Source organism: Paenibacillus mesotrionivorans, from assembly GCF_046098205.1.
GTDB lineage: Bacteria > Bacillota > Bacilli > Paenibacillales > NBRC-103111 > Paenibacillus_AR > Paenibacillus_AR mesotrionivorans.
Map to the genome: position 1 here is coordinate 115,344 of NZ_JBJURJ010000012.1, position 57,671 is coordinate 173,014.

A 57,671-nucleotide genomic window follows, 5' to 3' on the forward strand; every position below is an offset into this window, starting at 1 on the left:
AGCCCGCCAATGTGGTCAACGGGTATTCCCGGCCTTACGGGCTGCCCCATGTATGGGTATCTGAACGGACGGAGGGGCAGGAGTGGCTGGAGCTTGCCTGGGCCTCACCCCGGAATGTGGAGGAGCTCCATCTGGTGCTCAATCCGCGGTTGGACTTGGAGCACTTCAACGATCCCATTGAAACCCTGATTAAGGATTATGATGTGATCCTGAGCCTTGCGGACGGGAGCCAGCAGAGAATAGAGGTCAGAGGGAATTATCTTTCGTTAAATAAACATCCAGTTGGCATGCAGGGCATAACCGGCATCCGATTTGAATTCACAGCTACTTACGGCTCGCCTTACTACGAGGTATTCGCCGTGAAATTGTACAATTAACCTCATGTTAAGCTATACCCGCTTGATTGCCAGCAGCCGGGTATAGCTTTTTTTCAATTTTGCGGACAGCGCGGCAACGGCAAAAGATCGTATAAGAATTTCTTAAAATCCTAGAAATGTAAGGGCCGCAGACAAGCTATCATCATTTTAAGAAAGCGTTTACAATATGTGGAATTGCTTTCTATCTTATTGAAAAGGAGGGTATGGGATTATGTTCAGAAAGCTATTCATCATTTGCCTTATTGCGGCAATCGTTTCACCATTCGCCGGGGGTGTAAGGAATCCCCCTGCAGTGTCGGCTGAGGAAGTGCTGCCGTACAAGACCATCATCATTGACGACGGAAGCCTGTCCATTGACGGTGTCGTGACCAGCGACCCCACCAACACCTCTAACGGCTATAAAACCACAGGCAACTGGAAGGTCAGTACCACTGTGAAGGGCTACAACAATTCCGGCACCAGGTACACGGATACCGTTAACAATACCGTCACCTGGAACCCCGGACTAAAGGCAGGAACAGCCAAAATCTCTTTGTACAAGCCGGATTGGGCGGATAAAGCAGACAGCAATGCGAAGGTCGAGATTGTCCATAACGGGATGACGGAGGTGCAGTCTATCGATCTCCGGCCTTCGGCGGGCGGTGCCGGCTGGGTCGAATTGGGTGACTTCTACTTCAACGGTGTAGATGAAGAGTTTGTCCGGGTGACCCGGGTTCAGGCTACGACCAGCACCATCCTGACGCGTGTTGACGCCGTTAAATTCGAAGGACATATCCAGCAGCAGGCTACTCCTTACAATACCATCATCATGGATGACGGAGCGGAGGGCTTTTCTGCTTCGAGCGGCTGGAAGACAAGCACTGGTGTAAAGGGGTATAACAATTCCAGCACCCGGTATACGGACAGCATCAATGATGTCATCACCTGGAATCCCAGGCTGGAGGCCGGCAGGGCCAGAATCTCCTTATACAAGCTGGATTGGGCGGAGAAGGCGGATGGCAATGTAAAGGTTGAAGTGGTTCATAACGGGTCAACGGAGGTCCAATATATAGATTTGAGACCCGCGGCAGGGGGGACGGGCTGGATCGATTTGGGAGAGTATGACTTCAGCGGAGCAGGCAGCGAATTCGTCCGGCTGACCCGTGTCCAGCCGACCACCAGCAACATTCTGACGCGGGTGGACGCCCTTAAATTCGAGGGCTATATCAGGCAGAAGGCCGCGCCGCTTCCGCCGCTGCGCAGCCGGACACTGCAGAATTTGACCTACACGGATAAAGGCAGCATTGAAAATAACAGCTACAAGGCTACCTTCTATGAGGCGGCATGGGATGGCGGAGGAAAAGCGATAGTCCGTGACTTGTTCTACAAGGATGCAGCAACAGGAGACTGGATACCGGCCAATACGGTACCGGAGCGGCTTGAGGAGCAATGGGTTATTCTGGATGGAGATGCGGCTCAGCAGACCAATTATTATGAAACCATGAACAAAAGCTGGGTTACGTTGGACAGCATCCAATTCCCCGACGGGCAAACGGCAGTATTGACGGATTCCTCCCATGGGGAGGATTACGATTTTCAGGCAACCTGGTCGATGACACAGGATAAACCGGATGTGTCTTACGCCTTTACCCCGCGCCGGGACGGCAGCTATGTGATCGGCTATCAGTCCTTCACGGCGGAGGCGCCTGCAGCCGTGAATGAAGTGTTAAGCGGGTTCAAATCCCATGCCAAGATGATCGGTACTGTAGAATCCACAGGCTTATGGGAGCTGACCGCCCCCATGAGTTTGGTGGAGAAGAACAACGGGAATGGCTCTGCCTTCACATACGGGGTATTTGTGCCGGCCGATGAGCTTCCGCTGGAGTTCGAGCCCCATGGCAGAACCAACAGTCAGCGTCTCGGGATGAGCCTTGTCAACAACGAGGGTGATGTTCAACCGATCCTCTATGCGCCACAGCTGGGAGCATACTCGCGCATGACCGCGGAGAGTACGTACCGGTTCCACCTGGGCCTGGCTGCTCAGAGGGGCAGCCTGTATGATGCTTACGAGAATGTGCTTCGCAGCGAATACGGCTATACCGCATACCGGGAGAATGCAGCAGGCGGATCGCTTACGGATGCCATGTTCAATATGATCGACCTTCTGAAGATGGAGCCGCAAGGGGATGACTCGGTAAATTACGTGCCCTCTCCCAGCGGCTGGTGGAGCAGGGCCAAGGGCTTTATTGATATCGAAAATGAGGATACGGTTCGCACCTCATCCAATGGTGTTCTGTTAGGCACCTACTACCTGACCGGGGATGATGAGCTCTACGATACAAGGGCCCTGCCTGCCATCGAATTCGGAGTTTCGCGGAACGGACAGGGCTGGTCGCCGACGAAGAAGCCGGTGTACAGTGTCCCTTCCTTATGGAAAATGGCCTCTTTGCCCTTTGACGTGACAACGGTTTCGGCTTTGTCCCAGCTAATGGAGGGCACAGCAGGCATTCAGGAGCTGGGGCAGGAGGAATACCGCTTCCGCAACCCGGATGAAAGCGGCCGGGGGCCTGTCATTCAACCGCTAATGATGTATAGGCTGACAGGCAACGCCACGTATTTGCAGCAGGCAAAAACAGCAGCAGATTCGTATATCGCTCTAAATATTGACACACCCGCCTCCGTAAACATCTCCCAGAATGAGTTTATTTATCATTACGGCAAGCTGTGGATGGAAATTCTGGAGCTTTATGAGGAAACCAAGGAAACGAAATACCTGGATGCCGCGTACAAGGAGGCCAAGCGGTACGCCACCATGTTCGTCGCCCGCCCTGTGCCGGAGGGCATCACGACCATCCCCCAGCCGAATGCCCCCTACAAGGAATCCTTCCATTGGCCGGCGAGCGGCAAATATGAGTATCCCCGGGATAACTTCCCGGAATACGAAACCGGGGGTGTGCAGGCGGAGAACTGGCTCATCTCACCCACCGGTTTGACCTTTGAAGCGGGCAGCACGGATGCCTATTACCGGATGAATGCCCAGGAGGCGCCGTTTATGCTCCGGCTGGCGCAATACACCGGCGACACGCTGCTGCGGGATATTGCCCATAATGCCGTGATCGGACGGTATTCCAATTATCCGGGTTATTATTACAAGGGCTTCTCTGTGAGCCAGCTGGAGCCGGAGTTTCCGCTGGAGGGTCCCAGCGAACCCACCTCCGTTTATTATCACCATGTGCCCGGTCAGCTGGGGCAGACGATGGATTACCTGATCAGCGAGCAAACACTGAAATCCAGCGGAAGCATCTCCTTTCCGGCGGTATTCGAAACCAATTTCCTGTGGTTCAAATACCATCTCTACGGGCATAAGCCGGGTACCTTCTACGGGAATTCCGGTGTATGGCTATGGATGCCCAAGGGAATTATCCAGACCGGCAATCCGCAGCTGAATTGGATTACAGCAGAGAGCGGCGATCAGCTCTACATCGGGCTCAGCAACGAGTCAACGGAGGCGCAGACGGCCTCGATCACCTTGAATCAGCAATTGATCGGCTTCAATCCGGCTTTGGAATATCCGGTGACCGTTATCCGGGATAACGGCACACCTGAACAGACGGTGATGCGGAACGGGAAAATTGATGTCACCGTCACTGGCCGGGGGCTAACGGCAGTTATTGTAGGCGGTCTTGCGATTCAGTTCCGCAGCACCAAATCAACACGGCTGCAGAGGATACATCCGGTGCAAGCTATTTTTTCGATACGCATAGTCCCATCGATGCTGTCAAGAGTATGCTCATCGTTAAACCTGACGAAACCTCTTATAACGCCTATATCCAGGCCAAAACAGAGCAAGCCTCCATCCTCCACTATTCGCTGGATGGCGGGAGCACGTATACGGCAGCTCCAGATTTGATCTACCCGATGGAATGGTCGATCCGGGTGAACGACTTGTCCAAAACCTTCACTTATTATGTAGAGTCAGAGGGGAAGCAAACAAGAACGCGAACCCTGTATCTTCCTGACCGGGTAACAGTCCCTCCAGTCCAGCCGGATTGGCAGCCGGGAGGCTCCATCGTGGTGGATAATACCGAGGCGGAAACAGAGGGCGTCTGGATACGCGATACATCGGGCAACGGATACTACTATGACGGCTATGTTTATGTGAAGCCTGTGACGGGTACGGCAACCAGCAGGATTCGCTGGCGGCCGGAGCTGCCCGACAGCGTCACCTACAGCGTTTATCACAAGCTTCCCCAAATGCCTGCAGGTGAAAACTGGTCAACCAACGCTTCGTTTACGGTTTATTACAACGGAGGCTCGCAGACAGTTACAGTGGATGAGAAAACCAACGGCGGAGGTTGGGCATATTTGGGCGCATTCCCTTTTGCAGCAGGAAGCAGCGGCTACGTGGAGCTAACGAATCAGGCCAATAACACGCGGGTTATTGCCGATGCTGTGATGTGGGTAAGTGAAACTGTACGTCCGCAATGGCAGGCGGTTGTCCTGAGCTCGGACAGGGCATTGCTGGAAATGACCCATACCGCACAGCTAAGTGTGACGGGCTACATGGATAACGGGCTTCCCGGTGATCTAAGCCAAGCGCAGGTGGCGTATTACGTGGACAGGCCTGATTTGGCTGCAGTAGACGGGAATGGGGTGTTGACGCTCCAGCATATCGACGGGGTAGCCGACCAAATCCAGGTATGGGCCGTTGTAACTGTTGACGGAATCATTATGGAAACCCCTCATGTAGCCATCCCTATAAGGGATTTGATTGTGATCGTGGACAGTACGAATACTGCGGGGCTGTATGTCACGGAGGGCTCATGGAGCCAAAGCAACCTGTCCGGTTACAAAACAGGCGTGAAATCCCGCTATTCTACGACACAAGGGTCGTCAGCCATGTGGAAGGCCCAGTTTCCGGAGGGGAATTATACTGTCTCCCTCTACAACCTTGTCCACACCGTATCCCAGGACAAGAATATAAAGGTGGAGGTGAAGCATAAAACCGGCACCGAGGTTATGTACATCGACCAATCCTCCGGTCCGTCGGGCTGGCTGGAGCTGGGCACCTATGATTTTGCCGGAGACGGCAGCGAATATGTCAAGATGACTAGAGTAACTCCCAGCACCATCGACCCGCCAACCCCGGCAGCGGATATGATCTATACCCGGGCGGATGCAGTCCGGTTCCAACGGCATTCCATCAGCCCGGCCGATCATGTGGGTGTGGATGACTTGTCGTTGCCCATCAACGGAGCTATGAAGGAGCACTAGCTGATTCAATCAGGTAACCAAAGGCCGGCCATCCCCGGATGGCTGGCCTTTGGTGTTGGAGGGGGCACTTTCGAAATTTACAAGAAGCTGCTGAAGCTGAAGGAACTGATGTATACGCCGGCCGGACGAAGGAGAGCCGAGGGGCGGCACCGGTTCATGGAGCAGTACCTGGAGCAGTTTTACGGTGAATGGGGCGGCCGGATGTAAGGTGAATTTTGGGACCAATCTTAATATTTTGCCAGCGAATCTTAAAAGATTATCACTTACCCCAATGAAAGCGCTGTAATAAGATGGAAATGGAGGTGGTGCCATGAGGGCGGGGAAACGGGTGGCATTGTTAACGGCGGCAGTTCTTGCAGTGGTTGCGGGTGCGGGAGTGTTTGTTGCCCAAAGCGAAACGGGCGAAGCTTCCACGGTTGTGGCCAAGGTAAACGGTATGGGCATCACCGCCGTGGAATTCAGACGAGAGCTGGACAACCAGCGTACGCCGGTTATTGATTATTTCCTCCGGACCTATCAGGCGAATGTGACGGAGGCCTTCTGGGACACCAGCTATGGCGGGGAAAACCCGGAGATGATGGCGAAGGCCAGGGCCATGGAGGAGCTGGTCAAGCGCAAGGTAGAGCTGGAGCTTGGAAGCCGCCATGGGCTGCTTTCCGGAACGGCATATGAGGATCTGCTGGAGCAGATGGACCGGGAAAACAAACGCAGGGGGGAAGCGGTGAAGGCCCGCCAGCCGGTATATGGGCCTGTCCGTTTGGAAGAGACGGTATTCATTCCCTATTATATGAGCAAGCTGCGCAATGAGCTGAAGGAAAAGGTTGCTGCCGCTGATTTGGGTGTTTCGGAGGAGGAGCTGCTGCGGCTGAAGGCGCTGGAGAAAAGTCCTGCCCCGCCTGAAACGGAGCGGGTTAGGTTTCGGAAGCTGGCTGTATCCTACCGGGGTGCAGAGCTTATGGGAGACGGGGCGCAGGCAAATCAACAAGAGACGTTAGCCCGACTGAAGCAGCAGCTTGAGCAGGCAGCCGGGGAATCCGGGGAAACGGCACTCTCCCGGGGAGGGGCGGATATCCGGGTGACTGAGGAGGAGCTGAACGGGGAAACGGCGGGCACTTATTTTAAATCCCAGCCTGTGCTGTATGCTGTCCTGGCCGGGGGACTTCAGGAGGGACAAGCAAGTCCCGTCTTCGACGAAGGCCTGCAGGGCCAGTTGGTGCTGGTGAAGGTGCTGGAACGGGATAAAGGAGATTCCGGCGGGGGGAATGGCGGGAAAGCGCCGGAAGCGGCAGTTTCCTTGGACAGTCTCTATCGGGAATATATCGGGCAGCTTGCGGCGGAGGCCGAGGTGATTCTGAGCCAGGGCTATGATCGTATCCGGATGAAATAAGCGGGAGGTAGATGGTATTGTGAACAGGATCTTGAAAGCGGTTACTGTTCGTTTGGATAACGGCAGTCCCGCGTTCTTGATATATATTCTACGTTGGGGAGGGAATTGAGGAAATGAAGCTGATGCGGGTTGGATGGTTGCGGCTAATGCTGGTGTTGGCGCTGGTTGTGGCAGGGATAGGTCCGTGGGCGGCAGCTCCGGAGGTGCAGGCGGCAGGGGCGGTCTATTATGTGGATGCTGTTGGAGGCAATGACAACAATGCGGGAACGTCGGCAGGAACGGCATGGAAAACGCTGGCGAAGGTGAATGCCACTGTGTTTCAGCCGGGTGATGCCATTTTGTTCAAGGCAGACGGGGTATGGACAGGCACGCTTTCGCCCCAGGGCTCCGGGGTGCAAGGCCAGCCCATCACCATGGATATGTACGGCTCCGGCCGCAAGCCTCTGATCGCCGGAGCGGGCGCTGCTGCTGCGGTTTATTTCTACAATCAGGAGCAGTGGGAGGTCCGGAATCTGGAAATTACCAACGATGCCGCAACCAAGGGAATCCGCAGGGGCATCCATGTGGACGGCAGCAGCGGCACCTGGAGCAATCCCAAGGTGTACCGCCATTTTGTATTCGAGAATCTGGACATCCACCATGTCAAAGGGGATGTGTCTACGGATTACGCCCATAACGGAGGCATTATTGTCTGGGGCACTGCATGGGACTACCATGTGGCCGATGTGGTGGTCAAAAACAGCAAAATCTACACGGTAGACAGTGTGGGCATCTACATCTACGGTGCCCAGAAGGCGTATTCCTCCGGCTTCCGGGTAGCAGACAATGTCATCTACGATATTGGCGCCGACGGCGCGTTTATTCTGGATACCACCGGCGGGGTGATTGAAAACAACGTGGTGTACGATACCCACCTCCGGGCCAGCGGGTATCATGTGCCGTTATGGGTTTTCTCCAACAAAAATTCTGTAATCCAGTTCAATGAGGTCTATAATACCGCCCCGGGCGGAGATGCCATGGCGTATGATGCAGACTATAGAAGCGACGGCACCATCATCCAGTACAATTACAGCCACAACAATGCAGGCGGAGCCTTCCTGGTAGTAAATGACGGCACGGTGGCCACCAACTCCAACACGAACACCATCATCCGGTATAATATCAGCCAGAACGACGGAGGCGCCGTGTTTAATTTCAGCGGTACACCGGATACCACCACCATTTATAACAATACGGTGTATCTGCCCAGATCCTCTACGGCCAAGGTGGTGGATGTGCTGAATTGGGGCGGTTATGCCAAGAATACGTACTATTACAATAATCTGATCTATAACCTGGGCTCGGGAGGTTATAATTTCGCCGGCAGCACCAATAATGTGTTCGACTATAATCTGTTCTACGGCAATCACCCGACAGGCGAACCGGCAGATGCCCATAAGCAAACCGCGGAGCCGCAGCTGGCTTCTCCGGGCTCGGGAGGCATCGGCAAGCATACGCTGGCCGGGTATCAGCTGCTGAATACCTCGCCTGCCATTGGCACCGGGAAAATTATTACGAACAACGGCGGTAGAGACTTCTTCGGCAATCCGGTTGCCGCCGGGACTGCCCCCAATATCGGCGCTTATCAGGGACCGGGGCTTGATCCCAACAATCTGCCGCCTCTTCCCCAGCCTCCCCAAGAGGAGAATCTGCTGAAGAATGCAGGCTTCGAAGCCGGAGACTTCACCAATTGGCCGACCCATTATAACGGGGCCACAGTTGAAGCGTCCAATGCTTATGCGGGAGCCTACGCCGCCAAGCTTACCGGCTCTTATGCCGGAGCGGAGCAGACGGTCAGCGGGCTGTATCCCAACACCATCTATAAGCTGTATGCCTACGGAAAAAGCACTGGCGGCGGCGATGCGGTGATCGGTGTGAAAAACTACGGCGGCACCGCCAAGGACGTCCATGTGTCCTCCACCGCCTATACCAAAAAGGAGCTTACCTTCACAACAGGCAGCGATTCCAACAGCGCCACGATCTATCTGTACAAGGCCGGAGGCGGCGGAGAGGTCTGGTTTGACGCACTGGAGCTGATTCAATTCAGCGCCGCTCCAGACGGGCCGTCGGGTCCGGTCTATACGGTAGGGACCAGCGACGAATTTAATGCGGCGGCACTGAACAGCCAATGGCGCTGGGTCAGAGAAAACAGCGCCAACTGGTCCTTGTCCGCCAATCCGGGCAGCCTGCGCATCGTCAGTGAAGCGGGGGACATTGTGGACGGGGGAGCGACGGCTAAGAATATTCTCCTGACCGGGGCGCCGGAGGGCAATTGGATGATCGAAACCAAAATGAGCGGCAAACCCTCTGCACGCTGGGCCCAGGGCGGCCTGATCGCCTATGTGGACGACAGCACCTATTTCCGCATGACCCGGCTTTACGGCAGCGGCAACCAGTTCCAGTTCACCAAACAGATCAATGCCGTGCGGGAGCATATGGAGGTCGCCGACACCATCCAATCGGCGGTTTCCTATATGCGGATTTTGAAATACGGCAACACGTACAGCGGCTATTATTCAGCGGACGGGGTGACCTACACCCAGGTATGGACCACCCAAACGGCTGACCTGTCCAATCTCAAAATCGGCCTGATAGTGTGTGCGGGAACTGGGCTGACGGCAGACTTTGATTATTTCCGGATTGTGACGGACGGCCTGACACCTCCCTCCAGCCCAACGCCAACGCCGACACCAACAGCTACACCGACCGCTACTCCAACACCGACTCCTACTCCAAGTGTAACACCTACTCCAACGCCAACCGCTACACCGACTGCAACACCCACATCAACGCCGACCGCCACACCGACTGCCACACCCACATCAACGCCGACCGCCACACCAACACCCACACCCGTCGCGGTTACCGGAGTTGTGCTGAACAAAAGCAATCTGCTGCTGCAGGAGGACCAAACCTTCACGCTGACGGCTACGGTGGCCCCAACCAATGCCTCTAACAAAACCGTGCTGTGGAGCTCGGATAACCCAACCTCAGTAACGGTGAATGTGTATGGGGTAGTGACGGCAGCAGGACCGGGCACGGCCGTGGTGACCGCTACAACGGCGGATGGCGCTAAAACCGCAGCTTGTACGATCAAGGTAGTGGCTGCAGTCAATCTACTGGCCAACCCTGGGTTTGAGACGGGAGACTTCACCGGCTGGCCCACCCATTTTACCCAGTCTGCAATTGTCAATTCCAACGCCCGTACGGGTGATTATGCGGCCAGACTGACCACGGCTTATGGAGGCATCGAGCAGTACATCAGCGGACTCACGCCTAATACCACCTATGTGCTGAAGGGCTGGGCTAAAGGAACCAACGGGGAGTTCGGCGTCCGCAACTACGGCAGCTATCAGCGCCAGGTTTATGTGAATGCGGCAGACTATACCCAGGGTGAAATTACCTTTACCACCGGCAGCACCAATACCACTGTCACTGTTTTTATGTATAAGCGCGCTGCAGCGGGAGAGGTATATTTCGATGATTTGGAGCTGATGATTAAGACGCCGCAATAAAGCCGCAGAGTTTCATTCATAAATAATGGGACGCAATCCCCAAATAGAAAATTGGGCAGATAGTTTTTCTGCCCAGTTTTTTTGTGTGGTGCGACGGTATTGCAGTCCGGCGGATGTTTGCTCGCTGCCACCCTTTTTGTTCAAATCCCCCGTGTCCCAGAGCCGATATATGCATCTGCCGGGGACAATTAGCCTCAGCGGGAGGAACGCGAGAATGTTAACGGAACTGAGCGACGCTTAAACGGCGAAAATGCCCTCTGCGGTTTTTTATCGGAACTCTCTGACTCTTAGCGGTAAAGAAGCAGGGTTAAAGCAGCCGAAAGCAGTTGAAAGAGTCGCTGAGTTCCGTTACGTATTAAACCCGCCTCATTCTTCGGGCTAAGAGTTGCAGAGTTCCGTTACAGCATTGCCTCTCCACTTGGCGGGCTTTTCGGTTATCCTTTCTTTATTGTTCGGTGTTTATTGACCTCTGTTATTTTGGCCGTAGAGGAAACGGGTTTTTCATGTTATAATAGGTAACATCAGTTTTGCGGCGAATATACTGTAGCAGAACAAAACAACGGCATGTAGAGAAAGGAAGGACGCCATGGGCAGAAAAACACGTAAGGTTGCCATAGTGGGAACCGGCCTGGTGGGCTCCAGCTGCGCATACGCCATGATCAATCAGGCGGTATGCGAGGAGCTGATGCTCATCAACCGGAGTCCGGAGAATGCGCTGGCCCAAGCCCTGGACCTGTCGCATTGTATGGATTTCACCCATTCCAGAACCAAAATATATGCGGGCCACTACGAGCAATGCGGCGATATGGATGTGATTATCCTCGCAGTGGGCGGCAACCCGAAGAATCCCGGCAGCCGCCTGGATGTCCTGGATTCCTCCCTGGAGATGGTGAAAAGCATCATTCCGCCTATTATGGAAAGCGGATTTAACGGGATATTTGTGGTGGCCACCAATCCGGTGGATATTGTGACCTATGCGGTATGGAGACTCTCCGGGCTGCCCCGCCAGCATGTGATCGGAACGGGCACCTCCATTGATTCCTCCCGGCTGAAGACCATAATATCCGATATTTTTCCCGTGGAGCCGCGGAGTGTCCAGGGTTTTGTCATGGGGGAGCACGGAGAATCCCAATTCGTCGCCTGGTCCCATGTCACCATCGGCGGCAAGCCGATCCAGCAGGTGATCGAGCAGAACCAAAGCCGGTTCGGGCATCTGGATCTGGATGATATCGCCGACCGGACCCGGCTGGCAGGCTGGGAAATTTATAAGCGGAAGGGCTCCACCCACTACGGCATCGGCAATGCCTTGGCCTTTATCACCCGGTCCGTGCTGAACGACGACCACCGGATCATGGCCGTGTCCGCCATTCTGGAGGGGGAATACGGGCAGCACAGTGTATGTGTAGGCGTACCGGCCATTATCTCCGCCAACGGTGTCCAGGAGGTGGTGGAGCTGAACCTCAATGCGGAGGAGCAGGAGAAGTTCGCCCATTCCTGCAGCCTGATGCGTTCTTTTCTGGAATCCTCCCATCTGGTGGCTCCTTTGGACACACCGGAGATTCATCCCGCCCAGCTGGGCCACGCCGGGAACGGGAGTGCCGCAACCGCCGAATTCGGGGCGTAGGCTTTGCTTACTATAGAACCGTTGCCTGTTGTCAAAAACGGGGTAGCGGTTTTTTTGTGATAACCGGTGGAATATTCATAGGGGCTTGTCCGGAAAGTTGACATGAAATTGCGGTTTCGTTGCAAAAATCAGGTTGAGGACATAAAATGATAATAATTCTGACATGAAGTTGAGGCGGCGTCCGGAATGGGAATGGCCCCGAAAAGGGCGGACATCAAGGGGGATGATTGTATGGGAACGCTGTTAATCCGGAATGCCGTCATTATGACCATGAACCCGCAGGAGGACATTCTGCAAGGGGACGTGTTCATCGAAAACAACCGGATCGTGAAGGTGGAGCCGAATATCGGGGATACTGCGGATAAGGTGATTGATGCATCGGGCAAGGTGCTGCTGCCTGGTTTTGTGCAGACGCACATCCATCTGTGCCAGACACTCTTCCGCGGGCGCGCCGACGATCTGGAGCTGATCGATTGGCTGCGCCAGCGGATCTGGCCCTTGGAGGCGGCTCATGATGCAGATTCCGTCTATTATTCCGCCATGCTGGGGCTGGGAGAGCTTATCCGCAGCGGCACCACCACCATACTGGATATGGAGACGGTACATCACACGGATTCGGCTTTCCAGGCCATCCGCCAAAGCGGCATGCGGGCCTTGTCCGGGAAGGTAATGATGGATTACGGCACGGAGGTGCCGCTGCCGCTCCAGGAGCGGACTGAGGATTCCCTACGGGAGAGTGTGGAACTCCTGGAGAAATGGCATGGCGCAGCCAACGGCCGGATTCACTACGCCTTTTGCCCGCGGTTCGTCGTCTCCTGTACGGAGGAGCTGCTTATGGGGGTCCGGGACCTGTCGGCACAGTATAACGTGAAGGTGCATACACACGCCTCCGAGAATCAGACGGAAATTGCCATTGTGGAGTCGGAGCGGGGGATGCGCAATGTAATTTATTTGGATCATATCGGCTTGGCCCGGCCCAATCTGATTCTGGCCCACAGTATTTGGCTAAATGAAGAAGAGAAGCGGATTATCCGGGACCGTGGGGTGAAGGTCACCCATTGCCCGGGCTCCAATCTGAAGCTGGCCTCCGGGTTGGCGGAGATTCCGGCCCTGCTCCGCGAGGGCATTCATGTGGGACTGGGCGCGGACGGTGCCCCCTGCAACAATAATCTGGATATGTTCCAGGAGATGCGGCTGGCTGCTTTTATCCAGAAGGTCCAACACGGCCCCACGGTCATGAATGCCAGAACCGTTCTGCGGATGGCCACCATGGGCGGGGCGGAGGTATTGGGTCTGGAGGGGGAAATCGGCAGTGTGGAGCCGGGAAAGCTGGCGGACCTGCAGCTTTTGGACCTGGAGGATTTCCATGTGTACCCCTCCTTTGATGCGGATTGGTATTCCCGGGTGGTGTATGCGGCTACCCGCGGCGATGTGGATACCGTGATTATCGACGGCGAAATTGTCATGCAGGGCAAGACGGTGCTCACCGTCGACAAACCCGTGGTGCTGAAGGAGGCGGACCGGGCATTGTCCAGGCTGCTGGGCAGGCTGTAATCCTGCCGTATCCCCAGACTGCGCGGAACTAACGGAGGTGCTTACATGTCAAACCCATCGGGCATATATACGTTGCAGCAGTTAAATGAAATGGACCGAGCAGCATTTGCGGAAGCAGTAGGGGTCATCTTCGAGTCATCCCCGTGGATTGCGGAAGCGGCATGGGAGAGCCGCCCCTTCCAAACGGTCCACAGCATGTTCGCGTCTATGCTGGAGTACATGGAGCAAGCGGATGAGGAACGCCAGCTGGCTCTTCTGCGGGCCCATCCGGATCTGGGCGCCAAGCTGGCCATGACGGAGGCATCCACCCGGGAGCAGGCGGGAGCAGGGCTGGACCGGCTGACCAAGCGGGAGTTTCGCTATATGAATGCCATGAACCGGCTGTACCGCCAAAAGCACGGCTTTCCTTTTATCATTGCGGTAAAAGGCAGGACCAAGGAGGCGGTGATGGCGTTTATGCGCCAGCGGGTGGCCAATTCCAGAGAAGCGGAGCTTAGACAGGCCTTGAAGGAGGTCGGCATCATTGCCGGCTTCCGGCTGGCCGGTCTTATGCAGGCGGCCGGCAGGCTGTCCACCCATGTGCTGGACACGGCTATCGGCAAACCTGCCTGCGGCATGCGGGTGGAGCTGTGGGAGCTGGAGGGTGACGGAATGGGAGCTGCCGCAGTGGACATCCGGCTCTTAAAGGACGTCCGGATGAATGAAGACGGGCGGTGCGGGGAGCCGCTGCTATTGGGTTACCTGCAGACCGGAACCTACGAGCTGCGGTATCATGCTGGAGATTATTTTGCCGAGCGCGGAGTGGGCTTCCTGGATGTTATCCCGATCCGCTTCGAAATCCGGGACCCGGAGGCGCATTATCATGTGCCGCTCCTGGTGTCGCCAGGGGGATACAGCACCTACCGGGGAAGCTGATGTAGGGCGGCAAGCGGCTCAGCTGCTGCTTTGTTGAAGGGGAAATTTAACAATAGCCCGCCCATATGGTATAACAGAACTATCGGTATCCATCTTGGCTATCAAGGAGATCTGTTTATGGGAACTGCCCAAGTTGCTTCATTGCTGGTATCGGTGCTGGCCGGTACGATGGTTATTTTTCTGCGGCTCCGGGCCTCCAACCGGCCGACCAATCTGCGCAAGATCATGATCCCGCCGTTGGGTATGTCCACCGGGTTTATGATGTTTGTGGCGCCGGACACTCGCATTCCCTGGTCCTGGGCGGGGATTGCCTTTTTGGTGGGGGCGGTGTTGTTTTCGTTCCCGCTGATCCGCACAACCCAGCTGGAAATCCGCAATGAAGTCGTCTATATGAAACGCTCCAAAGCATTCCTGTGGATCATTATCGGCATGCTCCTGGTCCGTGTGCTCCTCCACGACTGGGTGGAGCGGTACATAACAGTGGTCCAGTCCGCAGGGATATTCTTTATCCTGGCCTTCGGGATGATTCTCGTCTGGCGCATCGCCATGCTGCGGGCCTTCCTGTCCCTCACCGGGAGCAAGGCAGCTGCAGGGGGAAGCGGGGCTGACAACGGGTAAATTTCTTGTATTCTCGGCCCGTGGTACGCCATAACAAAAAGCCTGTCCGGCTGCCGGGCAGGCTTTTGCGTTTTGATGCAGGCATTGCCTATGCAGAGCCTGTCAGAAGGTCTTCTCCAGCCGCAGCGCATATTCCACAAACTGCTCAAAGCGGCGGAAACCGATGCCTTCCATATAAAAATCGCACAGCTCATGGAATTCCGGACTCCGGAACATCCGGTAAGTGGAAATTCGGCGCGGTTCGTCCCCTAAGTGGCTGATCATCCTTTTTCGCAGCATAGCGTGTCCGGCAGCCTTTTGAACGCATGACCTCATGGTGTACGGGCTCCTCCTCGTGGTAGTTTCTGGCGCGAGTATTGCGGGTTGCAGCTTGCTACCCCGGATGGATTTCAGTTTGGTCAACAGCAGGGCAACTCATACTTTCGAAAACTTTTTTGCAATTGTATTGACAGATACACCGAAACAAGGTATCTTAATATCAACGAACGATATTGAGAATCATTATCAGTCAATATCGGAGCCGTCCTGAATGAACCGCCTGCGATGATGCCCTCCCGATAGAGGAGATTGCATCTGCTGCAGAAAGGCTTATGAGCCGGGAACCGGGCCACCGGATCTGCCATACGCTGCGGAACTCCCTCCCGGCGGACTCAGCAGTATGCTTGACCCAACCATCGCGTCTCACCATTTTCCATAGTTATCCTCTTCTCAACCGCCAGAGTGGCAAGTCCGGTTATCCGGAAGCCCGCTCAGGCGGTCTTTTTTTTGTGCGGAATGTCTAACGGCAGTGAGAGACCTTATATCGGCGAAAACACCGCCCGCAAAATTGTAACGGCGGCCAGAGACGCTATTTGGTTCAAAACGCCCACCGCAAGCTTGATTTTAGCCAAATAACGTCTTCTGCTTCCGTTAGGTTTTCCATGCCCTTCTTGAGGGGCATATAGAGGCGCTCACCGCCGTTAGAATACACAGCGTACCATTGCCTGATCAAACCCGGGGCTGGAAACCCATGGGTGCAGCGGCCAGGGACTAAAAGCGGGGCTCCGAGACGGACGGCACCATTTGACGGGCCGCGGCAAAAGGAGCATGATGAAGGAAATGCAATTACCAGATACGGGAGCATGCCTTGATGAAAAAAATTGCCCAAGCCCCGGTGAAATTTTACCGGAAATTCCTGTCCCCGCTGAAGCCGCCAACCTGCCGGTTTTATCCCACCTGCTCGGAGTACGCCCTGGAGGCTATTGAGATTCACGGCGCTGCTAAAGGCACCGTGCTGGCGGCTGTGCGCATCTGCAAGTGCCATCCCTTCCACCCGGGAGGAATCGACCGCGTTCCCCCCAAGGGAAGATGGAAATCTTGACAGGGCGCCGCTTTTTCGCTATCCTGAAGGAACATATTGTCAACCCATATGCATTTTTTCTGTGAAGGGATAAGTAGGGGACAGAAGCTGCTGCAAGAGAGCCGGGACAGGTGGGAGCCGGTGCAGGGGAGTCCTTCGAAGATGGTCCTGGAGAAACTGCCTTCGAGCATGCGCGGCACACCGTGCAGGTAAGGGGGCGGCGCGGCTTCCGGCGTTAATGGAACAGCAGGCTGCAGCCGGCATGGATATCGCATGCGGATGTGGCTTGACTGACTTGAGCCCCGGGCCTTTAATGGTTTGGGGGAATCTGGGTGGTACCACGTGAGGCAGCTCTCGTCCCAATGCGGACGGGGGCTTTTTTTGTTTACAAATTAAGGAGGCCATTTCTGTGGAAAAGAAAACATTCTACCTGACAACCCCGATTTATTATCCCAGCGACAAGCTGCATATCGGACACGCCTACACTACGGTGGCGGGCGACGCCATGGTGCGCTACAAGCGCCTGCGGGGCTATGAGACCCGTTTCCTCACCGGAACCGACGAGCACGGCCAGAAGATCGAGGAGAAAGCCAAGGCGGCGGGCAAAACCCCTCAGGAATTTGTGGACGGCATCGTCACCGGCATCAAGGAGCTGTGGCGGAAGCTGGATATTTCCTATGATGATTTTATCCGGACCACGGAAGAGCGCCACAAAACCTCCGTCGCCGATATCTTCGACCGGCTCTTGAAGCAGGGGGATATCTACTTGGGCGAATACGAAGGCTGGTACAGCATCCCCGATGAAACCTTCTACACCGAAACCCAGCTGGCGGATGTGGTCAAGGATGAGCAGGGCAATATTGTTTCGGCCAAAAGCCCCGACAGCGGCCATCCCGTGCAGCTGGTGAAGGAGGAATCCTACTTCTTCCGGATGAGCAAATATGCCGACCGTCTCCTGAAGTATTACGAGGAGAATCCGGAGTTTATCCAGCCGGAATCCCGCAAGAACGAAATGATCAACAACTTCATCAAACCCGGCCTGGAGGATCTGGCAGTTTCCCGGACCACCTTCGACTGGGGCATCAAAATCAAAGGCGACCCCAAACACGTGATCTATGTATGGGTAGATGCCTTGTCCAACTATATCACCGCCCTGGGCTACGGCTCCCAGGACGAGACGCTCTACAATAAATTCTGGCCGGCGGACGTGCATCTGGTCGGCAAGGAAATTGTCCGTTTCCACACCATCTACTGGCCCATTATGCTGATGGCGCTGGAGCTGCCGCTCCCCAAGAAGGTATTCGGCCACGGCTGGCTCTTGATGAAGGACGGCAAAATGTCCAAGTCCAAGGGCAACGTGGTGGACCCGGTTACCCTTATCGACCGCTACGGCCTGGATGCGCTGCGCTACTATCTGCTGCGTGAGGTCCCATTTGGCTCTGACGGCACCTTCACTCCGGAAAGCTTCGTGGAGCGGGTGAACTCCGACCTGGCCAATGACCTGGGGAACCTGCTGAACCGGACCGTCGCCATGATGGAGAAATATTTCGGCGGGGTACTGCCTTCTCCCCAAGACGGACAAACCCCCTTCGATAGCGCACTGAAGGAAGCCGCTGCCAACGCAGTCACCAAGGCGGAGGAGGCTCTCGAGAAGATGGAGTTCTCCGTGGCCTTGACAGCCATCGGCAGCCTGGTCAGCCGCACCAACAAGTATATCGATGAGACCGCACCTTGGGCCTTGGCCAAGGATGAGGCTAAGAAAGGTGAGCTTGCGTCTGTCATGTACCACCTGGCAGAAAGCCTGCGCATTGCCTCCGTGCTGCTGCAGCCTTTCCTGACCTCCGTACCGGCCAAAATCTGGGCCCAGCTGGGCATCCAAGCCGGTCCGCTGACCACCTGGGACAGTGCCGGGCAATTCGGACTTCTGGAGCCGGGCACCCGCCTGCAGAAGGGCGACCCGCTGTTCCCGCGTCTGGATGTGGAGGCGGAGGTGGCTTACATCACCCAAGCCATGACCGGCGGCAAACCCGTTTCGCCTGCGGAGGCTTCCACTCCGGCTCCGGCTTCCGCCAAGGCCGAGGCCCAACCGGCAGAAGAAGCGCTGCCTGAGATCACTATTGATGATTTCTTCAAGGTGGAGCTGAAGGTGGCCCAGGTGCTGTCAGCAGAGCCGGTGAAGGGCGCCAACAAGCTTCTGAAGCTGCAGCTGGATCTGGGCTCCGAGCAGCGCCAGGTGGTATCGGGCATCGCCCAATATTATACGCCGGAGCAGATGGTAGGCCGCAAGGTCATCTGCGTCACCAATCTGAAGCCGGTGAAGCTGCGGGGCGAGCTGTCCCAGGGCATGATCCTGGCCGCCTCCCACGGGGATCAGCTTACGCTGGCTACGGTGGCCGAGGACCTGCCTGTCGGTGCTATTGTGAAGTAAAAGCGGTCCGTTTGCACATGGTAATTTATGAGCCTGTCTCCCGTTTGGGGGACAGGCTCTTTTTGGGTTCCGGGTATAGTCCGCCGCGTCTAGGAAAAAACTAGCCCCAAAAGAAGAAGGTGGATTTCTTATGAAATACGCGGCAGTCCTGTTCCTGGCAGCCTGGCTGGCAGTGTTTTTTCCCCGCAAGGATCTGGAGAATGAGAACAAACCGGCAAAAGCCAATGAAAAAGCAGCTTATGCCATTCTGGGTGCTTTGGCTGTTCTATTATGTGTGCTTCAAAAATGGGAGCTATTCCCGGTTCTTGCCCGCTGGATGGATGAGAGCATGATGGAGATTTACCGGTTAACCGGTGGTGGACCCTCATGAGAATTTGGGGCAAACCCCGTCAACCTACCCAAAACCCCAACCGGGTGGAGGATCTGGAATCCTACCCGAAGGGGCAAATCTCAGGAAACCTGGAGGAAACTGTAGTCTTTTTCCGGGAAAGTCTCGCTTTATGCAGCGATCTGGTGGTGAAGGAGGGAGTTGTCCGGAATGCCGGGGGCGGACTGCTGCGTACGGCGGTCCTGTATATGGACGGGCTGGCAGACAAGCAGCTGATCCATGAGTTCATCACTCAGCCTATGCTTCAGAATCCCTTGCCGGACGAGGAAGAGGGGATTGGCAGGCTGGAGCAGCTGATATCGGCCACCAATATCCGCCGGGAGAAGGACCGGGCCAAGCTGATGCAATCCCTGCTGTACAGCAGTACGCTGGTTTTCCTGGAGGGAGAAGCAGAGGGTCTCACCATATCCACGGAGGGCTGGGAGCACCGCTTCATCAAGGAGCCCATCACGGAGGTATCCATCCGCGGACCGCAGGAGGCGTTTAACGAGGTGCTCCGGGCTAATACGGCTCTCATCAGAAGGCGGATCAAGGACCCGCGGCTGGCGGTGGAGGCACTGCAGATCGGTACCAGGAGCCTTACGGATACGGCGATCCTGTATTTGCAGGATGTGGCCAACCCGGCTCTGGTCAAGGAAGTGCGGCGGCGTCTGCAGGAAATTGTGGTGGATGGCATTCAGGACAGCGGACAGCTGGAGGAATATTTGGAGGATAACCCCTTGTCGCCATTCCCCCAAGTCTTTAACTCGGAGCGGGTAGACCGGACAGTCGCCTCCATTCTGGAGGGCAAGGTGGCGGTCATTGTGGACGGGTCTCCTTATGCGCTCTCCATGCCGGCTACCTTCGCCAACTTTCTGTATGCCTCCGAGGATTATTACAGTAAATTTATGGCGGCCACCTTCATCCGGTGGTTCCGTGGACTGGCTTTTTTTATAGCCCTGTTTCTGCCCTCCCTTTACATTGCGCTGATCACTTATCACCAGGAGATGCTGCCTACGCCTCTTATGCTCTCCAGCGCTGCCAACCGGACAGGGGTGCCGTTTCCGGCTTTTTTCGAGGCGTTGCTGATGGAGGTCAGCATTGAGCTGCTGCGTGAGGCCAGCCTGCGCCTTCCCGGCACCATGGGGCAAACCATCGGCATTGTGGGTGCGCTGGTTATTGGCCAATCGGCCGTGCAGGCAGGTTTTGTCGGCCCGGTGCTGACCATCATCGTGTCCTTTACGGCTATCGGCTCCTTCGTGATTCCCAGCTACAATACGTCCATCACCATCCGGATGCTCCGGTTCCCCATTATGTTTCTGGCGGCTACGATGGGCATCTTCGGGATTATTTTCGGAGGGGCGGCCATTTTACTGCATTTGATCAGTTTAAGGCCCTTCGGCGTGGGGTATCTGGAGCCCTTCCAGGCATCCCACTGGGAGAGGATCGACGATTCCATTGTTGTCCGCAAGCCCACATATCTGATGAAGCTGCGCCAGCGTTACTTGAAGCCGCAGCAGTTGAAACGGCGAAAATGACCAAGCAGGGAAAGGAGGGGGCAGGGGGATGGAAAAAAGCAAAATCACCCAATATCAGCTTATGTTCGTCTCCGGTTTCTATATATTCGGAACCATGTTCATTACCCTGCCCCGGTCCCTGACAGCTCTTACCGAGCATACGGGCTGGCTGTGCATATTCCTGGCCACGGCGTTGTCTGCTGGATATGCCTGGCTTCTGACCCGCCTGCTGAAGCGGATTGGGGATCAAGGCTTTATCACCTACGTGATCAGCATGATGGGACGTTGGTTGGGCCTGCCCTTTACTCTGTTGTTCCTGCTTGTGCCCACTCTCTTTTATTCCTCTTATGTGATGCGCCTGGTGGGGGAGCTGTTCGAAACGCTGGTGATCCCGGAGACACCGCTGGGAATTATGCTGGCGATGTTTCTCACGCTCCGCTACTGGAATGTGAGAGGGGGCCTGCGTTCCATAGGCACCTTCGCGGAGGTGCTGTTTCCCATAATCATGCTGATTCTGTTAATCATGCTGCTTCTGTCTGCCGGACATGTGGAGACCAGTCGGATCCTGCCTCTTTACGACACCGACTTGGCGGGGCTTTATAAGGGCACGATGTCCGTGCTGGCCATCTTTATGGAAATCGGCATCCTGCTGTATGCATCCCGGGGCATCGAGCAGCCGGAAAAGACAACCGGTTCCCTGGTGAAGGTGAATGTAGTGGTGGGTATCCTGTTTTTATTAACCTACTGGCTTTGTCTTGGAACCTTCGGTACGGCTTATGTGAAGCGTCTGGCATTTCCTACGGTAGAGATGGTCCGCAACATCAGCTTTGTCCATTTTTTTGAGCATGTGGAAATTATCTTTCTCACCATGTGGGTGATGATGAATATGGTGAAGGGCGCCTTGACCTTCTATGCGTGCGCCGCGGGTTTCCAAGGCTGGTTCGGCTTAAGCAGCTACAGGCGGCTCTTGTTTCCTCTGGCGGTGATCATTTATTATCTGGCGTCCATACCGCAGAATTTGGTTCAGGCCGTATTCCACATCGATCAGATCAAAGGGCACCTGTATCCGTATGCGGGTTTGTTGTTTCTCCTGCTTATGGAGCTGCTGGCCTGGAGAAAGGCCAAAAAAGGGGGGACGGACCAGTGAAAGCCGCCTATTTATGCCTCCCGTTCCTGCTGATGCTGGTTTTGTCCGGCTGCTGGAGCGCCAAGGAAGCCAATGAAATCGACTATGTGCTGGGGGTAGGGGTGGACAAGGCGGATAACGGGGACATTATCCTGACCATCCAGTCGCCCGATCTTTCCGCACTGAAGGCGGAAAAAGCCAGCAGCGGCGATAAGTTTAAATCCATCAGCGCCCGTGGCTCCACCACCTTCGAAGCCCTGCGGAACTATATCAATGTCGGGGGACAAAAGCTGTTCTGGGGCCACATTCAAATATGCATCATCGGGGAACATGCGGCGCGGGATGGGGTAGAGGATTTTTTGGATTTTTTCAGCTCGGATCCGGAGCTCCGCGGTACGTCAATGATTTCCGTTGTGAAGGGCAAGGCCAAGGATGTAATGGAGGCGCGGGTCAGTCTTACCCCGATTCCATCCGACTATCTGTCCAATCTGCTGACCAATGCTACCGTCAACGGGAAAGCCCCTAAGGTGCAACTGGTGGATTTTAACCGGATGCTGACAGAACCTATTGGCAGCCAGCCCTATCTTCCTCTGATGGAGCTGATGAGCCAGTCGGAATATGACAAGCGCATTGCCAAGCTGAACACCACCTCCTCCAAGGGACCCGGCCAGTCCCCGGTCATTTATACAGGCGGCACAGCGGTATTCCGTGGAACAAAGCTGAAGGGCTTCCTCGACGAAAAGGAGACCCGGGGCCTGATGTGGACCAAGCAATTTATGAAAAGTGCGTTGATCGCGGTTAAAACTGATGATGGCGGATTAGCTTCCCTGGAGCTGATCGGCGGGGTCAGAAATAAGGTTTCGGTAAAAATGGAAGGGGATACCGCTGTCATCAAATTGACCATCCATGCTAACCTCAATATCGGGGACCGCAGCGGAAGCAGGAATCTGGCCGAGGTGAAGGAGCTGAAGAAGCTGGAGGAAGGCTTTAACGCCTTGGTCAAGAAGGAGGTGGAGATGGCCTTCGAAAAGGCGGCCCGGAAATTCCACAGCGACATCTTCTCCTTCGGCAATGCCTTAAACGATAAAAATCCAAAAGTATGGAACCGGGTGGAAGAGCGGTGGGAGGATGAAATTCTGCCCAATGCCAAGCTGGATATAGAGGTGAAGGGTACGATCCGGCGAACCTCCAGGACCTTGTATACACCATGGGCGGAAGAAAAGTAAGGCCTAACAAACGCAAAGGGAGCAACCCGGCAGTGATCCCGCATGGGGCCAGAACGGCCTAGGCAACGGACCTCCGCAGGTTTGCTCCCGGTTTTATGTGGAGAAGATTTGCGAATCATGGTTGACAAACCGGGTGCGATAATCCTATAATCATCCCTGTTAATAAAAATTACGATTAAGATAGTGATCGGGAGGATATGGACTCATGAGCATACGTTTGAGCATACGTTCTAAATGGGCAGGAGCCATGGCGCTTACCTTGGGAATCGCCATTTTGGCAGGGGGCTGCGGAAACAATTCGGGCATCTCGCTTTCCGAAGACAAAACCAACGTGGTGGCCAGCTTTTATCCGCTGTATGATTTCGCCTCCAAAATCGGAGGGGACCGCATTCACGCTGTCAGCGCCGTTCCCGCCGGAGTGGAGCCCCATGACTGGGAGCCGAAAACCAGGGACATCAGCCAGATTCTGAAGGCCGATGTGTTCGCCTATCAGGGCGCAGGGCTGGAGGGCTGGGTGGATGAGCTGCTTAAGAGCCGCAAGGACAAGAGCAGCCTGATAACAGTGGAGGCCAGTGCCGGGCTTGATCTGATCAAAGCGGAGGAGCATGAGGAAGAAGGCCATGAGGATGAGCACGGCCACGAAGGTGAGGAAGGCCATGACCACGGAGATTTCGATCCCCATGCCTGGCTGAGTCCGATGAACGCCAAAAAAATGGCGGAGGCCGTCAAGAACGGACTGGTGGAGGCTGATTCCGCCAATAAAGCCGAATACGAAGCCAACTTTACCAAACTCTCCGCGTCCTTCGACGAGCTGGACCGCAAGTACCGGGAAACCCTGGGCAAGCTGCCCAAAAAGGATATTGTCGTCTCCCACCAGGCCTTTGCATACCTCTGCAGGGATTACGGACTGAATCAAGTGGCGATAATGGGATTAACTCCTGACTCCGAACCGACTGCCCAGGATATGAAGAAAATCAATAATTTCGTCAAGGAGCATCAGGTGAAATACATCTTCTTCGAGGAACTGGTGTCGGATAAGCTGGCCAAAACCCTGGCCAATGATCTGAAAATCGAGACCCTGGTGCTCAACCCGCTGGAAGGACTGACAGATGCCCAATTGAAGGCCGGGGAAGATTATTTCTCCATCATGGAAAAGAATTTGCAAAACCTAGTAAAAGCCTTACAATAATATCATTAACTAAGGCTGTTTAGAGAGAAGGCTAGTACATGAACAACACAGCTCAGCCCCAAGCCCATTGCCATGAACCCGTGGTGACGCTTGCGGGTGTTTCCTTTTCTTATGAGGGCAAGCAGGTTATCCGGGATCTGAACTTTAATGTGCTGCAGCGGGACTTCGTGGGCCTGGCCGGCTCCAACGGCGCGGGCAAAACCACCCTTCTGAGGATCATTGTCGGGCTTCTGAAGCCGGAGCAGGGGGAGGTTCGGCTTTTCGGAGAGCCCTATTCCTCCTTCCGCGGCTGGAACCGGATCGGTTATGTACCCCAGAAGAATGCCTTTAATCCCTTATTTCCGGCGACGGTGCGTGAGGTGGTGTTATCCGGGCTGTACGGGCGCAACAAGCTGTTCAAGCGCTTAACAGCGGCGGATACCCGCAAGTGCGAGGATGCCCTGGAAATCATGAACATTGCCGATTTGGCCGACCGGCGGATCGGACAGCTGTCCGGCGGCCAGCAGCAGCGGGCGTTTTTGGCCCGGGCGCTAATCAACAATGCGGAGCTGCTGATTCTCGATGAACCGACTGCAGGAATCGATGCGGAGACGCAGGAGGGCTTTTTTGAGCTGATCCGCCATATGCACCAGCATCATGCCATTACCTTCCTGATGGTGTCCCATGACATTGACATGCTGGAGGATTATATGGGAGGGGGGCCGGAACAGGTCTGCGGCAAGCTGAAATTCTATGTCCGCCATACCCATGAGCCGCAGAACTGCTCGGAGACCCGGCTACATGTTTCCGGCGGGACCAAACGCGAAAAAATTGAAGTAAGGGGATAAACAAAAACGGTGGATATTTTCTCGGAAATCTTTTTTCAACGGGCCCTGCTGGGCGGATTATTTATCGGCATAACAGCCCCCCTCCTGGGCATATTCCTGGTATTAAGGCGTTTGTCCATGATTGGGGACACCCTCTCCCACGTATCCATCGCGGGTGTGGCGTTGGGTTTTCTGATCCATGTATACCCGGTGGCCATGGGCCTCGTTTTTGCATTATTGGCCTCCTTTGCCATTGAGAAGCTGCGGCGGACCTATAAGACCTACGCGGAGCTCTCTATTGCCATCATCATGTCCGGCGGGGCGGCTTTGGCTGCATTTCTTTTTACCATGGGCCGGAACTTCAATGTGAATGTAACCAGCTACATGTTCGGCAGCATCCTGACGCTGGATAACAAGGATTTGTGGCTGATTGCCGGGGTTACAGTTTTGGTCGTGGTGTTTATGGTGATGAACCACAAGGAAGTATTCCTGCTGGCCTTTGATGAGGATGCCGCGGGAATCAGCGGGCTGCCTGTCCGCTTGTACAACATTGTCATTACCATGCTGACCGCACTGGTCATCAGCGTAGCCATCAAGATTGTAGGCGCTCTCCTGGTATCGGCGCTTCTGACCATTCCGGTTGCCTGCAGCCTGCTGGTAGCCAAAAGCTTCCGCAGCGCCGTATGGACGGCCTTATTGTATTCGGAGGTTGGGGTGCTGGGGGGATTAAGCCTGGCCGGCGTAGGCAACTATGCTCCGGGCGCATCCATCGTGCTGCTGCTCATTGCTATGCTTATGGGTACACTTCTGGTCCGTAAGGGGTTTAAAACCGCTTAATGCCGCGGGAGTGGATACAAAAGGAGGGGAAAACCGGTGAATGTGACGGTCTGGATGGCTTTGCTTGCAGGAGTTGCTTCCTTCATTTCGCCGTGCTGTCTGCCTTTGTACCCTTCTTATCTGTCTTACATGACCGGAATTTCAGTCAGCCAGCTGAAAACCGGCGAAGCCTCCGGAACGGTACGCACCAGAGTAGTGCTACATGCCGTATGTTTTTCCCTGGGATTTTCGGTGATTTTCTTCACCATGGCCTGGGGAGCAGGCCGGCTGTCTGCGGTGTTTGTGGACTACCGGGAACTGATCAGCCAGCTGTCCGCCATTCTGATTCTGGTGATGGGGCTGTTTATGCTGGGGATTTTCCAGCCTCAGTTTTTAATGAAGGAGAGGAAGTGGCAGGTCTCTGCCAAACCTGCCGGCTTTGCCGGCTCTTTTGTTATCGGGGTCGGATTTGCCGCAGGCTGGTCTCCTTGTGTGGGGCCGATCCTGTCTGCCATTCTGGCGTTATCCCTGACTGAGAACGGATCTTGGCTGCCTCTGATTGCCGCTTACTCCACCGGGTTTGCAGTCCCCTTCGTGGGTCTGGCGTTGTTTCTTGGCTCTGCCAGACGGATTCTGCGGTACTCCAGCGTACTCATGAAAACGGGAGGGGCGGTGATGGTGCTGGTCGCTGTTCTGCTCTATACCGGCAAGCTAACGCAGATTACCATCTGGTTCAACAGCCACACTCCCGGCTGGCTTCAATTCTGACTCACCGTTTACGTAAAATACTCGATTTTGGCCTGAGGGAATTTCTCGAAAATTTGTTCTGTCAAAAAGACCCGCAAGGCCTCCGCCTGCTCATCGGGATATACATATTTTCCCTGACCCCATCTCCCCCATTTATACTTCCGCTTGGCCTCGTCCATCTCCAGCTTGGTTTTGGGGTAACGCTCCAGAATCACCCGTTTGGCCGTTTTGGTGAACCGGTGCTGAATCATCTCGAAGGTGAGAGAATTTTTCGTTTCCGCATCCGTCGGCAAGGACTGCTTCAGCTTCTCCATCAGCTCGCCATAACCCTGCTCCCAGCCCTCATGCCAGATAATGGGGGCGATGATGAAGCCCAGCGGATAACCGGAACGGGCGATTTTGCCCGCGGCTTCAATCCGGTCGGCAAAGCCGGAGGTATTCGGCTCGAAGTTGCGGATCACATAATCGGCATTGACGCTGAACCGGATCCGGGTATTGCCGTTATGGCGGAGATTCAGAAGCGGTTCAACATGATGGAACTTGGTTACGAACCGCAGTCTGCCCAGAGGCTGATCCGCCATAAATTCGATCAGCTCCTTCAAGGAGCCCGAGATATGCTCCAGGCTGACGGGATCGGAGGTACAAGCCGCTTCAAACCGGGTAATTTCCGGCTGCCGCTCCTCGATATATTTGGCCGCGGCGTCCATGATATCATCGGTGTTCACATAGATCCGGATATAGGGCTTCGCCCCCAGGGTGGTCTGCAGATAGCAATAATGGCAGTGGGCCATACAGCCGGTAGCAATGGGAATGGCATATTCCGCAGAAGGCAGGGACGTATCGAATTTCAGCGTTTTGCGGACACCCACCACCAACGTCCGTTTGGCGATTTTGTATTTCTCCAGTTCGGAATCTCCGGGCAAATCGGTAATCCGGTTATGGGACGTGGTTTGTTTAATGGGCAAGCCGTTTTTTTCGGCCCATTCCATGATCCGCTTGCCCTTGGGATATTCCAGCGCGCCCGGCTCAAAGTAGACCAGCTCAGGCAAAAAAGGCTGCAGGCTTGGAGCAGGACGGGAAAGCAGCTCTGTGGCCATTTCGTCAAAACCTCCTCCATTTTCTAATTTCCTAGTGGGGCTTGCTTTATCCCCATTCATTATTCATTTGTAACCGTTCCAATTAGTCAAGGGAATTACACACTTCACTTGAAATCCCTTGAACAAGGGGCTTGCCTTTATTCGGCAATATCAGGTATCATACAAAGGTATCTTATCGGACGGTAGGGAAATGGAAGAGGAGGAGGGTGTTGTTAATGGCAGCGACTCCCAGTATGGAAGATTATTTGGAGAAAATTTATAAGCTCATTGATGAAAAAGGCTATGCCCGCGTATCCGACATTGCCGAGGGATTGGAAGTGCATCCCTCTTCGGTAACGAAGATGATCCAGAAGCTGGATAAGGACAACTATCTGGTTTATGAAAAATATCGGGGTCTGATTCTGACCTCCAAGGGCAAGAAGCTGGGGAAGAGGCTGCTGGACCGGCATAAGCTGCTGGAGGAATTTTTGCAAATTATAGGGGTGCAAGAAGAGAATATTTACCGGGATGTGGAGGGCATCGAGCATCATCTGAGCGCCGACTCCATTGCCTGCATCGGGACATTATTGGAATACTTCACCCGGGAGCCCTCTCGTCTGGAGTCGCTCCGCGAGCTCCGTACGGAGCTGGAGACGGAGCCGAACTAAGACTTGGGCGTGTTGCTTCCGCCATATAACCGCATCATGAGCAGAGAACCTGGCGGAGGCCAGGTTTTTTTTTGCGAAAATGCATGACTGCAGCATTTTCGTTCGGGGGCTCCCCCAAAAGTATCCGGAATTTGCTTCAAAGCGTCTCGTCACTTTTAGGGGATTATTTTGTTTGGGCAAGCCTGTGACAGCCTCTTTCCTTCATATACATCTTAAGTAAAAGATTTTGGAGGAAAGAGGGTGGCAGACATGAAAATCAATGCGGTGTTTCAGGGGGGCGGCGTGAAAGCTATCGGATTGGCCGGAGCGGTGGCGGAAACGGAGAAGCGCGGCTTCCGCTTTCATCATATGGCCGGAACCTCCTCGGGCTCCATTGTGGCCGCATTACTGGCGGCAGGGTATACCGGACAAGAGCTGAAGGAGATTATCCAGGCAACGCCGTTTACTTCCTTTCTCAAGAAAACGTGGATTCATCAGATTCATTGGGTAGGGCCGGCTGTACGGATTTTCGTCAAAAAGGGCCTGTATTCGGGGGAGGCGCTGGAGGAGTGGGTGCGCCAGCTGCTGGCAGCCAAAAACATCCGGGTTTTCGGCGATCTGGAGCCAAACCGGCTGCGGATTATCGCATCGGATATCAGCCAGGGGAAGCTCATGGTGCTTCCGGAGGATATCAGCCAATACGGCATTGATCCCAAGAAATTTTCCATTGCCAAAGCCATCCGCATGAGCACCAGCATCCCTTATTTCTTCGATCCGGTGATGCTGCGCAAACGTCCCGGGGCCCGGAAGGGGGAGGCATTCCGGAAGCAGTTCGTGTATGTGGTGGATGGGGGGCTTCTGAGCAATTTCCCGTTGTGGCTGTTTGATAAGGAAGAAGCGAAGGGCCAGGATAAGAGGATTCCCGTCATCGGCTACCAGCTGGTGGGCCAGACGGATCATGAGCCGCGGGATATCAAAGGCCCGATCAGCATGTTTCAGGCGCTGTTCGGCACTATGATGGATGCCCATGACGAGCGGTATATTGAAGACTTCAACCAGTTCCGTACCGTCAAAATCCCCACTATGGGCGTTCAGACCACTCAATTTAATATATCCAAGGAAAAAAGCGACGAGCTGTTCCAGTCCGGGGTCCGGGCCGCCTCCAAATATTTTGACCGGTGGTCCTTGGCGGTTTATCAGAAAAAATGCGAAATGTACGCGCCAAAAATTTTGGTCTGAGCCTGCCGGAGTTAAGGGTTAGGCTTTTGTGGAAAGAAGCGGTTTACCGTCCACCCTCCAAGACAGATGCCCGCCAAAATCACAATGACTCCTGCAAAAATTGGGCCCAGCTTCTCCAATCCGAAGAAAGGCCGTTGCCCGGAGCTCCAGATCACCACCACAGTGCCCACGAAGCTGGTTCCGGCGAAGGGGATGTACAAGTAGGGTGAATGGGGCTTCTGCATACGTATGCTGCACTCATGGTACGCATCATAAACAGCGAAGACATACATACACGGGTAGAACAGCAGCCATTCATAATTCAGGCAGCGCTGGGCGCTGGGAACATCCCATAGCCAGGAGTAGAAAATCGCCTGATTCAAGTGGGAGTAAATGTTGACCAGGAATTCCATGACGATCAACGTAACAGCCTTTATGTAGGAGCGGTTGCAGAATTGGCCGAAGCCTGGAATAGCCGCAGACCACAATGCGGCAGACAAAGGGCTGCAAGATGGTTTCATGGAGAGAGCTCCTTCGTGGTAAGTAAGAATTTGTAAGATATAGTATGTCTATAACATCCTGTGAATATGAGAAAACTCCTGCTGAAGTCTGGCTGAGATCACCTGGAAACAAAGCTGAGCCGGTGTCCCGACGGCAAAAATAAAAAGCCGCCCGAGGGCGGCTTTGCTGTTGAGCTTTTACTTTACTATTGAAGCTTAATGATATTTGGGAGGCTGCTCCTCGTCGGAGTCCGGCTTGCTTCCCGGAATGACCCGGAAGTGTGCCTTGCGGCGTTCCCGTTCCTCGTATTTCTTGCGCTCCGCTGTTCTGGTCCTGTGCTGGACAGGCCTGCCTTGCTTCTGCAGCCGGTTGGGAGGGAATTTGTACAGAAGGAAAATGACACCGAACACCAGGAGCGGAATCAAAAGCGGACCGGGATTCACCAGAAAGCGGTAGAGGATTCCTACTACCAAGAGGCCATAGATGATGTAATCCGGCAGGGACAACCGTCTGTACATATTCATAACTTCCCCTCCTAAAGGCTTTCCGGAGGAAAGCCTGCATCGTAAGCATAAGCTAAGGGCTTTCCTCCGGAAAGCCTGCATCGTAAGCATAAGCTGGGTATTGGCTGGTTTGACCTTCTATCTTAGGAAGCTGCTTGCCCCGGGGCGGGGGCAAGCTGGCTGTCCAGCTCGCGCACCCGGTTAAAGGAGGCAATGGAGACCTCCACCTGATCGTCGGTTGGCTCCTTGGTGGTCAGGTATTGGAGCCACAACCCCGGATACCCCAGAAAACGAAGCACCGGCGTATCCCGGAGGGAGTTGGTCAGCTTCAGGAATTCATACGCCAGCATGGTGACGACGGGCAGCAGGGCGATACGCTGGAGAATCCGCTCCCAGAAGCCGTCGTAATGGAAGAAGGAGTAAACAATGACGCCGATCAGAACGGTCATCACCAGGAAGCTGCTGCCGCAGCGGTAGTGCAGGGTATTAAACTTCTGTACATTCTCAACGGTAAGCTCCACACCGGCCTCGTATGCGCTGATTACCTTATGCTCCGCCCCGTGGTACTGGAATAACCGCTTGATGATGGGGGTCAGGGAGATAATATAAATATATGCCAAAAGCAAAATAATTTTCAGGACACCTTCAATAATATTATGAAGGATGCGGCCGCCGAACAATTCGCTGAACAGCAGCTGCTCTACTGCGGCGGGGACAACTGTAAAGATCAGCTTCCCGAAGATAAAGGACAGGACACCGACGACGGCGACGCCAAGGAACATGCCGATCTTGCCGAAGAGGGTTTCCTTTTCCTCCTCCACAGGTCCTCCTTCATCCTCCGCGTAAGCCTCAGCGGAAAAATTCAGATGGCGGGAGCCTTTGGCGCTGGAATCCAAAAGTCCGACAATACCTCTGATAAACGGGATTTTACCCAGCTTCTGTACCCAGGGTTTGGTGGTGCGCGGCACCTCCAAAAAGCTGATTTCATTATTTTTGCGGCGGACGGCTGTCACATGGGCGGTTTTGCCCGCGAACATAACGCCTTCAATGACGGCTTGTCCGCCATATATGGTCTTTTGCGGCACTGCATTCACCTGCTTCTCTCCATGAAGTTGGTCCTAAGCGCGTTAAGCCGCGCAAGGAATGGGCTTGTGTATCTATTGTAGCGGAAACAGCGGTTGAATTCCACCTGATTTAACCTGGTCCGCCTGGTGCATACTACAGGAAAATCCTCCACATGCGTGAGAAAGGCGGATCGTTATGAAGGTGAAGGCTAAATACCGCTCCAAACATAAAAACCGCAAGACCACGCGGCCTTGGGTGTTCTCCTTATATATCGGTTTATTCGCGGGTATTATCTGGGGAGCGTTGAAGCTGCTGCAATTTGCCATGAAGTATACGGATGTGGTGCCGGGTTTTATGCTGGAGCCCTTCTTCCGGCACGACTTCCTGGTAACCTGGCAGGGGATCCTGCTTGGTTACGGCAGTCTGATTGCCTTATCCCTTGTCGCCGCGCTGTTTTACGGTCTGGTATTGCGCAAGCTGAAGGGACCCTGGCCCGGCTTGATATACGGTCTGGCCTGGTGGGGGGGACTCTACCTGTTAATTGGTCCGTTAACCGGCATGGTCCCCGCCATTACTCAGATGGACGTTAACTCCCTGGTCACGGATATGTGCCTGTTTGCCGTATGGGGCTTGTTCATCGGCTATTCCATCACGTTTGAATTTACAGACGAACGCTCCCGCGAACCCATGGTGATGAAGGCCGAGCCGGTGAAGTAGCCACTCAAGCCGGTTTTCAGACTCGCTTTTACAATTCAATTTCTCTCCATCCTTAACTTATGGTAAAATGTACCCGTTGTTGTAAGTGACCAAGATGCAAAGACAGGTGATTTTGCCATGAAACGGATTCTTATTCTGCACGGGCCGAATTTGAATATGCTGGGTGTCCGAGAACCGGGTGTATACGGCAGCATGTCGCTGCCGGCCATCGAGGAGTCCCTCCTTGCGTGCGCGGCGGAGCTCCAGGTGGAGCTGGAATTCTTCCAGTCCAATCATGAAGGGGCTCTGATCGACCGCATTCACGCCGCCTTCGGGACAATGGACGGGATTGTGATGAATCCCGGTGCCTTCACGCATTACAGCTATGCCATCCGCGATGCGGTGGCTGCGGTATCCCTGCCTGTCATTGAGGTGCATCTGTCCAATATCCACAAGCGGGAGGCCTTCCGGCATACGTCGGTGATCGCTCCGGTGGTCCTTGGGCAAATCAGCGGACTGGGACCGTACAGCTATGAAGCGGGCCTGCGCGCTATGGTACATTATTTAAGAGAAAACGGGTGAGATGGAGATGTCATTGAAACGGTTGGCCAATTTGAGAAAAGCGATGGAAGGGCTCCGCCTGGAAGCCATTTTGATTACCAATCCTTACAACCGGCGCTATATGTCGGGCTTTACCGGCACAGCCGGTTATGTACTGGTGACCGCGGGCAAAGCCTTCTTCCTGACGGATTTCCGCTATATGGTACAAGCGAGGGAGCAAGCTCCCGCGTATGAGATTGTGGAACATGCGGTGAGACCCATGCAGACGGTCAAGGAGCTGCTGGACGGTCTCGGCATTAAGAAGCTCGGTTTGGAGCAGAACCATCTGAGCTACAGCTTGTACAAAAGCTACGAGGCCGATCTGGCCGGCATTGAAGCGGTACCTACCTCCCTGGTGGTGGAGAAGCTGCGGATGTACAAGGATGAAGAGGAAATTGCAGTGATGCAGGATGCTGCCGATCTGGCGGACAAAACCTTCACCCATATCCTGAGCTACCTGAAGCCCGGCGTGTCTGAACGGGATATCGCCCTGGAGATGGAATTCTTCATGCGCAAGAACGGCGCAACCTCCTCCTCCTTCGATACCATTGTGGCCTCCGGTGAACGCTCCGCGCTTCCCCATGGGGTGGCCAGCGACCGGATCCTGGGGATGAACGAATTCGTGAAGATGGATTACGGCGCCCTGCTCAACGGCTATTGCTCCGATATTACCCGGACCGTATCCCTGGGAACTCCCAGTGACAAGCTGAAGGAGATTTACGGGATTGTGCTGGAGGCTCAGCTGGCCTGCATCGCCGGCTTGAAGCCTGGTATGACGGGCCGGGAAGGTGACGCGATCGCCCGGGACATTATCGCCAAGGCCGGCTACGGCGGGAACTTCGGGCATGGCACAGGCCACAGCCTGGGTCTGGAAATCCACGAGAACCCGCGGCTGTCCCCCAGCTGCGACGTAGTCTTCGAGCCGGGCATGACGGTAACCGTGGAGCCGGGTATTTACCTGCCTGGTATCGGCGGCGTACGGATCGAAGATGACCTGGTCTTTACCGAAACAGGGGTTAAAGTCCTGACCCATTCCACCAAAGAACTTTTGATATTGTGAGCCGCTTAAATTTAGACTATAATAAAGAGATGACTTTTCCACTGGGAGGAAGTATTGCATGATTTCCGTTAATGATTTCCGGACAGGCCTTACTATTGAAACCGACGGCGACCCGTTTACCGTCATTGAATTTCAGCACGTGAAACCGGGCAAAGGCGCCGCCTTCGTCCGCACAAAGCTGAAGAACCTGAAGAATGGCAATGTGGTGGAAAAGACCTTCCGCGCAGGTGAAACGGTGAGCCGTGCCATCGTCGAAAACCGCGAAACTCAATATTTGTACAACAGCGGTACCGAATATACCTTCATGGACAATGAAACCTACGACCAATTCGAGCTGTCCGCCAAACAATTGGAGTGGGAGCGCAACTTCCTGAAGGAAAACATGCTGGTGAACATCGTCAGCTACCAAGGCTCTATCCTGGGCATCAACCTGCCCAACAGCGTTGAGCTGGAAGTAACCGAAACCGAACCGGGCATCAAGGGCAACACCGCAACCGGCGCTACCAAGAACGCAACCATGGAAACCGGCCATACCGTACAGGTTCCTCTGTTCATTAACCAGGGAGACCGCCTGCTTATCGATACCCGTGAAGGCAAGTACATTTCCCGGGCATAACAGCCGGTCTGTTTGGCGTCTATGGCGGCAATGTGAAGCAAAAGCGAACAAATCCCCCTAGGGTTGTCTTCCAACTCGCTTGAGGGCATCTTTTACCGCCTTTTCGTCCCATGCTGCGTTACTTTCGCTTGACGTACCCCCGGTACGCCTTCACAAAAGTGCCTTGCCTGGAACGAAAATTCGCCCAAATCTGCTCCCCTCGGAGTTTGAAGACAGCCCCTAAGGACCATGTGCCTTGGGGGATTTTTTGTACGGGGATTTTTTTTGGATGGTTTTGGTGATATAATAGGAAAAACCTTTTGCAGGATTAGCTACGGTAAGGAGTGTTGAAGTTGTCGGTAATTGTGATGAAGTTCGGCGGCAGCTCCGTCGGTACCCCCGAGCGCATGCGGCGTGTAGCCCAGCGGATCGTGGACAGGAAGCGGGAGGGGAACCGTTGTCTGGTTGTGGTTTCCGCTATGGGCGATACAACAGATGAACTGATTGACCTCTCCAAGCAGATTTGCGACGGCGCCCCGCCGACTAGAGAGATGGATATGCTCCTGACCACCGGCGAGCAGGTATCGGTGGCACTTTTGGCCATGGCCATCCAGAGCCTCGGTGAAGAGGCACGGTCTTATACCGGCTGGCAAACCGGGATTTATACGGAGGCTGTCCACGGCAAAGCCCGCATCAGCCATATCGAGCCCAAACGGGTGCAGGATGCGCTTGAGAAGGACTGCATTGTCATTGTTGCAGGCTTCCAGGGAATGACCGAGGAAGGGGAAATCACCACCTTGGGCAGAGGCGGCTCGGATACCACAGCTGTTGCCGTTGCCGCGGCCATTAAAGCCGACCTGTGTGAAATATACACCGATGTGGAAGGTGTCTACTCCACCGATCCCCGCATTGTGAAATGCGCACGCAAGCTCAACGAGATTTCGTACGACGAAATGCTAGAGCTGGCCAACCTTGGTGCGGCGGTGCTTCATCCCCGTGCGGTAGAGTGCGCCAAGCTGAACCAGGTGCGCCTGGTGGTGCGTTCCAGCTTTAACCATAATGAAGGTACGCTTGTGAAGGAGGAAGCCGCAATGGAGCAGGGAATCGTAGTCAGCGGTATTGCATATGACAAGAATGTGGCGCGCATCAGCATCCTGGGAGTGCCCGAACGTCCGGGTCAGCTGGCCAAGGTGTTTACCGCGCTGGCCAATCAGCAAGTTGACGTGGACATTATTGTCCAAAGCGGTGTCCAGGACGCGGCGGATTTCTCCTTCACCGTAGGCAGCGGCGATCTGGATAAGGCTATGACCATCATCGCATCCATCAAGGAAACCGTGGGTTACCGTGAAACCACCTCCGAAACCGGGCTGGTCAAGGTTTCCATCGTTGGCGCGGGTATGGTCAGCAATCCGGGCGTAGCCGCCAAGATGTTCGAGGCCATTTCGGAGCTGGGCATCAGCATCAACATGGTCAGCACCTCCGAGATCAAGGTAAGCTGTGTCATCCCCAACAGTCGTCTGAACGAGGTTATCCAAACCTTGCATACGGCTTACGGGTTGGATACCGATACGACGGTTTCCGTAGGCGGACCGCAAGACCGCAGATAACCGGAATTTCTTCTATAAAGATCCGCACAGACGGCCTGTAAGGGCTGTCTGTGCTGCTTTTATGCAGCATACCGGGAGGCTAAAGGAAGATGAAAATCGGCGTTACAGGGAGGATCATGCTGATATACGGCAGCCTGCTGTTGGCTGTCATATCCCTGGCTTTTTTCTTTTCGTACCAAAGCACGGTCCGGGGTTTGGAGCAGCAGTTGAAGGAAACGAACATGGCTCTGTTGAAGCAGATTGACCAAAAAATTGAGCTGTCGTTCCAGCAAACGGAAGCCAATTTACTTCAACTTACAAATGAGTTAGAGTTTGTATATTTTATGAATGACAGCTACAAGGACAATGCCCAGAAGAATGATAATTTCTTCGTCCTGAACTCCAAGCTGGGCAAATTCCTGAACAACAATCTTCAATTCTCCTCCATCTTTGCGTATTCGGATGTAAGCGGCAACATCCTGTCGGACAGATTTTATACCACCAAGGATCAGTCGGAGAACAGCTGGATTGCGGAATATCTGGAGATTCCCGACTATTTTCAGTGGCTTACCACCCACAAAATTTGGGACGGTAATGTGAACCGGGATGTGGTGACCTTAATCCGGTCCTATCCGCCGCTCAGCGCACCGGGCTACCGGAAGGGAGTGGTGGCCGCCAACATTGACGTGGATGTGCTGTACCGGATGATTCATGATATTTACGAGAAGGAATCTCCCGGACATACTTTTATTTTGGATAAAACAGGCCAGGTTGTCGCACACGATGATGCCTCCATGCTCTACAGCAAGATGGGGGAGCTGCCTTATATCCGGCAGGTGCTGGGCGGTCAAGAAAGCGGCTCGTACAGCGCAATGGTGGATAACGTGAAGCAAACCGTTTCCTTCAAAACCTCCGCGTATACCGGCTGGAAGATCGTGAATATTATCCCCGAGAGCCAAATGTACAAGCCCCTGACGGTGACGCGGAACCTGCTGATTCTGCTGGCTGTGGTGCTCTTTCTGGTAGCATTCGTGATTCTCTTCGTAGTGAACCGGCGCACATTTAGCCCGATTGACCGGATGCTGGGCAAGCTGTCCCGGAACGGCAGACCGGCATGGGGCGGTGCTGCCGCCTCCGCTCCTCGGGGTGTTTCTTATCTGGAGAGCTTCTTTGATCAGATGTTTGTGGATCGGGAGAAGCTGGAGCAGCAGCTACGGGATTCCAAGCCCATGCTGAAGTGGCGTACGATCATGGATGTTCTGGTGGGTTACCGGACAGACTATGCGGTTATTGCCCCGCATCTGGAATTTACGGGAATCCGCCTTTTTCCGGAATGGTATGTGGTGTGTACGGCGGAGATTGGCAAGGAAGGGGGCATAGAGCCCCGGGATCAGACACTCTACACCTATGCCCTGTGCAATGTGGCCGAGGAAATCATCAATTCGGAGAATGCCGGATCGGCTATTGACCTGGGTGGCGGCCGGGCTGTGATTGTGTTCAGCTTCGCGGAGGGGGATGAGGAGCAGAATCATCTGCGGGCCATGGCCCTTCTGGAGCAAATTCTGAATGTGATGAACAGGCAGATCGGACTGACCGTCATTGCAGGCTTGGGCCGGGGATACCGTGAGCTGAAGGATGTTCAGCTGTCTTATGCCGAGTCGCAGCAGGCTCTCCACTACAAGATGGTGGCCGGCAATCACGGCGTCATCTCTATTCTGGACGTACAGACACCGGATAATCAGGATTATTACCATATTGTGCGGATGATCGACCGGATTGTGGATGCCTTGAAGCAGAGTGAAATGGACAAGGGGCTGCTCTATCTGAAGGGGATCTTCCAGGAAGCGGTCAACCATAACCTGCCGCCGGATTTAATCCGCCAGTTTTCCTTCGAATTGGTCATGCGGGCCACCCAAACCATGGAGTCCATCGGCATGGATACGGAGGAAACCCTGAACGAAATCGGCAACCTGTATGAACGGATCAACCGCTGTGAGAATGTGCGGGAGACCGAGCAAGTGGTGGAGGCCGTGCTGGTGGGGTTTGCCGACAAAATCGATAAGCGGCGCAGCCAAAGAGGGAAAAACGAGCATATCGGGCGTATCCTCCAATTTATCCAGGAGCATTACCGGGACAGTGGCTTGTCCCTGGACCGGCTGGCCGAGGAATTTGATCTTCACCCCACCTATATCTCCAAGCTGTTCAAGGAGCAGATGGAGGATAATTTCATCGACTACCTGATCAAAATCCGCATCGAGGCTGCCAAGGAGCTGCTCCTGGACAAAAACATCAAGATCAACGACGTTTCGGATGCCGTGGGGTACATGCATTCCCGCAGCTTCACCCGCACCTTCAAAAAATATACCGGACTGACGCCCACGGAATACCGTGAGCAGGCTATCGGCAGCTCCGGCCAATAAGACTCCGTATATTACTGACCGCCCGCCTGTGACTCCAACAAAGAGCCATGGGACGGGCTTTTTTCTATGCGGAAACCAAGAAAATTCCCCTACTGCAAGAATGGTGAGCACCCAAAAACCAAGAAATGTGCCCGATTTGGGAAGCGGTCTGTATCCAACAGGACAGGGGATCCGGTACGATGATCCTGTCAGCGGGAGAATAGGATGTCAGGAGATGGTGAGAGAGATGAAAGAGAAAATGGCTGCAGCCGCCGGAGAGGGCTTGCAGGGCAGCCCGGCTTTGGCCGCACCGCGGCAAGGGAGACTGTGGAAGGGACTCAAGCGGGATAAATCCTTATATATGATGCTGGTCCCGGTGCTGCTGTTTTATCTACTGTTCAAGTATTCCCCCATGTTCGGGGAAATCATTGCTTTTAAGAATTACCGCTTTGCGGACGGCATTCTCGGCAGCGATTGGGTAGGACTGAAGAATTTCCAGCTGCTGTTCGAAAGCACGGACTTCTGGCGGGTGCTGCGCAATACCCTGCTCTTGAATGTGTACAGTCTGGTGTTCGGTTTTCCGGTGCCCATTCTATTGGCGCTGCTCTTAAATGAGGTCCGGGTGGAAGGGTACAAGCGGCTGGTGCAAAACCTGCTGTACATTCCCCACTTTATCTCATGGGTGGTGCTGGGCGGCATTCTGATTGCCCTGTTATCGCCAAGCACCGGTGTGGTGAATCTGCTCTTGACCAATGTGTTCGGCATAGAGCCCATCTATTTTATGGCCAAGTCCTCCTGGTGGCCGGTGGCATACACTGCTTCCTCCATCTGGCGGGAAGCCGGCTGGGGCACCATCCTCTACTTGGCGGCGATGGCTTCCATTGATCCGCAGCTGTACGAAGCCGCCAAAATCGACGGAGCCAACAAGCTGCGCCAGGTATGGCATATTACACTGCCGGGTATCCGGAGTACCATTGCCATTCTGCTGATTCTGCGGATGGGCAGCATGATGGATGTAGGGCTGGAGCAAACTCTGGCGCTGCAGAATGATTCCGTGCTGGATGTGGCCGATGTAATCAGCACCTACGTGTACCGGGTGGGCCTGCAGAATATGAATTACAGCTACACTACGGCCTTAGGGCTGTTCCAGTCCCTGATCAGTCTGGTTCTGGTAGTCAGCGTGAACCGGATTATCCGGCTATTCGGTGAAAGGGGGCTTTGGTAGGCATGAAGCGAGCTATCGCAAGGCTTTCCCCGTGGTCGTTGGCGGGGCATACGCTCAATTATATTTTCCTTGGCATCATGTCCTTGTTCACCTTGTATCCATTCCTGTACGAAATAGCCGCTTCCTTCAGCAGCAGCCGGGCTATAACAGCCGGTGAGGTGTTCTTCTGGCCGGTGGAGTTCAATACGGAGGCGTACAAACGGCTGTTTGAGGACGGGCAATTGCTTCATGCTATGGGAAATACCGTAATTGTGACCGCAGTGGGCACACTATTGAATATGGTCATGACCGTGCTGGCGGCATATCCCTTATCCCGCAAGCGGCTGGTGGGCCGGGGCCCGTTATTGATGTTCATTACCTTCACCATGATTTATATATCCGGCATTATCCCCAACTTCATCCTGATTAAATCTCTGGGGCTGATGGATTCCTATTTTGCGCTTTGGATGCCTGCACTGATCAGTACCTATAACATGTTCGTCATGAAAAGCTTCATGGAGGGCCTGCCTGACGAGATCGAGGAGTCCGCATCCATTGACGGTGCAGGAAACTGGCTGATTCTGGTGCGGATTATGCTTCCGCTGTGCAAGCCGATTCTGGCGGCTTTGTCCCTGTTCTATGCTGTAAGCTGGTGGAATTCATACTTCAACGTCATGCTGTACATTACCAGCGCCGATCTGCAAACCTTGATGCTGAAGCTGTACCAGATGATCAAGCAGGTGGACCAAAGCCTCTTGAACAGCGGCGGCGGCAGCGAAGGTGCCTCCTCGGTTATGCTGACGCCGGAGGGCATCAAAGCGGCATCAGTGGTCATCGCCATTACCCCGGTATTATGCGTATATCCGTTTTTGCAGAAGCACTTTGTCAAGGGCGTATTGATCGGTTCTGTGAAAGGTTGATATCATAGGAGGGAGCTTCGGACTTCCTGCCTTCGATATAGATCAGCTAAGAGAATCTAACTAAGGGGATGAGACAATGAAAACAGCATCAAAAGTAATCGCTTCCGTTGTCGTGGCAAGCTTGTCGGCAACCCTGCTGGCCGCTTGCGGAGATGACAAGGGCAAGGATTCCGCCGCTTCTCCCGCTGCCTCCGCCGGGGCGGGTACAGCCTCCACAGGGCCCAAAAAAGAAATCAGCATTTCCATGTTTGACCGGGGGAAGGTTCCCGCCGAGGAAGGCAACTATGAGAACAACCGGTGGACCAAGTGGATCAACGAAAACGCTCCGGCTACCGTCAAGTGGGTGCCTGTTCCCCGGAATGAAGCCCAAACCAAGCTGAACACGCTGATCGCCTCGGGGAGCGCTCCGGATCTGATCTGGGAGTACGACCGCAACTATATCGCCCAACTGGCCAATCAAGGTGCCATTCAGCCCATCGACCAGTATATTGAGAAGTACAGCACCACCTACAAGAAATATCTCGCAGAGCATCCCGAGCTGAAATCCTACCTGACGGTGGAAGGCAAAACCTATATGATGGCCAGTGTCCGGGGCGCCGATTCCATTGCCAACATGGGCATTTGGATCCGTCAGGACTGGCTGGATAAGCTGGGTCTGAAAGCCCCCACCACCACGGAAGAGCTGCTGGAGGTAGCGCGGAAGTTCAAAACCGGCGACCCCGACGGCAACGGCAAAGCCGACACCGTACCGATTGTGTTCACCAACACCGGCAATATTATTCTGCGCAACCTGTTCCTGACCCATCCCGTTCAATGGTATCTGGAGGGGGATAAGCTGGCCTTCGGGAGAACCCTGGACCGTTACGGCGACAGCCTGGATTACCAGAAGAAGATGTATGACGAAGGCCTCATCGATCAGGAATTTATTACCGACAAAAGCTTCCAGCGTGCCCTTCAATTCTGGAGCACCGGCAAAGCAGGCATTTTGCTGGGCAGCTGGAATATGGAGCAGCAGTTTGTGGATCTGAAGAAGAATGTGCCGGAGGCCAAAATGACAGCCTTGGAGCCGGTAGCAAGCCCCTTCGGCAAATCCGGTCTGTTCCAGGAAGCGCCTCCGTCCATTCTCGTAGCCTTCAACAGCAAGATGAAGGAGGATAAGATTGAAGCTGCTGTGAAATTCCTGGATTGGATGCTGGAAACAGGCTGGAAGCCCTTGAGACAAGGGGAAGAAAACGTTCATTATAAGGACGTCAACGGTGTTCCGCAAACCATTGATGCGGCCAAATTCCGCAAGGAAGTGGATTATGCCAACGAATATCCCATTCTGAGCCAATATTCCCCGAAACCGGACTGGTTCCCGGTTATGGCTGCTTCCGATGCCATCTCCCAGGAATATGCCAAGGAAAAAGCCAATGCCCTGACACTGGCCATGAAAAATAAATACCGCAAGGATATTCCGTACAGCCCCAGCATGCCGGAGCTGAGCCAGCTTATCGCCACCTTCAATCCCATCGCCGAGCAAATCGAGTCCAAGGTCGTCACCGGAGGCTCTGCCATGAGCGCCAAAACAGGCCTGGAGGAGCTGCGCAAGGAATGGAAACGTCTGGGCGGCGAAAATGTGGAGAAGATGGTCAACGAATGGTATCAAAAAAATAAGGACCAGTTAAAATAACGGATGCTTCGCTTCTAAAGGGGAAGCAGGCTGCTTAGGCGGTCTGCTTCTCCGAAAGGAGCGGGAAGGAGTGGAGAAAGTGATGAATTTGGCTCAATTGCCGTCCCCGGTTTTGCTGCTCGGGGATCACTGTCGGGCTTACCGTGACCCTTGCGCGGTCTATCACGACGGCATCATCCGCCTTTTCTATACTTTGGTGGAAACGGAAGCGGATGGATCTGTTTATTTGTACACAGCGGTGAGTGAAAGCGCTGATCTTTGCGCCTGGAGTGAGCCCTGGATTTTGACTCCAAAGGACCGCAGCTTCAATTATTCCAGTCCCGGCAACATCATCCGGTCAGACGGCAGATGGCTTATGTGCCTTCAAACCTATCCCCGCCCCAACGGGGAAAAATACGGCAATGGCAACAGCCGGATTTGGATGATGGAAAGCCGGGATTTATCTGTTTGGGGGGAGCCGCAGCTGCTCCGGGTTAAAGGCGACGGAGTCGCGGAGCAGGATATGGGCCGGATGATCGACCCTTATCTGGTGGAGAATGCGGCCAAACCGGGGGAGTGGTACTGCTTCTATAAGCAGAACGGCGTCAGTATGTCCAAAACGGAGGACTTCCGTCAATGGACGTATTGCGGCCGTGAGGATGCCGGAGAGAATGTGTGCATTATCCGGCATGAAGGGGAATATGTGATGTTCCACTCCCCGGAGAACGGCATTGGCGTCAAACGTTCCCGGGATTTGCTGCATTGGCAGGATGACGCCGGATTGATCACTTTGGGCCAGGAGGATTGGGGGTGGGCAAAAGGCAGATTGACTGCCGCTTTTGTGTTGGACCTGCGTCATGTAGCGGGAGTGGAGGCGTATGTGATGTTTTTCCATGGCAGCGGGCCGGAGGATGAGCGTATTCTGTTCGATACATATGCCTCCATCGGCATTGCCTGGAGCAAGGACCTGCTTCATTGGGAATGGCCCCGGTAGGTAAGGGGGTGTTCCCGCACCCAAATTTAGGAGGGATTGCGTGTTGAAAAAAAGTGTTTCGCGGATGCTGGCATGGGTGATGATGGTTTTACTGTTTTTGCAAGCGGTTCCATTCGGGACCGCCTCCGCTTCTTCAGCGGAATCAGGTCAGAGCGCACCTGTGATTCGGGTGGAGGGGGAGCAGTATAGCTCTGTGAACCAGACACCCGTGGCCAAAGCCGAACGGGACAGTCTGCGGGGGACCAGCACGGAATTATCTGGCAATGATTTTCTGTTCTTCAAAAGCGCAGCAGGAGCCCCGCTGCCGTCCGGCGGATATATCGCCGAATACCAGGTTACTGTTGCCGTGCCGGGCATCTACAGCCTTGAGATTATGGCTTCTCCGTTAGCCATGAACCATGTTTCGCCCTACCAGATCCAGATCAATGACGGCGGTTATATGGATGTGAATTCGTCCATTGCCACCAAGATTGGGCAAATTCAAACACCTGTGAACCTGTTCTACAAGTATAAACTGAATCCGGTAACGCTGCAGGAAGGGCTTAATACCGTTTCCTTCCGGGTGCAAAACGGCAGGCAAAGCGACGGCCGGGTATATTTTTTCCTGGATTACCTGGAGCTGTCCAAACTTCCCTGGGGAATCAACAAAATCAGCACCAACGGCTCCAACAATCTGTTTGAGGAAGGGGACGATAAGCAGGTCACCGTCCACTTCACCGACACTGCCAGCTTGGGTCATAGTCTGAGTTACCGGGTGGAGGATTACAACGGGAATGTTGCCATGGAAAACAGCCTCACGTTAAGCGCCAATGTGCCGTCCTATACCTTCCCCGTAACAGGGTTGGAGCGGGGACATTACACAATCACGGTTGAAGCCGCCCAAAGTGGGGTTCCGGTGAAGGAATACCTGTCCGTGGTGATGAACACCTCGGAGCGCCGGAGCATTGCCGATTCCCCCTTTGCCATGGATGTGGCCGGAGGTTCGCTGATTCCCGCAGGGGAAGCGGGGCAGTATGCCCGGGCCGTACGGCTTACAGGCGTGGATTACGTCCGGGAGCGGATGCATTGGAACTCAGTGAGCACCGGGAGCGGTGTGTATGATTTCAGCAAGTATGACCCGTACAACCAGGCCTATGCGAACAATGGCATCAGGGTACTGGAGCTGAACCATATTGCTCCAGGATGGTCCAAGGATGCGGGCAAGAATCTGCCCCGCAATCTGTTCGACGCTTATCATCTGGCGAAGGCCTCTGTTCAGCATTTCGGCACTCAATCGGATTGGGAGTTCTGGAATGAGCCGGATATCCAGTATACGGCGGAAAGCGAAACCGCAGACCAGTATGCCGCCTTCTTGAAAGCAACGACGATAGCAGCCAGGGATTCGGGAGTCCCGACCTCCGTGGCGTTGGGCGGGATCGCTTATCCGCCTGGCGGTTATGTGGAGCTCCTGATGCAGAATGATGTGGCGGCGTATATGGATGCCTACAACTACCACGCCCACCGTAATGACAATGACAGCATCCTGGTGCCCGATGTGCCCCCGTCCTTCGCGGCCCATACCGAGCTTATTCAGGGTTATAATCTGGGGGAGAAGCCTGCGTATGTGACGGAAGCGGGAATGTCCCTGAAATTTGCCGACGCCACCCAAACCTTGGCAGCAAACCAGCTGCGGATGCAGGCCCGTTACCTGGCTGCCTCTACCATCCAGTCCGTTGCCTCCGGCGTGGATAAGCATTTCTGGTTTGTATTCCCCTATTATCTGGAGAACGGTATGTCCTGGGGAAGCTTCTCTGCACGGGGAACCCCTTACCCGGCCATTAATGCCCAAGCGGCCATGACCCATGCATTGGGAGAAGCGAAGTATATGGGACCGCTGTCCGGCTTGCCGCAGGGAATAAAAAGCTATGTATTCCGGGACGGAACGGACAGTGTGGCCGCTTATTGGAGTGAAGCGGAGACGCCGTTTACTTTGACTGCAGGGGGCACTCAGTCACTTTTGACTGACATTATGGGTGTGGAGCAGGAATTGTCCCCATCCGGCGGCAGCTATGCTTTATCCTCGGGACCGGATGTGCATTATCTGCGGATTGCAGGAGATTTTCCGGGGTTGACTGCACCCGTTTACGGAACCCCTATCCCCCATGCACCGGAGCTGACACCGGCGGAGCGGGTGGTGCTGACGCAGAAATACCCTGAAGCCAGTGCCACCAAAGCCAAGGCCAAGGGTTATCAGCTGGACACTGCGCAGCAGACTGAGATTCAAGTGGAGGTGCATAATTTCAACGGCACACCCCTGAGCGGGACGGTGACCGGAACGGTCTACGGCGGATGGAGCCTTGCGGTGCCAACGCAGCAGGTGACGGTAGCGCCTCATTCGAAATCGGTGCTGTCCTTTGTAGTAACAGGCAGTGCACAGGTGGCGGCAGATGTAAAAGCCCCGGTCATCTTCCAGGGCAGCTTCGGCGGGGAGCTTACCTCCAAGTCGGTGACACTCATTGCCTCCACAGAGAATCCCCCGGTAACACCCAGCGTAACCGTACCGGATGTTGACAACCCTTCTCTGTGGGAAACCAATATTTCGGACGGCGCCACCAGTACCATTACCTCGCCTGCACCAGGGGAAATTCAATTCGATTATAGCTTTGGCCCCGGTGACAAGTGGAGCTATCCGTATTTCACGCTGCCTGGTGGAGTGAGCTTTGCGGATACGGAGGGAGTGGTCTTCGACGTGTACTTCCCGGCTCCAGCCGATGGGGTTGTGGTTCGCACCTTCATGTATGAACAGAACGGGTCGGGTTATTTCACCGCCGGAGGTATTGCTCCTGTTGGCGGCTGGCAGCAAATCAAGATGCCTTGGGCGGATTTTGCCGCCTTCGGAACACCGGATGACAATTTCCATCTGGACCCGGAGCAAATTAAGGAATTCAGCCTCGGCATCAATTCCAGAACGGCAACACAGGTAAGCTTCAAGGTGCGGAATATCGGGGTATACACCCAGCCGGATACCGGCTTGTACAGCAAGATTACCGGGCTGGTACCTTCCCACGGACAGGTGGTGGCAGCGGGTCAAGTGAACGTCAGCGCCAACCTCATGCAAGGGGAAATTCCGGTTCTGGCGGATACCATACAAGTTGTGGTGGATGGTGTAGCAGTTTCACATCAGCTGAATGGCGGAGTGATTACGGCAACGGCGGTGCTGGAGCCAGGTGCACATACCATTACAGTCAAGGCCTTCGACGTAAACGGCAGGCTGATTTCCGCCAAATCCGCGGTAACGGCAGCCGCCGGAGCATCCGGCCATTAAAAAAGCGTAACCGCTTATTTTTATCCGATCTGCTGAAACGGCATTCCAAGCACAGAAAAGCAGATTCATTGCTTTTCATGTAATCGCTTTCGTGTAAGGATGGGGATACGGCTAAGCCAAACAACCGACAGAGAGGAGTGCATATGAGTTGAAACAGATGACGGGGCAAAACGTATCCCCTTCCCTTATCCGGGAGCCGGCCGCTGCGTGGAAGCGGAAGCGGGTTTGGGGGAAAATGAGGCGGTTCGGTCCGCTGTACCTATTGTTTCTTCCCGTATTGGCGTATTACGGTATATTCCATTATGCGCCAATGACCGGGGTGGTCATCGCTTTTAAGCAATACAATTTTATGGATGGGATTTTTGGAAGCCCGTGGGCGGGGCTGGATCATTTCAGGAGGTTTGTGGAAAACGGAGATTTCTGGATCATCTTCCGCAATACCCTGCTATTGGCCTTTTACCGGATTCTCATTGCCTTCCCGGCCCCTATTTTGTTTGCAGTCCTGCTGAATGAAATGCGTTTTCCGAAATGGAAGCGCTTTTTCCAAACGGTATCCTATCTGCCTCACTTTGTTTCGTGGGTAGTGGTATACGCCCTGCTTTATAATTTCTTCTCCGAAAGCGGTCTGGTGAATACCCTGCTGAAGTCTACCGTCGGCCACTCCGTGGAGTTCCTGTCCTCGGCGGATTATTACCGGACCATGTTTGTGGGCAGCGCTGTGTGGAAGGAGATTGGCTGGAACGCCATCATCTTCCTGGCGGCCCTGACCCGGGTGGACCCGGATCTGAACGAAGCCAGTGCCATTGACGGAGCCAGCCGTTGGCAGCGCCTGTGGCATGTGACTCTGCCGGGAATCCGCAGCGTTATCAGCATTATGTTCGTGTTGAGCCTGGGAGGAATTCTGAGTGTAAGCTTCGAGCAGACCCTGGTGATGATTAATCCCCAGGTGGCTCCGGTGGCGGAGGTTATCGATTATTACATTTACCGGGTGGGGCTGTTGAACACCAATAATTACAGCTATGCTACTGCAGTGGGATTGTTCCGTTCGGTAATTGCCTTGTCTTTGGTTCTCATCGCCAACTTCGTATCCAAAAAAATCGACGAGGAGGGAGCAATATGGTGACCGGCCCCTCCAAACATTTGACCAAACCGGGAATTGCCGACTATGTCATCTGGTTTTTTCTGATCTTCCTGTGTTTGTCTACGCTGTATCCCTTTCTGAATGTGCTGTTCGTCTCCCTGGCCAATATGAAGGATATCGTCGAGCAGGGTGGGATGCTGATTTACCCGCGTTCCTTCCACTTCGACAGCTACCGGTATGTGATCCGCTTCTCCGGGCTGATGGATGCGTACGGAATCACCATCTTCATAACGGTGGTGGGCACCACGATTAATCTGGTGATGACCTCTCTAGGTGCTTACGTGCTGTCCAACAGAGAGCTGCCTGGCAGGAATTTCCTGATGTCCATCGTGCTGATTGCTATGCTGTTCAACGGGGGATTGATTCCCACCTATCTGGTGGTCCGTTCCCTGCATCTGGTGGATACGGTATGGGCCTTGATGGTGCCCTTCGCCATTAATACCTGGCTCCTGATTCTCATGCGGAACTTCTTCCAGGGGATTCCGGCAAGCCTGCGGGAATCCGCCCGGCTGGACGGCTGCTCCGAGCTGGGGATTCTGGTGCGGATCATGCTGCCCTTGTCTATGCCGATTGTGGCTACACTGGCTTTGTTTTATGGAGTGGCCCACTGGAATGAATATATCAATGTGATCATTTACATCAATGACCCCAAGCTGTCCACGCTGCAGCTGATTCTCCGGAAGATGTACACCTTCTCCCTGGAGCAGCTGGACGGAGACAGTCTGCCGCCTCCGGTGGAAACCATCCGGGCCGCAACGGTGATGATGTCCGCATTGCCCATTATCATTGTGTATCCCTTCCTCCAGAAATATTTTGTCCAGGGTGTAATGGTAGGTTCGGTGAAGGGATGATAGACCTCCAGTGATTGTAGGCCGGTCAGGCTTATAATATAACGACATTAAAAGGGGAGATCACGAACATGAAACACCAGAAGCGCATTATCGCGTCCATATGCACTGTCTCCATGACTGCCGCCTTGGCGGCCTGCGCCAGCGACAAGGCGGAAACGCCTGCGGCGGGCAGCGCCAATCCGCAGACCTCCAGCGGAGCAAGTGCTCCGGCTGCGCCCACCTCAACGGCTCCGGTGGCAATATCGCTGATCCAGCCCGACCTGGGCCGGGTCTGGCGGGATGACAACGCCGTCACCAAGGAAATTGAGAAAAAGGCCAACGTCAAGCTGAACGTCACCATGTTTCCCAACAATGACTTCAACAGCAAGTACAATGTGCTGGCCGCCTCCGGGGATATTCCGGATATCAGCCGCCTGGGCTCCTTCGATTACCAGAAATATGTGGACCAAGGTCTTTATATGGATATCAGCAAGTATCTGGACCAATATGCACCCAATCTGAAGAAAAACCTCAAGCCAGAGCTGTGGGAGCTGACCAAATACAAGGGCAAACAATTCGTTATTCCTTATGAAAATGCTGCAGGCAAGGAGGTGCCGGTGATCCGCAAGGATTGGCTCACCGCCCTGAACCTGAAAATGCCCACAAACCTGGATGAGTTTGAAAGTGTCCTGAAAGCGTTTACCTTCAATGACCCGGATAAAAACGGCAAAGCGGACACCTACGGCCTGGGTGTGACCAATTCGTACTCCGAAACCTTCATGCCTATATTCGGCGCCTTCGGGATTGCTCCGGGCACAGTAGGCGGCAGCACACCGGTTAACAGTTATTTGAAGGATAACAAAATATATCCTATCGCCGTATCCGCAGAATACAAAGCAGCCATCGAATATCTGAAGAAGCTGTGGGACGCCAAGGTGATGGACCCGGAGCTGTTCACCATTAAAGCGGACCAGGCGCTGCAAAAAGCGGCTCAGGGCAAAATCGGCTATTTCACCGCCTGGTGGTCCATTGCACCGCAGCAGCTGGTGCAGCAGCTGAAGATGAAGGAAATCGTACCCGGCGCACAGTGGGATCCCATTTTCCCCGGACTCACCGGCCCCGGCGGCAAAAGCGGCATGCTCTCGTACGGCAATGTAGCGGCTACGCTGGCTATTTCGTCCAAGGCCAAAAATCCGGAGGCCATTCTGAAATTCCTCGATTATATGTCCACGGATGAGGGCTGGGAGCTGAATCACTATGGCTTGAAGGGTGTTCACTATACCACCATTGAGGAGCCGCGCACCCCGGAGGGGCAAAAGGCGTATGACGAAAAGTGGCTGGATCCGCTGAGCCAAATAGTGTCCAGACAGGATTTGTCGGATAAGGTAAGCGCCGCTTCTAAGGACCCGATTCAAGTGGAGAACAACCGCTTCATCCAGGCTGCCGCCAAATATACGCTGTACCAGGATGTGTTCTACGGCATTCCTTTAACAGAAGAACAAAAGTCCTTCGGTCCTGACGTAGCCAAATACGAAGAGGAAATGCTGATCAAGTTCATCACCGGCAAGGAGCCCCTCTCCAAGTGGGACGAATATGTGGATACCTGGAAGAAGAAGGGTGGCAAAACCCTGATGGAATCCAAGGTGAAAAAATACAATGAGCTGAAGGCGGCCAACGTGGGTCTGGCGCTGTAAGCTTCAGGAGCAATTCCGGTTTACACAGATGAAGGGGGGCCGGCAAAGTGGCGGTTTATCAAAAGAAAGCCAGGCGTTTGATGCGGAGCAGTCTTTTTGAATACTTCAACTACTTTCTGGCCCTGTCCCTGCTGGTGACGGCCATTACCGGAGGGGCGCTGTATTATACCTCCTGGTCGATCCTGTGGAAGGATGCGGTCTCCAACAGCAGCAACACCCTGCAATTGCTTAAGAAAGGCCAGGAGATAGTCTTGGCCGAGGTAGACAAAGCCATGGAGTCCATCTTTTTGGATTCCTCTTTTCTCCATTACGTGGATTATTACGCCCAATCGGATATCTACATGCAGCTGCAGCTTCGGGAAAAACTGGAGGCTGCGGCATTATCCAGCGATTATATTCATTCGGTGAGCGTTTATTATACAGGTCCCCGACTGGTTCTATCTTCCCTGCTGGGTTCGGTGCCTCTGGAGCGGTTTCCGGACAATGGTTTTATCCGTGCTCTGGATGCTGAGCCGGCGGAGAAGTCCATGGTCCGCAACCGGCTGCTTCCGGGGATTTCCACCGACGTTGAGGAAACGGTTATTTCCATTGTAAAAACCATGCCGATTGTATATTCCGGCATTCCGTCTGCCTACGTTGTCATCAACATCAAGGGTGATTATTTGGCGCAAATCCTGCAATCCCTCAATACCAATCCGGATGCCCAACTGGTGGTGACAGACCGGGAGGGCCATATTCTCTCCCGGAAGGCCGGGGGAGAGGGTGCCTCCGCCGCCGGAGGTGTATTTGACGCTATGGACATGACCCGGCTCAGCGGACCGGAGGGAAGTCTGTTCACCAAGGTCAGGGGTGAAGAGACCTTGGTTTGTTATGTTTCCTCATCCGCCAACGGCTGGCTGTACATCTACACTATCCCCAAACCGGTGCTGAGCCGCAGTCTGGATATGTGGAGCAGAGGAGCGCTTTTTATCTGCGGGCTGGCTTTAGTCTTAAGCCTGCTGGGCTCCTTTCTCCTGTCCCGCCGTGTATACAGCCCGGTGAACAGGCTCTTGTCTTTATTGCGGAAGACGGAGGATGAAACGGAGGGCGGCGGGGTTGATTACGCCAAGGAAACGGTTCAGCTCGAGCGCAATGTCAGCCGGCTCATCGACCAGAACCGGGATTTAACCGTTTTGTTGAAGGACTATGAAATTCAAAGCAGGCATAAATTTCTGCTCCGGCTGGTTATCGGGGATGAACCGGTGAATCCGCAAACGCTGGAGCGGCTGGCCTATTACGGCCTGCGCTTCAAGCAGGACGGGGCCTATGCCGTTGTGAAGCTGGCCATGGATGAATATGCCCGGTTTGCCCAGGAAACCGGGGAGGCGGAGCGCAATGCTCTGCTGCTCCGGTTATCCAAGATGCTGCAGGAGGAGGCTTTTGTGAAGCAGCCCTACTTGGGGTTTATGGTGGAGACAGATGCCAACGAGCTGGTGCTGATGCTCCATGGCGAGGAGACGGATGCGGGCTTGCAGACGGATGAGCTTCGTTTGTGGCTCTGCCAGCTTCTGGAGCAGCTTCAGGAGACCTTCCGTATGACTTTTACAGTAGGCATCAGCAGCACCCAAAACAGCTTGGAGGCCATCGGCGGCAGTTATCTGGAGGCGGAGGCTGCCCTGCGGCAGAAGCTCATGTACGGAGGAAATACGGTGATTTGTTATGAGGCGGTACGGCCGGAGACAGGTTTTTCCATGTATCCGCTCCATATTGAGAAGAAGCTGCTGACCCATTTCCGCACAGGCAGCCGGGAGGGAATTACCGCCAGCCTGCAGGAGTTCGGAACTCATTTAATGGAGCATCATTTCCGGCAGATTGAGGTGGTCCGCCATTATTTCCTGCAATTGTTTTCCTCCAGCCTGCGCTGTATCTATGAAATTGATGCCAATCTGGGCTTCCAGCCGGCCATTGCCGCGCTGCGCCATACGGATTTGCTGGAGATGGAAACGATGCAGAGTATGGTGGCTTATATGCAGCAGCTGTACGATCTGGTGTTGGACCAATTGGAGCAGAAGCGCTGCCAGAAGAACAAGGAACTTGCTTCCGGCATCACTGCTTATCTCGAAGCGCATCTGGGGGAGGACTTGTCTGTGGAGCGGCTGGGTGAGCTGTTCGCCATCAGCACCTCCCATCTGCGGAAGATATACAAGGATGAAACCGGCAGCACAATCAAGGAAATGGTATCTGAGCTGCGGATTCATGCGGCCAAGGAGCTTCTGGGCAATCCGCGGTTACGGATCCAGGAGATCGCCGGGCAGGTGGGGTATTTGACGGTGCAGGCCTTTACCAAGGCTTTCAAGATGGAAACAGGCAAAACCCCCGGGGAATACCGGGCGGAGGTTTTGCGGGCTAAGGGGTAAGGCGGAAATAACTCGGAGTTCGAAAACACGTACGTACTGGGACTTCCAAATGCAAAAGTGCAGCTATTTTGGAAGAAACGTCATTATTGGCAGGGTCATCCTGCAAAAGTGCAGTTAAATTTAGCATTTTCATTATCTATCGGGTGTTCTGGTAGGTTTAACTGCACTTTTGCATTTGAAGTGGCTCCAAGCGCGGCTCACCGGGGGAATAGCTGCACTTTTGCATGTAACCGGTCCGGCGTCTTGTACCTCTTCATCAGGTTGTCCTAGTGCTTCTGCCGGTGAGAGGTGCGGTATTCCTTGGGTGTTATGCCCATGTGGAGCTTGAACAGCCGGTTAAAGTGGCTAACATCGCCGATGCCCGCATCCTGGGCAATATCCACAATCTTGGCTCCGCTCTCCCGCAAAAGCCGCAGGGATGCCCGGATACGAAGCTCGCTGCGGTATTCCGTGAAGGTCCGTCCGGTAAGCTGCTTGAATTTTCCCGTGAAAACCGTTTGGCTCATGCCACACATCCGGCAGATTTGCTCCAGATGAAGAGGCTCGGCATAGTGGGTCTCCAGGAAATCACATACCTGGCGGATAGCCTTGTTTTCATCGGAATGAAACCCCGTTTCCACAGCAGCAGTCGTTTGACCGTAGCAGCGGCTTACATATACCAACAGCTCCGCAAGCAGCCCTTGGATGGCAATCCGGTAGCCCAAGGGTTTCTTGCTGTATTCCTCCACCAGCCTGTCCAGCCGCTCCTTCACCGCCTGCTCCTCCCCCAAGGACAGCTTCAGATGGGCATGAAATTCCGTCTCCCTGCGGAAAAAGGGCTCCACATAGAAGAAGTGGAGAAAGGGGGTCATTTCCGCCAGGGCTTCCAGATGAGGAGCGAGGAAGGCGGGTATAAACAGCACGTTGACGATTTCCAGAGGCGCATCCCCCCGGACCCGGTAATCATGCTCCACTCCCGGCGGGATAATAAACACATCCCCTCTGGAGATGGGATAGGCTTGACCGGAAAACACATGCTCGCCATGTCCCTGCGCCACAAACACCAGCTCAACAAATTCATGGCTGTGGGGAGTAGCGGGGCGTGTGGGCAGCGTGGGGTAAGGAAAGGCGGCGAAAGGGAAGTCGGGACCCTCCAGAAACACATTCTTCTCATAACGAACCACCGGCTCGAGCCTCCTGCAGAGCTTTTTTTACCATTCTAGCCCCCGGGGAGAAGAAACGTCAATTTCCCCGCATCTTCCGTCCATTAAGCCGGGAATGGTGGTGCGGGACAGAGTATCCTATAGAGGAAAAAGACTGGGGAGGTATGATCCGTGAATGGGGAAACGAATTGGATCAGTGATTGGGATGCGGGATGGACTGCAAAATGGATTGCGGACCGGTGTTTTACGGAGCTGGAGCCGTTGTACCTGTACCACAGGGAGCTGGAACGGCCGGAGCATACACCGCCTGATCCGGAGTTAGCCAACCGGCATATGCTGGTGCGCAAGAGCTTACGGCTGGAGGAGCTGCCTGTAGAAGCCCGGCTGCGGATTACGGCGGATGATTATTACAAGCTTTATATAAATGGGCGTTATGTCGGTCAAGGTCCGGCACAGGGGTATGCCCATCATTATTACTACAACGGCTATGACGTAAGCGCGTTTTTGCAGCCGGGGGAGAATATCATTGCGGTGCATGTCTATTACCATGGACTGATCTGCCGCTCATACAGCAGCGGAGATAACCGCCAGGGGCTGATTGCCGAGCTGTGGGGGGACGGAAAACTGCTGGCTGCCACGGATGAGAGTTGGCGGTATACACAAGCGGAGGAATATGGTGAAGCGGGTATCATCGGATACAACACCCAATTTTTGGAAAATATTGATCTGCGTAAACGGGAGAAGGACTGGTTATCCACAGGCTTCGACGACTCCCCCTGGCAGAACGCCTGGGTTCACCCGGGGCATGGGCATACGCTGGTTCCGCAGCCCACACCGCACTTGTCTGTATACACGCAGCCTCCGGCCGACATCCGGGAGGTAGAGGATGGAATATTTCTGGATTTCGGCATCGAGCTGACTGGCCAGGTGAGGGTCTGCGTCTCCGGGCAGGCGGGAGAAAAGGTGGAGATCCGGTATGGGGAGGAGCTGGACGGGCATGGCAGGGTCCGCTATAACATGCGGAGCAACTGCGTGTACAGGGACACTTGGATTTTATCAGGAGAGCTGGAGGAACTGGAGGCCTACGACTATAAGGCCTTCCGTTACGCCGAAATTCTGTCCGGCCCCCAGGTGAAGCTGACTGTCCCCTCCATTGCAGCAGTGGTGCGGCATTATCCCTATCGGGAGGAGGCCTGCAGATTTGAATCCTCCGATCCACGGCTGAACGCCATCTGGTCCATCTGCGCCAACGGAGTCCGCTATGGAACCCAGGAGAATTATGTAGACTGTCCCTCCCGGGAAAAAGGGCAGTATCTGGGTGACAACACCATTATCACCCACGCTCATGCCTATTTAACGGGAGACCTGCGGATGTTCCGGAAAGCGTTGGAGGATTTCACCCTTCTGGCAGGGGAGCTCTGCCCTGGACTGCTGGCTGTAGCACCCGGCCATTACATGCAGGAAATTGCCGACTACTCCCTGCAATGGCCCATACAGCTCCTGCGTTATTACAAAATGAGCGGGGACCGGGAGTTGCTACAGGCCAAACATCCGGTGGCGGAGGGGATTATAGGGTACTTCGCGCAGTACCTGGGGGAGGACGGTTTGCTTCATTCCGTCAACGGCAAGTGGAATCTGGTGGATTGGCCGGAGAATCTCCGGGACGGGTATGATTTTCATTTGGTGAACGGCCATGCTGACGGGTGTCATAATGTAATCAACAGCTTCTATTACGGTGCTCTTGTGGCCTTGGTTGAAATTCGCCAGGCTTTAGGGCTCCCGGCAGCGGATGAGGGGTTGGATGCATTCCGCCAGGCCTTCCAGAAGCGCTTCTACCGTCCGGACAAAAATCTGTTCGCGGATGCCAGCGAATCGGAACATTGCTCGCTGCACGCCAATGCGCTGCCGCTGCTCTTCGGGCTGGCGCCTGAGGAGGTAAAGGCGTCGATTGTATCGCTGATCCGCCGGAAACGGCTCAGCTGCGGCGTATATATGGCTTATTTTGTTTTGCAGGCGTTGGCTGAGGCGGAGGAATATGACCTGTTATATGAACTGATCGTATCGGATGATCTCCATTCCTGGAACACGATGCTGGAGGAGGGGGCAACCACCTGCTTTGAAGCCTGGTCCAAGGAACTGAAGTGGAATACCAGTCTCTGCCACCCCTGGGCCAGCGCGCCGGTGCCGCTTTTTATTGAAGCCATCGCCGGACTGCGGCCGCTTGCACCCGGGTGGGACACCATCGCTTTTGAACCGCATATTCCAGATTCGCTGGATTGGTTCCGCCTGTCCGTTCCCATTCCCGGCGGAGAGATTGGTCTGGAGTATGGCGGAGGGACTGTCCGGCTGTCTGTACCCGACCATTGCACCGTCATCCGCCCGGGGCAAATTTGAACCACCCTGACATACGCTGATACAAGCCGCCGTTTATCCGAATACAATAGGGTATCTTGCGAATCCGTGCTTCCTACGGAGGCCTACCGACAGATATCCCAGCATTGAGAGGATGTGATGGCATGAGGATTGATATCGGCTGCGGCAAACGGCCCCACCAGAACTGTGTCGGCTTGGACCGCATTCCCGGCGAGGGTGTGGCGATGGTGCATGATTTTGACTATCCCATTCCTATAGCGGATAACAGCGTTGACTTTATCATGGCATCCAACAGCTTGCAATACGCTGCCGATCTCCCGAAGGTGATGAAGGAGCTTTACCGGATTTGCCGTCATAAGGCTGTGGTGTGTATTGTGGCGCCGTATGCCCATTCTACCTCCCATATGGCTAATCCCCGCTTCCGGCAATCCTTCAACGAGCACTCTCCGCGTTATTGGACCCGGCACCGGTCCTTCCCCGGGAACCTGGAGGAGTATTATCTCACACGGACCGATACCTGGTCTCTCCTGGTGGATGAGGACCCGGCGGAGGCAGGCGAGCCGGATTTCCGTCTGCTTAAGCTGGAGCTGTTCTACTACCCGCCGTATCAGGGCTGCTACGATCCGCTGGAGCTGACCATTCTAAGACAGTCCCAGCTGAATGTGGCTGATCAGATTATGTATCATCTTGTTGCGATTAAGGCTCCCGTGGAGGAGCATGAGCTGGAATGGATGCGCATATCAGAGCAGCTGGAGGAGCCGGAGACCATTACCCAAACCCGGTCCCTTTCGCGGATGCTGATCAAGGCGGAGGAGGAGCCGCCCTTCTGCATGGATTCCTTCGAACCCGTGATCATGGAGCAGAAACGGCAAAAAGCCCCGCGGACCTCCAACCTCCGCAGAACCGTCAGGAAAAAGAATGCCGCAGCCAAGAAACGCCGGAAGATTATGCGCAAGCCGTAAGGACTGCGGAGCGGGAGCCGGAGGCCAGAGCCGAAGCGGTGCAGCAGCGTCAGGACTATACTGGGCGGGAGAATCCCAGACCGTGGGGCGGTCGTCCAGTCGAAGTCTCCAGCCGAGTCTCCAGTCGAGGTTTCCAGTTGAGTTGTCCGGCATGGCCAAGTGGTGCGTATGGTGCCGCCGTCCGTCCCTGTCTTGGCATCCGTCAGATTTTTAACGGAAGTGAACGCCCTTATTTGCCCCGAATGAGGGCTGCGGAAATTGTAACGGAAGC

Annotated in this window: 44 protein-coding genes (1 of these 44 only partly in view); 38 read left to right on the forward strand and 6 right to left on the reverse strand. The window is 54.5% G+C overall.

Annotated features, from left to right (window positions below; genetic code table 11):
- The 9 genes from ACI1P1_RS18330 to ACI1P1_RS18370 all read left to right on the forward strand — a co-directional run.
- A protein-coding gene (locus ACI1P1_RS18330; protein WP_416217884.1) for an FAD-dependent oxidoreductase crosses the window boundary here: on the forward strand, positions 1-377 show its 3' end. Its footprint begins 1,825 nt before the window's first position; the window shows 377 of its 2,202 coding nt (coding positions 1,826-2,202); its start codon lies off the left edge, out of view; the stop codon is at positions 375-377.
- A 211-nt stretch (positions 378-588) separates the two neighbouring features.
- The gene (locus ACI1P1_RS18335; protein ID WP_416217885.1) at positions 589-4,266 is read left to right on the forward strand and encodes a golvesin C-terminal-like domain-containing protein; all 3,678 of its coding nucleotides are present in this window, start codon (positions 589-591) and stop codon (positions 4,264-4,266) included.
- Positions 4,149-5,630: a golvesin C-terminal-like domain-containing protein gene (locus ACI1P1_RS29740; protein ID WP_463605679.1), complete on the forward strand. Its 1,482-nt coding sequence runs from the start codon at positions 4,149-4,151 to the stop codon at positions 5,628-5,630. The genes ACI1P1_RS18335 and ACI1P1_RS29740 overlap by 118 nt, the downstream gene beginning before the upstream one ends.
- Positions 5,631-5,940: 310 nt before the next feature.
- Positions 5,941-7,017, forward strand: coding sequence for a SurA N-terminal domain-containing protein (locus ACI1P1_RS18340; protein WP_416217886.1), 1,077 nt, complete (start codon positions 5,941-5,943; stop codon positions 7,015-7,017).
- Between the two features lie 113 nt (positions 7,018-7,130).
- Entirely contained in the window at positions 7,131-10,571 is a 3,441-nt protein-coding gene (locus ACI1P1_RS18345) for a right-handed parallel beta-helix repeat-containing protein (protein ID WP_416217887.1), read from the forward strand.
- 586 nt (positions 10,572-11,157) lie between these two features.
- Entirely contained in the window at positions 11,158-12,195 is a 1,038-nt protein-coding gene (locus tag ACI1P1_RS18350; RefSeq protein ID WP_416217888.1) for an L-lactate dehydrogenase, read from the forward strand.
- A gap of 231 nt (positions 12,196-12,426) precedes the next feature.
- Positions 12,427-13,749 (forward strand): 5'-deoxyadenosine deaminase, encoded by a 1,323-nt coding sequence (locus ACI1P1_RS18355; RefSeq protein WP_416217889.1) that lies wholly within the window; start codon positions 12,427-12,429, stop codon positions 13,747-13,749.
- A 90-nt stretch (positions 13,750-13,839) separates the two neighbouring features.
- On the forward strand, positions 13,840-14,664 hold the full coding sequence (uraD, locus tag ACI1P1_RS29745; RefSeq protein WP_463605678.1) for a 2-oxo-4-hydroxy-4-carboxy-5-ureidoimidazoline decarboxylase: 825 nt from the start codon (positions 13,840-13,842) through the stop codon (positions 14,662-14,664).
- 117 nt (positions 14,665-14,781) lie between these two features.
- Positions 14,782-15,282, forward strand: a complete 501-nt coding sequence (locus ACI1P1_RS18370) for a CcdC family protein (protein ID WP_416217890.1) — start codon at positions 14,782-14,784, stop codon at positions 15,280-15,282.
- A 102-nt stretch (positions 15,283-15,384) separates the two neighbouring features.
- On the opposite strand, the gene ACI1P1_RS18375 is transcribed toward ACI1P1_RS18370, so the two are convergent.
- A complete protein-coding gene (locus tag ACI1P1_RS18375) occupies positions 15,385-15,597 on the reverse strand; it encodes a hypothetical protein (RefSeq protein ID WP_416217891.1) in 213 nt (70 codons plus the stop codon).
- Positions 15,598-16,411: 814 nt separating this feature from the next.
- On the opposite strand from ACI1P1_RS18375, the gene yidD reads away from it, so the two are divergent.
- From yidD to ACI1P1_RS18425, 10 genes are all read left to right on the forward strand, one after another.
- Positions 16,412-16,642: a membrane protein insertion efficiency factor YidD gene (yidD, locus tag ACI1P1_RS18380; RefSeq protein ID WP_416217892.1), complete on the forward strand. Its 231-nt coding sequence runs from the start codon at positions 16,412-16,414 to the stop codon at positions 16,640-16,642.
- A gap of 388 nt (positions 16,643-17,030) precedes the next feature.
- Positions 17,031-19,049: a methionine--tRNA ligase gene (gene metG / locus ACI1P1_RS18385; protein WP_416217893.1), complete on the forward strand. Its 2,019-nt coding sequence runs from the start codon at positions 17,031-17,033 to the stop codon at positions 19,047-19,049.
- A 130-nt stretch (positions 19,050-19,179) separates the two neighbouring features.
- Complete coding sequence (locus ACI1P1_RS18390) at positions 19,180-19,419, forward strand: hypothetical protein (RefSeq protein ID WP_416217894.1); 240 nt, start codon at positions 19,180-19,182, stop codon at positions 19,417-19,419.
- Positions 19,416-20,954, forward strand: coding sequence for a spore germination protein (locus ACI1P1_RS18395; protein WP_416217896.1), 1,539 nt, complete (start codon positions 19,416-19,418; stop codon positions 20,952-20,954). The genes ACI1P1_RS18390 and ACI1P1_RS18395 overlap by 4 nt, the downstream gene beginning before the upstream one ends.
- 28 nt (positions 20,955-20,982) lie before the next feature.
- Positions 20,983-22,080: a GerAB/ArcD/ProY family transporter gene (locus ACI1P1_RS18400; RefSeq protein WP_416217898.1), complete on the forward strand. Its 1,098-nt coding sequence runs from the start codon at positions 20,983-20,985 to the stop codon at positions 22,078-22,080.
- The gene (locus ACI1P1_RS18405; protein ID WP_416217899.1) at positions 22,077-23,285 is read left to right on the forward strand and encodes a Ger(x)C family spore germination protein; all 1,209 of its coding nucleotides are present in this window, start codon (positions 22,077-22,079) and stop codon (positions 23,283-23,285) included. The genes ACI1P1_RS18400 and ACI1P1_RS18405 overlap by 4 nt, the downstream gene beginning before the upstream one ends.
- A gap of 205 nt (positions 23,286-23,490) precedes the next feature.
- Positions 23,491-24,474, forward strand: a complete 984-nt coding sequence (locus ACI1P1_RS18410; RefSeq protein WP_416217900.1) for a metal ABC transporter substrate-binding protein — start codon at positions 23,491-23,493, stop codon at positions 24,472-24,474.
- A 38-nt stretch (positions 24,475-24,512) separates the two neighbouring features.
- Positions 24,513-25,301, forward strand: a complete 789-nt coding sequence (locus ACI1P1_RS18415; RefSeq protein WP_416217901.1) for a metal ABC transporter ATP-binding protein — start codon at positions 24,513-24,515, stop codon at positions 25,299-25,301.
- Positions 25,302-25,310: 9 nt separating this feature from the next.
- Entirely contained in the window at positions 25,311-26,117 is an 807-nt protein-coding gene (locus ACI1P1_RS18420; RefSeq protein WP_416217902.1) for a metal ABC transporter permease, read from the forward strand.
- A 36-nt stretch (positions 26,118-26,153) separates the two neighbouring features.
- On the forward strand, positions 26,154-26,864 hold the full coding sequence (locus ACI1P1_RS18425) for a cytochrome c biogenesis CcdA family protein (protein ID WP_416217904.1): 711 nt from the start codon (positions 26,154-26,156) through the stop codon (positions 26,862-26,864).
- Positions 26,865-26,872: 8 nt separating this feature from the next.
- On the opposite strand, the gene splB is transcribed toward ACI1P1_RS18425, so the two are convergent.
- Positions 26,873-27,940, reverse strand: a complete 1,068-nt coding sequence (splB, locus tag ACI1P1_RS18430) for a spore photoproduct lyase (RefSeq protein ID WP_416217905.1) — start codon at positions 27,938-27,940, stop codon at positions 26,873-26,875.
- A 215-nt stretch (positions 27,941-28,155) separates the two neighbouring features.
- Here splB and mntR point away from each other — a divergent pair, with 215 nt between their 5' ends.
- Together mntR and ACI1P1_RS18440 are read left to right on the forward strand one after the other, a co-directional pair.
- Entirely contained in the window at positions 28,156-28,587 is a 432-nt protein-coding gene (gene mntR / locus ACI1P1_RS18435; protein ID WP_416217906.1) for a transcriptional regulator MntR, read from the forward strand.
- Positions 28,588-28,836: 249 nt separating this feature from the next.
- Positions 28,837-29,805, forward strand: a complete 969-nt coding sequence (locus ACI1P1_RS18440; protein ID WP_416218006.1) for a patatin-like phospholipase family protein — start codon at positions 28,837-28,839, stop codon at positions 29,803-29,805.
- A gap of 11 nt (positions 29,806-29,816) precedes the next feature.
- On the opposite strand, the gene ACI1P1_RS18445 is transcribed toward ACI1P1_RS18440, so the two are convergent.
- The 3 genes from ACI1P1_RS18445 to ACI1P1_RS18455 all read right to left on the reverse strand — a co-directional run bounded on the left by ACI1P1_RS18445 (position 29,817) and on the right by ACI1P1_RS18455 (position 31,825).
- Positions 29,817-30,305, reverse strand: a complete 489-nt coding sequence (locus ACI1P1_RS18445; RefSeq protein WP_416217909.1) for a hypothetical protein — start codon at positions 30,303-30,305, stop codon at positions 29,817-29,819.
- 195 nt (positions 30,306-30,500) lie between these two features.
- Positions 30,501-30,809, reverse strand: coding sequence for a hypothetical protein (locus tag ACI1P1_RS18450; protein ID WP_416217910.1), 309 nt, complete (start codon positions 30,807-30,809; stop codon positions 30,501-30,503).
- Between the two features lie 122 nt (positions 30,810-30,931).
- On the reverse strand, positions 30,932-31,825 hold the full coding sequence (locus ACI1P1_RS18455; protein WP_416218007.1) for a DUF1385 domain-containing protein: 894 nt from the start codon (positions 31,823-31,825) through the stop codon (positions 30,932-30,934).
- Between the two features lie 223 nt (positions 31,826-32,048).
- Between ACI1P1_RS18455 and ACI1P1_RS18460 the strand changes: the two genes are divergently transcribed.
- The 15 genes from ACI1P1_RS18460 (at position 32,049) to ACI1P1_RS18530 (ending at position 52,923) form a co-directional block, all read left to right on the forward strand.
- Positions 32,049-32,570: a YqhR family membrane protein gene (locus ACI1P1_RS18460; protein WP_416217911.1), complete on the forward strand. Its 522-nt coding sequence runs from the start codon at positions 32,049-32,051 to the stop codon at positions 32,568-32,570.
- A 117-nt stretch (positions 32,571-32,687) separates the two neighbouring features.
- Positions 32,688-33,131 carry a type II 3-dehydroquinate dehydratase gene (gene aroQ / locus ACI1P1_RS18465; RefSeq protein ID WP_416217912.1) on the forward strand — a complete coding sequence of 148 codons (444 nt, stop codon included), beginning with the start codon at positions 32,688-32,690 and terminating at the stop codon, positions 33,129-33,131.
- A gap of 7 nt (positions 33,132-33,138) precedes the next feature.
- On the forward strand, positions 33,139-34,209 hold the full coding sequence (locus tag ACI1P1_RS18470; protein ID WP_416217914.1) for a M24 family metallopeptidase: 1,071 nt from the start codon (positions 33,139-33,141) through the stop codon (positions 34,207-34,209).
- 58 nt (positions 34,210-34,267) lie between these two features.
- Positions 34,268-34,825 (forward strand): elongation factor P, encoded by a 558-nt coding sequence (gene efp, locus ACI1P1_RS18475; RefSeq protein WP_416217916.1) that lies wholly within the window; start codon positions 34,268-34,270, stop codon positions 34,823-34,825.
- Positions 34,826-35,157: 332 nt separating this feature from the next.
- The gene (locus ACI1P1_RS18480; protein WP_416217917.1) at positions 35,158-36,411 is read left to right on the forward strand and encodes an aspartate kinase; all 1,254 of its coding nucleotides are present in this window, start codon (positions 35,158-35,160) and stop codon (positions 36,409-36,411) included.
- Positions 36,412-36,500: 89 nt separating this feature from the next.
- A complete protein-coding gene (locus tag ACI1P1_RS18485; RefSeq protein ID WP_416217919.1) occupies positions 36,501-38,810 on the forward strand; it encodes a helix-turn-helix domain-containing protein in 2,310 nt (769 codons plus the stop codon).
- A gap of 226 nt (positions 38,811-39,036) precedes the next feature.
- Entirely contained in the window at positions 39,037-40,014 is a 978-nt protein-coding gene (locus tag ACI1P1_RS18490; protein WP_416217920.1) for an ABC transporter permease, read from the forward strand.
- 2 nt (positions 40,015-40,016) lie between these two features.
- Positions 40,017-40,913, forward strand: coding sequence for a carbohydrate ABC transporter permease (locus ACI1P1_RS18495; RefSeq protein ID WP_416217922.1), 897 nt, complete (start codon positions 40,017-40,019; stop codon positions 40,911-40,913).
- Positions 40,914-40,989: 76 nt separating this feature from the next.
- Complete coding sequence (locus tag ACI1P1_RS18500) at positions 40,990-42,585, forward strand: extracellular solute-binding protein (protein WP_416217923.1); 1,596 nt, start codon at positions 40,990-40,992, stop codon at positions 42,583-42,585.
- 70 nt (positions 42,586-42,655) lie between these two features.
- Positions 42,656-43,558, forward strand: coding sequence for a glycoside hydrolase family protein (locus ACI1P1_RS18505; protein ID WP_416217924.1), 903 nt, complete (start codon positions 42,656-42,658; stop codon positions 43,556-43,558).
- A 43-nt stretch (positions 43,559-43,601) separates the two neighbouring features.
- Complete coding sequence (locus tag ACI1P1_RS18510; protein ID WP_416217925.1) at positions 43,602-46,862, forward strand: hypothetical protein; 3,261 nt, start codon at positions 43,602-43,604, stop codon at positions 46,860-46,862.
- 157 nt (positions 46,863-47,019) lie between these two features.
- The gene (locus ACI1P1_RS18515; RefSeq protein ID WP_416218008.1) at positions 47,020-47,985 is read left to right on the forward strand and encodes an ABC transporter permease; all 966 of its coding nucleotides are present in this window, start codon (positions 47,020-47,022) and stop codon (positions 47,983-47,985) included.
- Positions 47,979-48,854: a carbohydrate ABC transporter permease gene (locus ACI1P1_RS18520; RefSeq protein WP_416217926.1), complete on the forward strand. Its 876-nt coding sequence runs from the start codon at positions 47,979-47,981 to the stop codon at positions 48,852-48,854. The genes ACI1P1_RS18515 and ACI1P1_RS18520 overlap by 7 nt, the downstream gene beginning before the upstream one ends.
- Before the next feature lie 68 nt (positions 48,855-48,922).
- Positions 48,923-50,527, forward strand: coding sequence for an extracellular solute-binding protein (locus tag ACI1P1_RS18525; RefSeq protein ID WP_416217927.1), 1,605 nt, complete (start codon positions 48,923-48,925; stop codon positions 50,525-50,527).
- A 47-nt stretch (positions 50,528-50,574) separates the two neighbouring features.
- Positions 50,575-52,923 (forward strand): helix-turn-helix domain-containing protein, encoded by a 2,349-nt coding sequence (locus ACI1P1_RS18530; RefSeq protein ID WP_416217928.1) that lies wholly within the window; start codon positions 50,575-50,577, stop codon positions 52,921-52,923.
- 266 nt (positions 52,924-53,189) lie between these two features.
- Here ACI1P1_RS18530 and ACI1P1_RS18535 read toward each other — a convergent pair whose 3' ends face one another.
- Positions 53,190-54,086, reverse strand: coding sequence for an AraC family transcriptional regulator (locus tag ACI1P1_RS18535; RefSeq protein WP_416217929.1), 897 nt, complete (start codon positions 54,084-54,086; stop codon positions 53,190-53,192).
- 150 nt (positions 54,087-54,236) lie between these two features.
- Between ACI1P1_RS18535 and ACI1P1_RS18540 the strand changes: the two genes are divergently transcribed.
- Together ACI1P1_RS18540 and ACI1P1_RS18545 are read left to right on the forward strand one after the other, a co-directional pair.
- Positions 54,237-56,459, forward strand: coding sequence for a family 78 glycoside hydrolase catalytic domain (locus ACI1P1_RS18540; RefSeq protein WP_416217930.1), 2,223 nt, complete (start codon positions 54,237-54,239; stop codon positions 56,457-56,459).
- Positions 56,460-56,581: 122 nt separating this feature from the next.
- Positions 56,582-57,400: a methyltransferase domain-containing protein gene (locus ACI1P1_RS18545; protein ID WP_416217931.1), complete on the forward strand. Its 819-nt coding sequence runs from the start codon at positions 56,582-56,584 to the stop codon at positions 57,398-57,400.
- The last annotated feature ends 271 nt before the right edge of the window (positions 57,401-57,671 follow it).

Excerpts from the sequence above, each read along its gene's own strand:
- ACI1P1_RS18370 (WP_416217890.1), top strand. The coding sequence starts at position 14,782 with ATGGGAACTGCCCAAGTTGCTTCATTGCTGGTATCGGTGCTGGCCGGT.
- ACI1P1_RS18445 (WP_416217909.1), bottom strand. The coding sequence starts at position 30,305 with ATGAAACCATCTTGCAGCCCTTTGTCTGCCGCATTGTGGTCTGCGGCT.
- ACI1P1_RS18525 (WP_416217927.1), top strand. The coding sequence starts at position 48,923 with ATGAAACACCAGAAGCGCATTATCGCGTCCATATGCACTGTCTCCATG.
- splB (WP_416217905.1), bottom strand. The coding sequence starts at position 27,940 with ATGGCCACAGAGCTGCTTTCCCGTCCTGCTCCAAGCCTGCAGCCTTTT.
- ACI1P1_RS18440 (WP_416218006.1), top strand. The coding sequence starts at position 28,837 with ATGAAAATCAATGCGGTGTTTCAGGGGGGCGGCGTGAAAGCTATCGGA.
- ACI1P1_RS18450 (WP_416217910.1), bottom strand. The coding sequence starts at position 30,809 with ATGAATATGTACAGACGGTTGTCCCTGCCGGATTACATCATCTATGGC.
- ACI1P1_RS18460 (WP_416217911.1), top strand. The coding sequence starts at position 32,049 with ATGAAGGTGAAGGCTAAATACCGCTCCAAACATAAAAACCGCAAGACC.
- ACI1P1_RS18470 (WP_416217914.1), top strand. The coding sequence starts at position 33,139 with ATGTCATTGAAACGGTTGGCCAATTTGAGAAAAGCGATGGAAGGGCTC.
- yidD (WP_416217892.1), top strand. The coding sequence starts at position 16,412 with ATGAAAAAAATTGCCCAAGCCCCGGTGAAATTTTACCGGAAATTCCTG.
- ACI1P1_RS18495 (WP_416217922.1), top strand. The coding sequence starts at position 40,017 with ATGAAGCGAGCTATCGCAAGGCTTTCCCCGTGGTCGTTGGCGGGGCAT.
- ACI1P1_RS18410 (WP_416217900.1), top strand. The coding sequence starts at position 23,491 with ATGAGCATACGTTTGAGCATACGTTCTAAATGGGCAGGAGCCATGGCG.
- ACI1P1_RS18455 (WP_416218007.1), bottom strand. The coding sequence starts at position 31,825 with ATGTTCGCGGGCAAAACCGCCCATGTGACAGCCGTCCGCCGCAAAAAT.
- ACI1P1_RS18375 (WP_416217891.1), bottom strand. The coding sequence starts at position 15,597 with ATGAGGTCATGCGTTCAAAAGGCTGCCGGACACGCTATGCTGCGAAAA.
- aroQ (WP_416217912.1), top strand. The coding sequence starts at position 32,688 with ATGAAACGGATTCTTATTCTGCACGGGCCGAATTTGAATATGCTGGGT.
- ACI1P1_RS18335 (WP_416217885.1), top strand. The coding sequence starts at position 589 with ATGTTCAGAAAGCTATTCATCATTTGCCTTATTGCGGCAATCGTTTCA.
- ACI1P1_RS18340 (WP_416217886.1), top strand. The coding sequence starts at position 5,941 with ATGAGGGCGGGGAAACGGGTGGCATTGTTAACGGCGGCAGTTCTTGCA.
- ACI1P1_RS18345 (WP_416217887.1), top strand. The coding sequence starts at position 7,131 with ATGAAGCTGATGCGGGTTGGATGGTTGCGGCTAATGCTGGTGTTGGCG.
- uraD (WP_463605678.1), top strand. The coding sequence starts at position 13,840 with ATGGACCGAGCAGCATTTGCGGAAGCAGTAGGGGTCATCTTCGAGTCA.
- ACI1P1_RS18355 (WP_416217889.1), top strand. The coding sequence starts at position 12,427 with ATGGGAACGCTGTTAATCCGGAATGCCGTCATTATGACCATGAACCCG.
- ACI1P1_RS18520 (WP_416217926.1), top strand. The coding sequence starts at position 47,979 with ATGGTGACCGGCCCCTCCAAACATTTGACCAAACCGGGAATTGCCGAC.
- mntR (WP_416217906.1), top strand. The coding sequence starts at position 28,156 with ATGGCAGCGACTCCCAGTATGGAAGATTATTTGGAGAAAATTTATAAG.
- ACI1P1_RS18515 (WP_416218008.1), top strand. The coding sequence starts at position 47,020 with ATGACGGGGCAAAACGTATCCCCTTCCCTTATCCGGGAGCCGGCCGCT.
- ACI1P1_RS18390 (WP_416217894.1), top strand. The coding sequence starts at position 19,180 with ATGAAATACGCGGCAGTCCTGTTCCTGGCAGCCTGGCTGGCAGTGTTT.
- ACI1P1_RS18400 (WP_416217898.1), top strand. The coding sequence starts at position 20,983 with ATGGAAAAAAGCAAAATCACCCAATATCAGCTTATGTTCGTCTCCGGT.
- ACI1P1_RS18485 (WP_416217919.1), top strand. The coding sequence starts at position 36,501 with ATGAAAATCGGCGTTACAGGGAGGATCATGCTGATATACGGCAGCCTG.
- ACI1P1_RS18545 (WP_416217931.1), top strand. The coding sequence starts at position 56,582 with ATGAGGATTGATATCGGCTGCGGCAAACGGCCCCACCAGAACTGTGTC.
- ACI1P1_RS18490 (WP_416217920.1), top strand. The coding sequence starts at position 39,037 with ATGAAAGAGAAAATGGCTGCAGCCGCCGGAGAGGGCTTGCAGGGCAGC.
- ACI1P1_RS18395 (WP_416217896.1), top strand. The coding sequence starts at position 19,416 with ATGAGAATTTGGGGCAAACCCCGTCAACCTACCCAAAACCCCAACCGG.
- ACI1P1_RS18350 (WP_416217888.1), top strand. The coding sequence starts at position 11,158 with ATGGGCAGAAAAACACGTAAGGTTGCCATAGTGGGAACCGGCCTGGTG.
- ACI1P1_RS18500 (WP_416217923.1), top strand. The coding sequence starts at position 40,990 with ATGAAAACAGCATCAAAAGTAATCGCTTCCGTTGTCGTGGCAAGCTTG.
- ACI1P1_RS18415 (WP_416217901.1), top strand. The coding sequence starts at position 24,513 with ATGAACAACACAGCTCAGCCCCAAGCCCATTGCCATGAACCCGTGGTG.
- efp (WP_416217916.1), top strand. The coding sequence starts at position 34,268 with ATGATTTCCGTTAATGATTTCCGGACAGGCCTTACTATTGAAACCGAC.